Source organism: Anaerosalibacter massiliensis, from assembly GCF_024623155.1.
Lineage (GTDB): Bacteria > Bacillota > Clostridia > Tissierellales > Sporanaerobacteraceae > Anaerosalibacter > Anaerosalibacter massiliensis.
In genome coordinates, this window is record NZ_JANJZL010000011.1 from 57672 (window position 1) to 99084 (window position 41413).

General features: G+C 26.6%; 33 protein-coding genes and 1 CRISPR repeat array (1 of these 34 running past the window's edge). Of the genes, 31 read left to right on the plus strand and 2 right to left on the minus strand.

The window, feature by feature from the left end:
* From NSA23_RS13280 to NSA23_RS13340, 13 genes are all read left to right on the plus strand, one after another.
* Positions 1-196, plus strand: partial view of a hypothetical protein gene (locus NSA23_RS13280; RefSeq protein ID WP_042682639.1) — the final stretch only. Its footprint begins 1745 nt before the window's first position; only the last 196 of its 1941 coding nucleotides appear in the window; the start codon falls outside the window, past its left edge; the stop codon is at positions 194-196.
* 132 nt (positions 197-328) lie between these two features.
* Entirely contained in the window at positions 329-772 is a 444-nt protein-coding gene (locus NSA23_RS13285; protein WP_042682636.1) for a MarR family winged helix-turn-helix transcriptional regulator, read from the plus strand.
* 60 nt (positions 773-832) lie between these two features.
* Positions 833-2494 (plus strand): ABC transporter ATP-binding protein, encoded by a 1662-nt coding sequence (locus tag NSA23_RS13290; RefSeq protein ID WP_222704815.1) that lies wholly within the window; start codon positions 833-835, stop codon positions 2492-2494.
* Between the two features lie 81 nt (positions 2495-2575).
* On the plus strand, positions 2576-2959 hold the full coding sequence (locus tag NSA23_RS13295; RefSeq protein WP_042682635.1) for a hypothetical protein: 384 nt from the start codon (positions 2576-2578) through the stop codon (positions 2957-2959).
* A 621-nt stretch (positions 2960-3580) separates the two neighbouring features.
* On the plus strand, positions 3581-4408 hold the full coding sequence (locus NSA23_RS13300) for a hypothetical protein (protein ID WP_042682633.1): 828 nt from the start codon (positions 3581-3583) through the stop codon (positions 4406-4408).
* A gap of 1094 nt (positions 4409-5502) precedes the next feature.
* A complete protein-coding gene (locus NSA23_RS16660; protein ID WP_338080912.1) occupies positions 5503-5766 on the plus strand; it encodes a hypothetical protein in 264 nt (87 codons plus the stop codon).
* The gene (locus NSA23_RS13310) at positions 5756-6403 is read left to right on the plus strand and encodes an ATP-binding cassette domain-containing protein (protein WP_042682627.1); all 648 of its coding nucleotides are present in this window, start codon (positions 5756-5758) and stop codon (positions 6401-6403) included. The genes NSA23_RS16660 and NSA23_RS13310 overlap by 11 nt, the downstream gene beginning before the upstream one ends.
* 177 nt (positions 6404-6580) lie before the next feature.
* Positions 6581-7291: a response regulator transcription factor gene (locus NSA23_RS13315; protein ID WP_042683067.1), complete on the plus strand. Its 711-nt coding sequence runs from the start codon at positions 6581-6583 to the stop codon at positions 7289-7291.
* 8 nt (positions 7292-7299) lie between these two features.
* Positions 7300-8700 (plus strand): sensor histidine kinase, encoded by a 1401-nt coding sequence (locus NSA23_RS13320; protein WP_042682625.1) that lies wholly within the window; start codon positions 7300-7302, stop codon positions 8698-8700.
* On the plus strand, positions 8697-10193 hold the full coding sequence (locus NSA23_RS13325; protein ID WP_042682623.1) for a hypothetical protein: 1497 nt from the start codon (positions 8697-8699) through the stop codon (positions 10191-10193). Before NSA23_RS13320 ends, NSA23_RS13325 begins: the two co-directional genes overlap by 4 nt.
* 154 nt (positions 10194-10347) lie before the next feature.
* The gene (locus NSA23_RS13330) at positions 10348-10779 is read left to right on the plus strand and encodes a flavodoxin (RefSeq protein WP_042682620.1); all 432 of its coding nucleotides are present in this window, start codon (positions 10348-10350) and stop codon (positions 10777-10779) included.
* 29 nt (positions 10780-10808) lie between these two features.
* On the plus strand, positions 10809-10979 hold the full coding sequence (locus NSA23_RS13335; RefSeq protein WP_187116680.1) for a hypothetical protein: 171 nt from the start codon (positions 10809-10811) through the stop codon (positions 10977-10979).
* An 18-nt stretch (positions 10980-10997) separates the two neighbouring features.
* Positions 10998-11423: a DUF3793 family protein gene (locus tag NSA23_RS13340; protein WP_081915251.1), complete on the plus strand. Its 426-nt coding sequence runs from the start codon at positions 10998-11000 to the stop codon at positions 11421-11423.
* Here the strand turns inward: NSA23_RS13340 and NSA23_RS13345 are convergent.
* Complete coding sequence (locus tag NSA23_RS13345) at positions 11398-12384, minus strand: alpha/beta hydrolase (protein ID WP_042682619.1); 987 nt, start codon at positions 12382-12384, stop codon at positions 11398-11400. The genes NSA23_RS13340 and NSA23_RS13345 overlap by 26 nt on opposite strands.
* Positions 12385-12395: 11 nt before the next feature.
* Complete coding sequence (locus tag NSA23_RS13350) at positions 12396-13421, minus strand: alpha/beta fold hydrolase (protein ID WP_042682617.1); 1026 nt, start codon at positions 13419-13421, stop codon at positions 12396-12398.
* 144 nt (positions 13422-13565) lie between these two features.
* Between NSA23_RS13350 and NSA23_RS13355 the strand changes: the two genes are divergently transcribed.
* The 18 genes from NSA23_RS13355 to cas2 all read left to right on the plus strand — a co-directional run bounded on the left by NSA23_RS13355 (position 13566) and on the right by cas2 (position 32574).
* A complete protein-coding gene (locus tag NSA23_RS13355; RefSeq protein ID WP_042682615.1) occupies positions 13566-14039 on the plus strand; it encodes an ASCH domain-containing protein in 474 nt (157 codons plus the stop codon).
* An 81-nt stretch (positions 14040-14120) separates the two neighbouring features.
* Positions 14121-15284 (plus strand): MFS transporter, encoded by a 1164-nt coding sequence (locus tag NSA23_RS13360; protein ID WP_042682611.1) that lies wholly within the window; start codon positions 14121-14123, stop codon positions 15282-15284.
* An 8-nt stretch (positions 15285-15292) separates the two neighbouring features.
* Positions 15293-15928 carry a response regulator transcription factor gene (locus tag NSA23_RS13365; RefSeq protein WP_042682610.1) on the plus strand — a complete coding sequence of 212 codons (636 nt, stop codon included), beginning with the start codon at positions 15293-15295 and terminating at the stop codon, positions 15926-15928.
* 140 nt (positions 15929-16068) lie between these two features.
* Positions 16069-16992: an ABC transporter ATP-binding protein gene (locus NSA23_RS13370; protein ID WP_042682609.1), complete on the plus strand. Its 924-nt coding sequence runs from the start codon at positions 16069-16071 to the stop codon at positions 16990-16992.
* On the plus strand, positions 16993-17784 hold the full coding sequence (locus NSA23_RS13375; protein ID WP_042682607.1) for a hypothetical protein: 792 nt from the start codon (positions 16993-16995) through the stop codon (positions 17782-17784). It begins immediately after the preceding gene.
* Positions 17785-17801: 17 nt separating this feature from the next.
* Positions 17802-18965: a sensor histidine kinase gene (locus NSA23_RS13380; protein ID WP_042682606.1), complete on the plus strand. Its 1164-nt coding sequence runs from the start codon at positions 17802-17804 to the stop codon at positions 18963-18965.
* A gap of 94 nt (positions 18966-19059) precedes the next feature.
* On the plus strand, positions 19060-19518 hold the full coding sequence (locus tag NSA23_RS13385; protein ID WP_042682604.1) for a YbaK/EbsC family protein: 459 nt from the start codon (positions 19060-19062) through the stop codon (positions 19516-19518).
* A gap of 38 nt (positions 19519-19556) precedes the next feature.
* A complete protein-coding gene (locus NSA23_RS13390; protein WP_042682603.1) occupies positions 19557-21323 on the plus strand; it encodes a sigma-54 interaction domain-containing protein in 1767 nt (588 codons plus the stop codon).
* A 218-nt stretch (positions 21324-21541) separates the two neighbouring features.
* Positions 21542-22831 carry an L-cysteine desulfidase family protein gene (locus NSA23_RS13395; protein ID WP_042682602.1) on the plus strand — a complete coding sequence of 430 codons (1290 nt, stop codon included), beginning with the start codon at positions 21542-21544 and terminating at the stop codon, positions 22829-22831.
* A gap of 127 nt (positions 22832-22958) precedes the next feature.
* Positions 22959-23912, plus strand: a complete 954-nt coding sequence (locus NSA23_RS13400) for a helix-turn-helix transcriptional regulator (RefSeq protein WP_042682599.1) — start codon at positions 22959-22961, stop codon at positions 23910-23912.
* Positions 23913-24390: 478 nt separating this feature from the next.
* Entirely contained in the window at positions 24391-25116 is a 726-nt protein-coding gene (gene cas6, locus NSA23_RS13405; RefSeq protein ID WP_042682597.1) for a CRISPR-associated endoribonuclease Cas6, read from the plus strand.
* Between the two features lie 11 nt (positions 25117-25127).
* Entirely contained in the window at positions 25128-26798 is a 1671-nt protein-coding gene (gene cas8a1, locus NSA23_RS13410; RefSeq protein WP_042682594.1) for a type I-B CRISPR-associated protein Cas8b1/Cst1, read from the plus strand.
* Positions 26798-27682, plus strand: a complete 885-nt coding sequence (gene cas7i, locus NSA23_RS13415; protein WP_042682592.1) for a type I-B CRISPR-associated protein Cas7/Cst2/DevR — start codon at positions 26798-26800, stop codon at positions 27680-27682. Before cas8a1 ends, cas7i begins: the two co-directional genes overlap by 1 nt.
* Positions 27669-28424, plus strand: a complete 756-nt coding sequence (gene cas5b / locus NSA23_RS13420; protein ID WP_042682589.1) for a type I-B CRISPR-associated protein Cas5b — start codon at positions 27669-27671, stop codon at positions 28422-28424. Before cas7i ends, cas5b begins: the two co-directional genes overlap by 14 nt.
* A 106-nt stretch (positions 28425-28530) precedes the next feature.
* Positions 28531-30762 (plus strand): CRISPR-associated helicase/endonuclease Cas3, encoded by a 2232-nt coding sequence (locus NSA23_RS13425; protein WP_042682586.1) that lies wholly within the window; start codon positions 28531-28533, stop codon positions 30760-30762.
* Positions 30763-30790: 28 nt separating this feature from the next.
* Positions 30791-31282 carry a CRISPR-associated protein Cas4 gene (gene cas4, locus NSA23_RS13430; protein WP_042682584.1) on the plus strand — a complete coding sequence of 164 codons (492 nt, stop codon included), beginning with the start codon at positions 30791-30793 and terminating at the stop codon, positions 31280-31282.
* Positions 31283-31294: 12 nt separating this feature from the next.
* Entirely contained in the window at positions 31295-32287 is a 993-nt protein-coding gene (gene cas1b / locus NSA23_RS13435; protein ID WP_042682582.1) for a type I-B CRISPR-associated endonuclease Cas1b, read from the plus strand.
* Positions 32288-32295: 8 nt separating this feature from the next.
* Positions 32296-32574, plus strand: coding sequence for a CRISPR-associated endonuclease Cas2 (cas2, locus tag NSA23_RS13440; RefSeq protein WP_042682580.1), 279 nt, complete (start codon positions 32296-32298; stop codon positions 32572-32574).
* 186 nt (positions 32575-32760) lie between these two features.
* Positions 32761-41380: a CRISPR direct-repeat array (repeat unit 29 nt; unit sequence CTTTAATAGAACTAAAGTAGAATGTAAAT).
* The last annotated feature ends 33 nt before the right edge of the window (positions 41381-41413 follow it).

A 41413-nucleotide genomic window follows, 5' to 3' on the forward strand; every position in this document is an offset into this window, starting at 1 on the left:
TTTTTGGGATAAATTTAAAGAAAGATCAATTTATATACTAGAAATTAGACCAGAGATTCAGAAAGAGTATTTAATAGTAATTATAACTGCTATAGTTGCTTTTTTTATAAATGACACAGGAGTTATAGCATTTATATATATGTTACAGTATTTCATAGTCTTATTTGTAAATATTTATATAGTTGAAGAGTTGTAAATAAAAAAGTTTCTATCTTTAATGGTAGAAACTTTTTTATTTACTTGAAATCATATGGAAAAAGATATATAATATTCGTGTATCTAAAGTATCGCTATACGATATTTTAACATATTTGATGAGGTGGATAGAATGGATTTACAAAAAAAATCAGAGAAGGTTGCAGACTATATTAGAAGTTGTAATAAAATTATTCATAGAAAAAGTCATGAATTGGCTAAGAGTTATAATCTTACAATAGATCAGTATCATATGTTATTCCATATTAAATATATGAAGGCAGAACCTTCCATTGGAGAACTTGCTCAAAAATATGATAAAGCACAAAATACTATTTCAGAAAAGATTTCAAGACTAGAAGAAAAAGGATTAGTCTATAGAAAAGAAGATTTGTTAGATAGAAGAGTTTGTAGGGTATGTATTACAGACGAAGGAAAAAATATTGTAAATATTATAAGAAAAGAAAGAAGTAATAAAGCTGTATTTTCAGCTTTAAATAATATGAAAGATGATGAAATAGAAAATTTAATGATTTCATTAGAGAAGTTATTAAATTGTTTAGAAAAGGGGGAATAATTGTTGTTTAAGAAATTTGCTTCTTATTATAAGCCACATAGAAAGTTATTTTTTATTGATATGTTTTTTGCATTTTTAATATCTGTATTTGATCTAGCTTTTCCACTAGTAACTCGAAAGTTTATTAATGATATCATTCCTAATGGAAGAATGGATTTACTATATAGATGGACTTTTTATTTAGTATTGCTTTTTATTTTAAGATATATAAGTCAATATATTGTTAACTATTGGGGACATGTAGTAGGAGTTAGGATTGAACACGATATGAGAAGAGATATATTTGCCCATTTACAAACATTGTCCTTTACTTACTTTGACAACAATAAAACAGGGCATATTATGTCTGTTATAGTTAATGATTTAAGGGATATTACAGAACTTGCTCACCATGGACCAGAAGATTTATTTATATCTTTAGTAATGCTAATTGGTTCTTTTATTATTCTTGTAGGAATTGATTGGAGACTTACTATTATAGTATTTTCATTTATTCCAATAATGATATGGTTTGGAATATCTAAAAGAGGTAGGATGAGTAAAGCTTTCAAGGATGTAAGAGTTAAGATAGCAGATGTAAATGCGCAATTAGAAAATAGTGTATCAGGTATTAGAGTTGTAAAATCCTTTACAAATGAAGAGCATGAGATGGAAAAGTTTAATGATGGAAATATAAGATTTAAAGAAGCAAGAGAAGATTCGTATAAAGTAATGGCAGAATTTATGTCAGGTATCAACTTTATGTCCAATATTTTAAATTTAATTGCTTTAAGTCTTGGTGGAATATTTGTCTATAAAGGGTATATAAATTATGGAGATTTAGCAGCCTATCTATTGTTTGTAAATTTCTTTTTACAGCCAATTAGAAGACTTACAGAGTTTGCTCAACAATATGAAGAAGGTATGGCTGGTTTTTCAAGATTTATGGATGCTATGAATATAGAACCAGATATTATAGATAGTGAACAAGCTACGGAACTTAAAGATGTAGCTGGAATGATTAAATTTAATAATGTTTCTTTTAGCTATAAAAATGGAAAAGAAACTGTTTTATCTAATGTAAATTTAGAAATAGAACCAGGAAAAACTGTAGCATTAGTTGGACCTAGTGGCGCTGGAAAAACTACTCTTTGTCATTTGATTCCTAGATTTTATGAAATAGATGATGGAGAAATATTAATAGATGAAAAAAATATAAAGGATATAAAATTAGGATCTTTAAGAAAGAACATAGGGTTAGTTCAGCAAGATGTATTCTTATTTACAGGGACTATTAAAGAAAATATACTATATGGAAATCCAGATGCAAATGATGAAGAAATAGTAGAAGCAGCTAAAAAAGCAAGTATTCATGACTTTATATTAAATCTTCCTGACGGATATGATACCTATATTGGAGAAAAGGGAGTTATGCTTTCAGGAGGACAAAAACAAAGAATATCTATTGCTAGATTATTCCTTAAAAATCCACCTATTTTAATACTTGATGAAGCAACTTCTGCACTAGATAATAAAACAGAAATAGAAATACAAAAATCATTAGAAGAGCTTTCAGAAGGAAGAACTACATTAGTTATAGCCCATAGATTATCTACTATAAAAAATGCAGATGAAATAATAGTTTTAACTAATGAGGGAATTGAAGAAAAGGGTAGTCATGATAAGCTCTTAAAGAAAGATGGAATATATGCAAAGCTTTATAAGTCACAATTTAAAATATAATAATGTGTAAATATAGTCACAAAAATGCCTCCTCCTTCATAGTATAGTAGTGATGCAATATATTTTGGAGGGGGTTTTTCTATGGATTCTACATATAATATTCCATATCCAGAACTATATTATCGTATATATCCAAAAGTTATAAATACAATAAGCAAAAATATAAAAGAAGTACCTATAGAAGAAAATATATCTCAAGAAGAAATAGATGCAATGATTAATGAAGTTTGTGAAGAAATGATAAAAGAATGTCCGGAAATAGCACAAGATCCAATGGAGAGAAGAAATAGATCTTCAAGGTATAGAAATAGCCAAAGAATTTACTATGGTAGAGGAAGATTTTTAAGAGATATAGTTAGTATCATACTTATATCAGAATTACTTAGAAGGAGATATCCCTGGAAATATAGATATGGAGCAGGGTATAACTATGGACCAGGGAATGGATATGGACTGTGGTATTAAAATAGAATATGAGGAAATGTGAATTATAAAAAGGAGTCTCATTTAATTATTTATGGATAGATATGACGGTTAAAAAGAGACTCTTTTTTATTGTAAAAATAGAATTATGACGAAATAGATAAATAGTTATCGAAAATTGTTACAAATATTTCCATGAAACGAATTGACATCTATATATAATTAGTATAGTGTTTACATTGGACAAGGATTGAAGGGGACTTCCATGATATAACTTTAAAAAAATTAAAGGGATAGGGATAATACAGTGATTAAGAGAAAATGTAAATTAGGTATAGGACTTTTAAGTGCTGCTTTATTAGTTGGAATAATGTCCAGTAGTGTATTTGCTGCAAGCTGGACAACAAATTAGGTAGATGGAAAACCTCAACTGAAATTGGTGAGATAAGAAAAACAACTAATAATCGTACTTACTATATGAAGGTAGAGATAGTTCACCTGTAAGAACTAAAGTAAAGGTAGCAGCTAAAGGAGCAAGGAGCATGGTCTCTTAACTAAAAAACAGTTATAATTAAGGGAATTATTTCTAAAAGTTTTATCCAGTAAAATTTGCTATGTATTTACATAGTATTAATATATAAAAATACAATTAGGAGAATATCTATGAAAAAACTTCGTTTTTACTTAAAATATGATATTAAACAATTGTTTAAAAGAAATACAACTAAATGTTTTTATATATTTTTATTTATAGTTGCTATTTTAGATATTTTTTGTACTTATTGGACTCAGTCAGGATTCTTTGAAGATATATCAGAGATGAGTGTTACTCATTATGTTTTCTTAGAAAATAGTACAAGCATTGTAAGAGATTTTTACTTTTCATTTATACCTATTTTAGCTGTGATACCTTTTGGATTGCAGTATTATTGTGAAAAAAAGAGTAAGTATAGAGAATATCTTCTTTACAGAGGAAGTAGAAAATCATATTATTTATCTAAATTTATAATGAGTTTTATGTCAGGTTTTTTTACAATATTCTTTTTTTTAATTGTGAACTATATTATAGTTCACCTTATATATCCAAACAATTCCTCTATAGGAAGTACGTTTTTAAAGCCAGATAAAGGAGCTTTTCTTGAAGATATTTTTTATATGAATGTTAATTTATATCAGTTTATATATATAATCATTAACTCTATTATAGGTGGTATTATATCTATATTATCTTTATCATTAAGTATGATATTTAACTATAAAAATGGGTTTTTGGTTATTGCTGTATCATTTATTATATATTCAATCCAGAGTGTAGTTTTATTTTTTGTTGATATAAATTATGATATTATGCATATTATACAGCCAGCAACAAGATGGGCACTTGCAGAGCCAATAACTAATGCTGATGTTATAATAAGTATTTCAGCGTGTTTTATATTATCAACTATTTTATTTATTGTAGGTTGCAGAAAAGAAAGGGATATTTTATGATTAAGAACATGAAAAAGCATAAAGAAATTATTTTTCTTTATTTTTTTTATATGTCCTATATATTTATAAAATCAATACTTTTTTACAAATTTGGAATTAGCCCCAAAGATTATTTACTTAATTTTAAAGGAGCAGGTTATTATATTATTGAGTTATTGCCTATTTATTTAATAGGACTTTTTATAATTCTTAAAAATTATAATATATATTATAACTGTAGGCTTAAATATAGAAGTAATGTTATTATCGAACAGTATAAAAAGATTATTTTGCATACAATAGTATTTGTATTGGTGAACTTCATAGTTTGTATACTTTTATTTAATAATATATATAAGTTTTTTAGTATTCACTCTGTTTTATACTATATATTATTATTATTATTATTTACGTTGGGGTTTATACTAGTTAGTGGGATAATATTATTACTAAATCAAATTACAGGATTTAAAAATATAAATTTAATTATATTAGTATACATGATTGTTGCTATTGAAAATTTCATTGTCTTTGAAATTATTTTATCTGAAAGAATACCTATAATGATTTCATGGGTATTTGTAGATAAAAGTTTGTTGTTACGAATATTAATACTAGTCCTTATGAATAGTGTTTTGTATACTCAGGTGTACAATAAAAGTCTAAATAAAGATTTTGTGTAGGTGAAGTATGGTATATAAAATAAAAAAAGATTATTATTATCAAATTTAATATTGTTATTTTTGTTTTATTTGATTTTAGTTGAAAATCCATCATATAGTAACTTGGTGGATAGTATATTAGGAAATATAGAATTTTATTCGTTTTTTGATAGGGCAAAGTTCTTTTTACCAATAACATTGTTACTAAGTATTACTTCAGACTATTTATCTTTTATATTAGAAAAGAACTTTTGTACTATTACTACTAGATTTAATAGTAGAAAAAAATTATCAATAAGTATATTTAAAGGGCTATATTTTTGTGTGTTTATGTTTTGGTCTATTATCATGTTTCTAAGTGTAATTTTAAGCATATATTTTAAAAATAATATTACAGATATTTTGAGTGTAAATCTTCTGATTACTTTTATAACAGGGTATTTTTTTTACAGCATGATTGTGGTGATTCAAATGCTTTTTTCTATGTTCTTAGGTACTAATAAATCTTTTATAATAGTTGTTGCTATAGCGATTATGTCTACTTTAGTTACTAACAATCTTATTAAATATTTGCTTATAGTACCAATAGGAATGGGACTTAATAAAACTAGTTTAGCAGTCGATGTAGTCCGTACTATATTAGTAATTATTATTACTATAATATCCTCAATGATAATATATAAAAAAATAGAAAGGTTCGATATAGGTGTATATTAAACTAAATAATATAAATAAAAGTTTTAAAGGTGTAAAAGTTTTGGACAACATAAACTTATCTATGACTAAAGGTAAGACTTATGGGGTCATAGGAACGAATGGAAGTGGAAAAACCATGTTACTGAGAATTATTGCAGGACTTGTTATTCCAGATACTGGCGAGGTAATAGTGAATAATAAAGAATTACATAAAGACATTTCTTTTCCAAGTAACATGGGAATAATTATTGAACGTCCTGGATTTTTAGGTCATCTTTCTGGATATGATAACCTTATGTATTTAGCAAAAATACAAAATAAAATTGATAGTGATAAAGTTAGAAGTACTATACGATTATTAGGACTAGATCCAGAAATGAAAAAACCTGTGAAAACCTATTCTTTAGGTATGAAACAAAGGCTAGGAATTGCACAAGCCATTATGGAAGACCCGGAGTTAATCATACTAGATGAACCATTTAATGGTCTTGATGAATCAGGAGTGAAAGATGTTAGGAATATTCTATTGGACCTAAAGAAAGACGGTAAAACCATAATTTTAACTTCTCATAATATAGAAGATATTAAATTATTATGTGATAAAACATATAAAATGCAGACAGGAAAAATTGTAAAGGAAGAAACTATCAAGAATTAGTTCTTTGTTGAAGTTTTCACTTGGAAGTATTGAATTATAAAAAACTCCCTTTAATTTATTCATAAAATAAATTAGAGGGAGTTTTTTTGTAATATTTATGTCATAAATTTTTATTATATTAATGTTATAATTAAAATATAAATTGATATACAATTTTGTACTGGAGTGGTTAGATTGATGAAGGATAAAAAACATACGATATTAATAGTAGAAGATGAAGAATCTATTAGAAAATTTATTGAAATAAATTTAGAAAGAAATAATTTTTCCGTAATAGAAGCTTCTACGGGAGAAGAAGGACTTAAGAAGGCTAGAGAGAAACAAATTGATATAGTAATTTTAGATATTATGCTTCCAGGAATAGATGGCTATGAGGTGTGCAAAATTTTAAGAAAGGAATATCCTACAATTGGTATAATTATGCTGACAGCAAAGAGCCAAGATGTAGATAAAATAATGGGACTTGAATATGGAACTGATGATTATATGGTAAAACCTTTTAATCCTATGGAATTAGTTCTAAGAGTTAAATCTTTAATAAGAAGAATTGATATGGCTAAGGTAGAAGAAAATAATGACATTATTGTTCAGGGACCTTATAAAGTAGATACCTATTCTAGAAAATTTTATAAAAATAATAGTGAGATAGAGGTTACACCTACTGAATATGCTATTATAAAAATATTTATAGAAAATCCAGGGAAAGCATTTAAAAGAGATGAGATACTTAATTGGGTTTGGGGATATGATTTTTTTGGAGATCCAAAGATTGTAGATGTAAATATTAGAAGATTGAGAGCAAAAATTGAAGATAATCCAAGTAAACCTGAATATATACAAACTGTTTGGGGAGTTGGATACAGGTGGCGGAAAAGAGAGGATGATTAGAAAAAATTATGAAAAGTATAAAGACTAGATTAGTAGGTAATTTTATGCTTGTAATTGTTATTACTGTAGTCATATTAGAATTGGTTTTATTAAATGCGGTTAAGCAATATTATTATAAAAGTTTAGAAGATGTTTTATCAAACCAAATACAGTTATCATCAGATTTTTATTCAAGATATTTCTCTTCTTCCTCTTTAGAAAGCTTAATAAATGATGATGTAGATATTTTTTGGAAGCAGACTAATGCTCAGGTTCAAATATTGGACTTAAATGGTAATGTATTAATGGACTCTATAGGAGTAGTTCATCCAGATGTTATTAAAACCTCTGATGTGTTAAAATCTGAGAATGGGAAAAAAGGGACATGGATTGGAGATGTAAGCTATGACTCATCTCCAGTAATGGCTGTATCCTACCCTCTTATGTATAATGGAAATGTTATAGGGACAATGAGATTTGTAACTTCTCTTAGTCCAACAAATAAAACCATAAAAAATATATCTTTGGTACTTCTTTGGATAGGATTTATAGTTATATTAATTTCTGGACTAGTAAGTATATTTCTTTCAAATACAATTGTAAAGCCTTTAAAAAAAGTGACAGAAGTTGCAGAAAAAATGGCTGATGGACAGCTAAAAGTACGAAGCCATAAAAAGTATGATGATGAGATTGGAAAACTTTCTGATACTTTAAACTATATGGCAGAGGAGCTTATTAAGAAAGAACAACTTAAGAATGATTTTATATCTTCTATATCTCATGAGCTTAGAACTCCTCTAACTTCTATAAAAGGATGGGCTATCACATTAAAAACTGAGGATTTACCTGAAAATCCGTTATTGGAAGATGGATTAGATATTATAGAAAAAGAAAGCGATAGATTGACTCATATGGTAGAAGAACTATTAGATTTTTCTAGATTCGTCTCTGGTAGAATTATTTTAAATAAAGAGGAAATGTCTATAGATAAAGCAATGAAACATATTTATAAGCAATTGACACCTAGAGCAAACTTAAAGAATATAAATTTTAATATGAATGTTAAAGAAGAACTACCTGTTATTTTAGGAGATGAAAATAGAATAAAACAAGTATTTATTAATTTAATAGATAATTCATTAAAATTTACTCCTGAAGGAGGAGAAATTTTATTTTATGCTAAAGTAGTTAGACAATATGTTGTAATCTGTGTAGAAGACAGTGGTTGTGGTATTCTAAAAGAGGATTTACCTTATGTAAAAGAAAAATTTTATAAGGGGAGAAATAGTAAATCTAATAGTGGTTTAGGTTTATCTATATGTGATGAAATAATTAAACTTCATGGAGGATTTATACAAATAGAAAGTGAAGTAAATGTAGGATCAAAAGTATCTGTGTTCCTACCTATCAAGGAGGAATTAATTAAATGAAAAAATTAATTTTGGTATTTATCTTAGTTATTTCAACTATATTTTTTTCATCTTGTGAGTTTAGAAATATTGAAACTGCTGACAGAATCAAACCTCCAAATAACAATACTCCTCCTATTTCAGGAAGGTGGAAAATAGAGGGATATAAAAAATCTAATGAAGATATATTAAATGAGAAAAAAGTAAGAGAATTATTAAATAAGGAAATCATATTTCATAAAAAGGTTGCCGTAATAGGAAATGATTTATGTTTGAATCCTTCTTATAAGATTAAAAATGTAGATTCATCAGATTATCTATTATATCAATATAAAGTAAAGCCTGAGTATCTAAATATAAAGAGCAAGAAAGTCCAAATAGTAACTTTAACTAGTGAAGAGAAATTTTTTTATGAGTTTATTAAAGAAGATGATGATAAAATAATTATCAAGATAGATGGCGGATTTTTTTATCTTACAAAAATATCTGATGAATTGAAAGAAGAAGACTTAGAAAAATATATAAAAGATTGCAAAAAGGATGGTAATAATCATTTAGCAGACAAGGGTGATGAAGGATTAAAGTCTGGAGTATTATTAGGTCTTAGATATCGAGATAATAGTCAATCGAAAGATGAAATGGAAGGATGGAAGTATAGGACTATTTGGATAGCTAGTGAGAATAAATCTTTAGATAGAATTTATGGAATGGAAGATTTATTTTTACCAAGAAAGACAGGTTTTTGGAAAGTTGGTGTTGATAAAACTGATGAGAATTCAAAGGAAAGTTTATATGCATATTCTATAAATAAAGAACCTGTTGAAACAGAGTCCCTTCAAGAAATAAAAAAAATTGCGAAAAACTCGGTTAATACTATAGTTTATATAGGTAATGACTATATATCTTTAGAATATGTTGAAGATTTTCCTGCAGGGAAAACAGGATTAGAGACATTACCTATAGATAATATGCGAAGTGACAATTCTATAAAGATATCAGATATTACAGGAGAAAATGGGAAACAAATTTTTTATGAAAGTGCAACAAAAGAATTTTCATCAGATAGAAATGTGGAAAGTGAATATTTAGATATAAAACCAAATGAAGAAAGTTTTGGTTTAGCAAGAAAAAATGGTCATTGGATTATGAAAGGCAGATTGAATTTTTTAGAAGGAAATAAAGATGTATATAAAGATTTTAATATTAAAATTATTCCTCCTAAAGAACTGGTACTTTATGATGAATTAGCAGTTTCTTGGAATGCAATTAAACTTAAGGTACCAGATGCAGTAGATGCTTTTACTTCTCCAAATGAAGATATTGCTTTAATATTTACTCCAAATAAAATATTAACATATGCTATAGAAAAGGGGAAACTTGCCAAAAAACCATTAAGAGAATTAGAGCTTAATGATTCTGAAACGGTAGTTATGGCAGAGTGGGCCACAGGGAAATATGTTGATAGATGGGAGAAAGAATTTTTGAAAAATAATGCATTTATAATACAAGAATAAAGTAAAAATAAACTTCTAGCCTTTAGCTAGAAGTTTATTTTTAAAAAGAATCATAATAAATTTAAAAGAAATAGTATTTACAAAATTGTTAGAAGCTATTACACTATAACTGAAAGTGAAAATCATTATCAATTACAATATAGGAGGGATTTCCATGGCAAAAATAAATATAATATATTGGAGTGGCACTGGTAACACTGAAAAAATGGCTGAATTAATTTTAGAAGGAATAAAATCTAAAGGTATAGACGCAGAAATGAAATCTGTAAGTGAAGCTACTATTGAAGATGTTTTGAGCTCAGAAGCACTTGCACTAGGTTGTCCATCTATGGGTTCTGAAGAATTAGAAGAAGGAGAAATGCAACCTTTTATTGAAAGCATAGAAGATAAAATTTCAGGTAAAAAACTAGCTCTATTTGGTTCTTATGGTTGGGGAGATGGTCTATGGATGAGAGAGTGGGAAGATAGAATGAAAGACAATGGAGCAGATTTAATTCAAGATGGATTAATTATCAACGGCTTTCCAGAATCAGATGAAGATGAAAGTAGCTGCATAGAACTTGGCAAGAAATTAGTTAATTCATAAATTTTTTAGAAATTAAATGGGGTGGTTTTTTGAGCTTAGATTTTGTTAAATCCTATTTAAATAAGATGCATACTTTAGATAATAAAAATTATATAATTATGTTAATGGCTTATAATTTAGCTCCAACTATAGCAAGTTTAAAGCCATCTTCTCTTATGGTTTTTAGGAAAGATGATAAGAGAAACACATATGTTATTTGACAAAAATATAAGGCGAAAATAAAGAAGTATTTTGCATTGGATTATTATGAGTTAAAGGAAACTAAAAATGGTGTGCATATTTTATTTTATAATAAGTTTAAAATGAAAGAAATTTTAAAAGATGAAAAGAACAGCACTTTTTTGAAGAGGTTTGGATATGCTCCTAATAATACAATACAGGAAAATTTAGAGATACTAAGAGGTAGATATAAAATAGTATGTCCACATGAAATTGGTATATTTTTAGGATACCCTATTTCTGATGTAATAGATTTTATAAAATGTCCAAATAAGAAATGTCTTACAAAAGGTTATTGGAAAGTTTATAATGATTTAGAGAATGCTGAACTATTATTTGAATCTTATGATAGGGTTAAAATAAAAATCATGGATTCCATCATAAACAATCCAAATAAAGTTATAGTTGGACTAAATTCTTTATAAACTCTGAAGTTTTTTCTAATATATCTATAGTTTTGTCATCCTTAAATAATGTATCAAAAGAATGTCCTCCCTTTTCATGTACAACAAATTCATAATCTACATTATATCTTTTTAGTTCTTTTGCAAGTTTTACAGATGAACTAAAAGGTACAGTAGTATCTAGTTTTCCATGAACTATAAGACATGGAACCATATTATTTGAAATCCATTTAAGAGGGGAATAATAGTAATATATTTCTTCTTTTTCTTCTGATTTTGCTTTTAAGGTTTTTTTAGTAGCAAATCTAGCAAATAAAGATTTATTTTCTGGAGTGAATATGTCATTTAAGTCTGATGGGGAATAATAGGCTACCACACCTTTTATTCCCTTAATTCTTTCTTCATTTTTCATATATGAATTATAAGTTGAGTATAATAAAGAAAGATGGCCTCCTGCAGATAAACCCATCAGGACTATATTATCTGTATCTATATTTAATTTTTCGTTATTTTCTCTTATAAATTTCAAAGCATCGCTATAATCACATAATATATCTTCCATATCATTTTTTATCCCATATCTATAGTCAATACTTGATACGCAAAAATTTTTAGACGCTAAGAATTTACACCAAGAAACATTGTTAGGTTGATTTCTAAACCCAGATATCCAACCACCTCCATGACAGAAAAACACCAGTGGAAGTTTTTTTTCTTTATTTTTTGTTGGATACCATATATCTATTTTTAAATTTTTGTGACTTAACTTTTTATATGTATAAGTCTTAAAAGAAATAGGTTTTTCTGGTTGTAATGGCAGATGAGAAATAAGAGTTTTTCCAATAAGTATAGCTATAGAAAGTAGGAAATAGTAAAAACCTAGGGTGAAATCTATAAGTGTAAGTAGGGTGAAAATAATAAATATATATATCTTATTTACAAAGAAAAAAGATTTTTTAAAATTTTGTTTTAGATTATTCATAATTTCCTCCATTATTTTCCTATTATACTATCTTTCTCTAGGGGATTTTCAATTATTTCTCCTTGTAACAAGGCTTTTCTTGATTTTTTATCATTAATATTTAATTTATGAAGTATATATTTAGCTAATATATATTCGAAAGGTAACCAGTTTACATGGCTTATTGGTAGAACTCTTCTTTTTGCCCCTTCCATTTCTCTATAAAGTATTTTTCGTGAATCAAAGGGAAGGGTATTATCAAATAAGGCATCTATAAAAGTTACTTCTGACATATCAAGTAAATGGGCATAAGCTATAGGATCTATTTTAAATAAAGGATGAATATATTTATTATCTATAATTTCTGAAAAAGACATTTTTCTTACTTCAGGAAATTGATCATTATAAATATTATATAGATATTCTTTATTATTCAAATAAAAGCTGGGTTCATGACCGCTATTAAATAATTTTCTTGCAAAGTTTGTTGTAGGAGATTCGTGAAGTATTTTAGGTAGATGACCTCCAGTTGTCATAAATAGCTTATGATTAATTCGCTTATCTATAGAGCCTACTATTGTTGTGATCATACCTCCTAAACAGTATCCCATTACTACATTATTATTTTTCCATAGCTTTTTTTGTTCCAATAGATCAATAGTAGTTAATGTATCTATAACACTATGTTCCCAAAATTGATACATTGTTTCTATATCAGGGTATAGGAAACTTTTTCCGCTTACAGAATTATTTTCAACTCTAGTATAGTTACCAGGTAAAATAAGAATAGTAGTATTTACTCCAGCAGAAGCTAGATGAGGCCCAATCCAAAGTAAAAACTTTATATTTCTACTTCCAAGACCATGGAGAACTAAAGTTGAAGCCCTAGAATTACCTCTAGGTGTAAAATTATAAAGTTCAACATTTTCAGTACCTGATGCAGGATTTTTATAAAGGGTATTGTATCTAACATAGCTACATCTATAATTTTTACCCTTGAATATATATCCAGAAACATATTCTATTTCTTTTTTTATATATTTAAAATCAATATTCATAGCTCTATCCTTTCAATATACATATTTATAATATTATACCACAAAACATTACAAGAAATTTATTAAAGGATTCATCTAATTATTGTAGAATATATAGATTATAAAATTTATCTAAATATTTTGTCTTAAGGAGGACCGAATAATATGCTTAATATAGATAAATCAGTAGATAGTATGTGGGAAAGTTATTTATTCTTTATAGGAGAAAATAGAAATAATATCAATAAAAAATATAGTACCTGGTATTTTAGCAATAATGAAGAAGATGCAAATAATTTACTAGACTTAGTTATTAGAGGAGAGAAAACAGGAACTAGCTCTCTATATTATTGGTATACATTAGACAATGAACAACTACCTAGGCCAGGAGAATATAGTATCATCACAAATTGGGAAGGAATAGCTCAATGTATTATTAAGACAAGAAAGGTAACAATTTTGCCTTTTAAATATGTAACCGAGGAGTTTGCTATTATGGAAGGTGAAGGTGATAAATCTTTAGAATATTGGAGAAATGTCCATATTAAATTTTTTACGGAAGAATTAAAAGAAGTGGGAAAACAGTTTAATGAAGATATGAATATAGTATATGAAGAGTTTGAAGTAGTTTTTAAATAATATAAATTTATTTCTATATTTAATATATATTTAAATCCTAAAGAACATATATCTATATTATCAATTCTTTAGGAGGAAATAATGGATAGATTATATGGGTTGAAGAGTTGTTTATATTATATTTCATTTTCTTTATCTTTTATAGGGTTCATACTTCCTATATACGCTTTAGAGTTAGGAGCTAGTGTTGTGGAAGTTGGAGTCCTTTATTCAGTTTTCTCTCTTATCAGTATAATAATTAGACCAAAGATAGGCAATTTATTAGATAGAAGAGGAAGAAAAATAGGAATTTTTATAGGAGTAGCGTTATATTGTCTAGTTAATTTTTTGTTTTTAATAGGTAGAGACTTTAAATATTTATTTTATACTAGAGTATTTCAGAGTATTGGTGCTTCTTTTTTATGGATAAGTGTAGATGCAATGGTTTCAGATATAAGTCATAGCGGAAATAGAAGCGAAAATTTTGGTGCAATTAGTCAGATAATAGGTAGAGGAGATTTTGTAGGTTGTACTATAGGATTTATAATATTTTTCAGTAGTTTTTTTGATGAGCCCTTTAAAGTCATATTTACAATATATTTTATACTTAGTTTAATAGCTCTTTATACATGTATTTTTAAAGTTGAAGAAACTTTACACTATAAAAAAGACAATAAAATTGAAAATTCTAAAAAAAAGGGGAAAGTTACCAAGTTTATACTCATATCAGGATTTACATTTTATGTGTTTAGTCTTGTATTTCCACTATATATTATATATTTAAAAGAATATATAACAGATAATTTATATTTAATAGGATTAATATTTTTACCAGGAGAAGCTTTCCAATTATTTCTACCAAAAAAATTTGGAAGATTAGCTGATAAATATAATAGGAATAACATAGTAATTACAGGTATTTTTCTTTTAGGAATACTTCAATTTTTTATGCCCTTTATAAAAGATTATTCTGGATTTATTATTTTATATACTTTAATATCTTTAATATTTATGCTAATAGATCCAGCAGCAAGTGGGTTAGTTATAGATTATGTAGGAGATAAGAAAAGAGGAGAAAGTTATGGCCTTTATAGTTTAGCAGGAGGAATTGGAGGTGTATTAGGGCCATTGGCAGGTACTTATTATTATGAACATATAGGAGGAGAAACAATTTTTATAATCGGTGGTATTTTATTAATTTTCATATCTGGAGTTATAAAATATTTGTTGGGAAATAAAATTGAAAGTAAAATTTTTATGAAATAGGTGAAAAAGTGATAAGAGTAATGATAGTTGATGATCAGACCCTTATAAGGGAAGGTTTAAACATGATGTTAGGACTTTATGATGATGTTAAGGTAGTGGAGGAAGTTTCTAATGGATTGGAAGCTATTGAAAAATTAGATACTATAGATGTAGATGTAATTCTTATGGATATTAGAATGCCTATAATGGATGGAGTAGAAGCGACAAAAATTATTAAGGATAAATATCCACATATAAAAATAATGATTTTGACAACATTTAATGAAGATGAATATATATTCCAAGGTCTTAAAAATGGGGCAGATGGATATATCCTTAAAAGTGTAAGTTCAGAAGAACTAGTAAGTGGAATAAAAACAATCCATAAGGGAAATGTACTTCTACAGCCAGAAGTGGTAAATAAGGTAGTAGGCATTATCGAAAAAAATAATTGTGAAAACTTAAATAGTAAAAAGAAGTTGGAAGATCTTTCTCCAAGGGAAAGAGAAATTGCTATGCTTGTAGAAAAAGGTAAGACGAATAAAGAAATAAGTGAAGAATTATACATAACAGAGGGCACAGTAAAAAATCATATTACTCGAATACTTGATAAATTAGAGCTTAGAGATAGGACTCAGCTAGCAATATACATAAAGGAAATATAAAAAAATTGTACTGTAAAGGTACAGCTTTTTATATATGACTAAAGTCATGTATGAAACATTACCAAAATAATGACTTTCTATAGAAGATATTTTATAAATATTATTATATATTAGAACTAAGAGGAAAGAGGAGGTTAGAGATGAAAGCTATAGAAGTTAAAAACTTAACAAAATACTATGGGAAAGTTAAAGCAGTAGATAATATTTCTTTTGAAATTGAAAAGGGAAAAATATGTGGAATACTTGGTCCTAATGGTTCTGGTAAGACTACTACTATTAAAAGCATTTGTAATTTAATAATTCCTGATAAAGGTAATATTAAAATATTTGGCAAGGAGAATAAGAAATCTGCAGAACATATATCGGCAGTATTTGAAGGCACTCGAAATCTTTATTGGAGATTAACACCAAAAGAAAATTTACGCTATTTTGCTGGTATAAGGGGACTAGGAGGAAGAAAGATAGAAAATAATATAGATATATTATTAGACAAGTTTAACTTAACAGATAAGAAAGATGTAATGGTTAATAATTTATCTAGAGGAATGCAGCAGAAAGTGGCTATAGCTATGACTTTAATATGTGATACAAAAATTATATTATTAGATGAGCCTACTCTTGGTTTAGATGTGCAAAGTTTTATAGATATAAAAGATATGTTAGCAGATATTGTCTCTAGTATGAATAAGACAATATTATTAAGTACTCATAATATGAATTTAGTTCAGGATATCTGTGATGATGTGGTTATATTAAATAAAGGAAAAGTAATTGCACAGGATAGCGTAGCAAAACTTATGGATATGTTTGAAACTATGACTTATGAAATTATTTTAGCAGAAAGTTTATCTAAATCAGATAAAGAGTATTTATTAAGTATTGATTATGATCTTTATTTTATTAATAATAAAACAAAACTAGAGGTAGATATTTTTGATATTAAAGAAATATATGACATTATAGATAAATTGAAAGAGAAAAACATTTTAATTAAAGAGATAAAACAAAAAGATAATAATTTTGAAAGAATCTATCTGAATATAACTAATGAGGAGGTAAACTAAATGAAAAAGTTCTACTATCTTTTTGAAGTATCTGTAGAAAAAAATTTTAAGGAATTAAAACGGTATAAATTTAATACAATTTCTGATCTTCTACTATTTTATATTTTATTCATGGCTATGTTTCTAGGTATTCAAGGTTTTGGAACTTCTTTAGGAATATCTTCCGCAGACATGGGAGATAGTTTAGAAGGATTTATAGTTGGATATTTCTTATGGACAGTCATGATAATGTCTTTTGTGGATATAGCCTATAATGTAATAGATGATGCTAATAAAGGAACTTTAGAACAATTAAATATGTCAAATATAAATCTTTCTCAAATCTTGGTTGTAAGAAGTATGGCAAATTTATTAGTAAATGTATTATTATCTATAGTTCTTCTTTTTATTATTATGTACACAACTAATAAGTGGATAGAGCTGAAAATACTTTCTATTGTAATTCTTATATTTATAGGCATATTTAGCATATTAGGTATAGGTCTAATATGTGGAGGATTGGCACTAATATTTAAAAAGATTCAATCTTTATTAAATTTAGCACAGTTTTTTTTAATAGGCTTGGTTACTGTATTTCCTGAAAGCAAATTTATATCAGGTTTAATTCCATTTAATTATGTTGCAGGAAAAATTTTTTTTATTGTACTAGAAGGAAATTCTTTTATTGATCTTTCTATATTTGATTATGGAATAATGATTGGAAATTCTATATTTTATTTTTCAATTGGGTTACTGGTTTTCAATCAATGTGTTAAAATAGCGAAGAAGAAAGGGTTATTGGGTCAATATTAAAAAAAGTAGGGATTAAAATGAACAAACATTTAAAATTTTATTATTATATTAGCAAAGCAATATATGTTTTTATTTTTATAGATATTTTGAATAGAACTAGTAATAATATTATTAGTTCTATACTGTTTGTTGGTATGTTTATAGCAATTATAATAAATGATCATTTAAGAATATATGGGTTCTATACATATAAATATGGATGTTATATATCTATACTTATTTCGGCTATAATGAGTAGTATAATTGCTTATTTTGTTGAAGGGAATATAGATATTTATATGTTTATGGTATTATATGAAATAATTTTATATATTGGTGGTAGAATAGGAAAAACATTTTTTATAGTAGATATATTACTTATATTAGGTGTAATAATATTAAGGCAAGCATCTTTTTTTAAAGAACTTTGCAATACTAGTTTTTGGAGGGAAAATTTATTAAATTTAATTATGATTTCATTATTTATAGCACTATATTCCTTTGCACTATATGCTTATAAGGCATTATATGTAGAAAAAACAAAGGTAGAAAAATTAAATAAATATCTAGAACAGCAATCAAAACAAATAGAGAGATTAACTATTACAAAAGAAAGAAATAGAGTAGCCCAAGAAACTCATGATTATTTAGGGCATAATTTATCTGCATTAAATATGAACTTGGATGTAGCAGGAAAAATAATAAGACAAGATCCTGAAAAAACCAGAAAGATAATTAATAAATGTCAAAATTTAACAAAGGAAAGCATGAATGGTTTAAGAAAAGCTGTTTATTCTTTAAAGGAAGATAATAGACTATTAGGGTTGAAGGATTCCATAGAAAAACTTATGCAAAATATAAATAGTACAGGAAATGTAAATTTTTTTTTCAACTTTGCTCAAGAAGTAGAAGAACTTTCCTTAGATTATAAAAATATTATATATTCTATAATTAGAGAAGGATTAACGAATAGTATTAAGCATGGACAAGCTAATAAAATTTACATTAATATTGAAATAAATGAAGGGAATATAGATATTGTATTTAAAGATAACGGATCAGGTTGCAGTAAGATAATAAGGGGCAATGGTCTTAAGGGGATTGAAGAACGGATATTTAAAACAGGTGGAATAGTAGATTATAAAACAGAAGAAGGAAAAGGGTTTGAAATAGAAGGTAAAATACCTATTGTAGCACGGTAAATAAAATTTTAGTGGTATTTTCTAAACTTTTATAATATTAAGATGATATAATACTATTATAGATATACTAAGGTATGAAAGGATTGGGATAAAAATGTCAATGAAAGATGTAAGAAAGTTTTTCAAAGAAAAAGAAATGGATGTTGAAATATTAACTTTTGAGGACACAAGTACTGTACCTAAGGCTGCAAAGTCTCTTGGAGTAAGTCATGGAGAAATTGCAAAAACATTATTATTTAAGGTAAAGGATGATTATGTATTAATTGTTATGGCAGGGGATACACGTTTAAATAATAGAAAATTCAAAAATCATTTTAAATCAAAAGCTAAGATGGCAGGAGTTGATGAAGTAATGGAAATAACAGGACATCCTATAGGGGGAGTATGTCCATTTGGTTTAAAGAAATCTATACCTATTTATCTTGACAATTCTCTGAAGAAATATGCTAAGGTATTTCCAGCAGCTGGTTCAAATAATTCATCAGTGGAGATAAAAGTGGAAGAATTACAGGAATTGACTGATGGAGAATGGGTGGATTTAAGTGAAGAATAATTAATGTTCATTTATAAATAAGAAGGAGGAGTCAACTTTTGTCTCTTTATAAAATTCAAAATTCTGTTCAGGAAGTAGCAGAGGCTATATCTGCTGTATTAAATGTAGATGTAACAATAATAGATGAAAATTTATATAGAGTAGCTGCAACTGGAAAGTACAAACTTTTTATAGGGGAAAAAATACCGACTAATTGTTCCTATGAACTTATATTTAAAAATCAAAAGCCTGAATTTATACAAGCTCCAAAAGACAATAAAGTTTGTCAAGTCTGTTCAAGAAAGGATAAATGTATGGAATTGGCAACTCTTGGCTATCCAATAATAAAGGGTGAAAAATGTATAGGTGTAATAGGATTAAATGCTTTTAATGAAGAACAAAAAAATAATATGATGGAAAAATATAATTTATTATTAGTATTTTTAAGTAAATTAAGTGACTTATTGATAGGAAATTTAAATTATTATGAGACTATAGCAGAACTTACTATTAAAAGTGAAGAAACTGAAAAAATAATTGATGGCTTGGAAAATGGGATAATAGGTGTGGATAATAAGGGGAAAATTAAGTTTATAAATTCAAAGATAGAAAGTTTTTTTGGAATTTCCAAAGAAAATATTATAGATAAATATGTGAAGGATGTTTTACCGGAGTTAGATGTAGATTTAAATAACTATAATCCTCAGGAAAAGAAATTGAAAATATTTAATAAAAAATTAAGTTTTATAATTAGAAGCATACCTGTAGTTGTAGAGAATAAAAAGGTAAGCAATATATTAGAAATAAACAAGACTACAGATATGGTACGAAATGCTTATAAAATAGTAGGAGTACAAAATAATATAAAATTTGAGGACATTATAGGGAATAGTGAAGAAATTATTAAAGTGAAAAAAATAGCCAATCAAGTAGCACAAAGCGATTCAACAGTCTTTTTAAGGGGAGAAAGCGGTACTGGAAAAGAATTATTTGCTAGAGCAATTCATTATGCTAGTCTGAGAAAGCATGCACCTATTATTCCTATAAATTGTGCATCTATACCAGATAATCTATTAGAATCTGAATTATTTGGGTATGAAGGAGGAGCATTTACAGGGGCAAGGAAAGAAGGACAAATGGGAAAGTTTGAATTGGCTAATGGAGGAACTCTTTTTTTAGATGAAATAGGGGATTTACCCATACATCTTCAACCGAAACTTTTAAGAGTATTACAAGAACAATCTTTTATGAGGATAGGTGGAAAAGATATGATTTCTATTAATTTTAGATTGATAGCTGCCACTAATAGAAATCTAGAGAAGATGGTAGAGGAAGGTAAATTCAGAGAAGATTTATACTATAGATTGAATATAATACCAATTCATATCCCTCCATTGAGAGATAGAAAAAAGGATATATTGATTTTAAGTAAATTTATGCTTAGAAAATACTGTATTAGATTGGAAAAGGATATTAAGGGATTTTCTTCTGAAGTAAATAGAGCTTTTGTAGAATATAATTGGCCAGGTAATATAAGGGAACTTGAAAATGTAGTAGAATATTTAGTAAATATAGTAAATGAAGATATTATAAATTTTAAAGATCTTCCTATTGTTATGAAGGAACTTTTAAATAGAGAAGCAAAAGATGTAAGCCCTAAAACTTTAACTCTTAAAAGTAGAGTAGAAAGTTATGAAAAGGATATAATTGGTTCCATGTTGAGAAAATATGGTACTAGCACCAAAGCAAAAAAACAAATTTCTAATATATTGGATATAGATTTAGCTACTCTCTATAGGAAATTATCTAAATATAATTTGCAATAATGCAAAATTATTTGCAAAAATGCGAAAAATAGTGGTGCATAACAATATACTTATTTTTAATTAAAATCATTTGCAGATTTGCGAATGATTTTTTGTTTATATATATAATATAAGGCTGAAAGCTAGCATTTAAGGTATATCAAAGATAAATAATATTATGGCATAGTTGTTGCAACAAATATAGTTTAAATAACTATATTTGAAAGGTAGCTGATATTATGATAAATAAGAGAAAATTCCAAGATAATATATTGAAAATGGTAAAAAGAGAAACTGTACCAGCTATAGGATGTACAGAACCTGTAGCAGTAGCTTATGCATCAGCTGTCGCTAAAAAGTATTTAGATGGAGAGATAAATAAAATTGTAGTTAATGTAAGTTTAAATATATTTAAAAATGGTAAATTTGTTAAAATACCGAAAACAGAGGAAAGCGGGTTAGAATTAGCTGCTGCTTTAGGAGCAATTTGTGGAGAAGTAGACGAGGGACTTTGTGTACTTAAGAATGTAAACTCGGATTATATAAATCTTGCTAAGGATATGATAAAAGATGGTAAAATCATATTATCAAAAGAAGATAATACTCCCTATGTTTATGTTAAAGTATATATGGAAAGTGAAGATAATAATGTAGAAGTAATATTAAAAGATAGTCATGATCACATTGAAAAAATTATAGTAAATAAGGAATTAGTTTACCAGGATTTATTAAATGGAGAAGAAAATTCACCAGATTTTTTAAAACAGTTTACTTTAAAAGAATTTAGAGAAGTATGTGAGAATGTAGATATAGAAAGGCTAGATTTTATTGAAGATGGAATAAAGATGAATGTAAATGCAGCTGAGAGGGGAATTGAAAATGGAAAGGGACTAGGCTTAGGATTTGGATTATCAAGACTGCAAAAGAATGGAAAAGTAGGGGACAATCCATTTATGAAGGCTAGAATAATGACTGCAGCAGGAGCAGATTTTAGAATGGGCGGTGGTGATTGCCCCATTATGACTAGTGGAGGTAGTGGAAATCAAGGTCTTGGAGTTATTCTTCCTATTGTAGCTGTTTATGAATATGAAGAAAGTAATATTAGCAGAGAAAGACTTTTAAGAGGAATATTTTACGGACATATAATAAATAAATTTGTAAAGGCTTATGTTGGTAAACTATCTGCTTTTTGTGGATGTGCTATATCAGCTGGAGTAGGAGCTAGTGCAGCCATTACTTGGATGCTAGGTGGAAATGATAAACAAATATCTGGTTCAGTACAAAATATGTTAGCCAACCTTACAGGAATGATTTGCGATGGAGCCAAGGAAACTTGTGCACTAAAGCTTTCTACATCAGTAGGAGAAGCAATATTATCTTCTTATCTTGCATTAGATAATATAATGACTAAGCCTAATAATGGTATTTTAGGTAATACCGCAGAAGAAACTATAAAAAACTTAGGAATTTTAAGTAGAGATGGAATGTTAAATACAGATAAAGTAATAGTAGATATTATGAATTCTTAGCCTTTCAGCCATTTGGCATGAAAGGTTTTTTATTTGTGTGGAACTAGGTTGATATATTGAAAAATAATAAAGGATTTCCTATATAAAATGTAGAATTAGATAACATCAAGCAAGAAAGGGGATTTAAATGTCAAAAGTTTCTAATGCATTGCAAATGTATATGCTTTTACAAGTGAGAAGTATTATGAAAGTTGAAGAAATAGCTGATATATTAGAAGTAAGTCCACGTATGGTAAATGAATATAAAAATGATTTAGAAAAGGCAAGAATATACATAGGATCAAAAAGAGGTAGAAATGGGGGATATTATTTACAGAATACCTTAAATTTAAAAGGTATTGGTATTACAGAAGAGGAATTGGAAGCTTTAAAAATGGCAAATGAAGTAATACAAAGTGGTAATTATACATATGCAACAGAGTTTGAAACATTATCTAGTAAGATTCTTAATGCTAAAAAAGATTTTGAAGATATTTCTTACTATAATAAAAATATATTAAAGCCTATAGAAATGAAAGAAAAAGAAAAGCACATATGGACTAATATTAACAAAGCCATTGGAAGAAAAAATAAAGTAGAAATTAATTATAGCTCTATAGATTATAATGGGAATGGACCTAAATTTACAACTAGAATAGTTCATCCTTATGGGGTATTTGATTATGAAGGCTCTTTATATCTTTATGGATATTGTGAGTTGAGAAAGGAAATTAGGTTTTTTAAGTTTTTAAGAATTAATAAATATGAGATATTAAAAGATAAATTTAAAATCAACAATGAATATAATTTAAAAGAAATTATAAATAAATCCTTTGGAATTTTTAATGATGAACCTATTATTTTAAAATTAAAAATACATTACCCCATGAGTCAGATAGTAAGAGAAAGACAATATTCCACGAATCAAAAAATAGAAGAAATAGATAATGAAACTATATACTTTGAAGCAAAACTAAAGGGATATAAAGAAATAAAATCCTGGGTTATGAGTATGGGAAGTTTAGCAGAAGTAATTGAACCCATTAGACTTAGAGATGAGATATTAGAGGAGGTTAATAAAATAAGGAAAATATATGAGTAAAAAATACGAAAGAAGTTTAGTATTAATTTTTTATTCTAATATAGTTCTATTAAAATTTAGTTTAATAGAACATAAATATAATTTTACATTCCATTATAATTGGTTCTATTAAAAAGATTTTCTATAAATACATTATGAACATAAAAAATGAAAAATAAACAATATTTACAAAAAATATCGTTTTTTTAATTAGTATAGACCATAATTATAATGGGAGAATAAAATTAAACTTATAGGATATAATAAATTTTAATAAAGAAATTATAATTATGCGAATTAGCAAAGGAGGTGATTATTTTTATTTTAATAAAAAACTTTTTTATTAAAATAGAAATAAATATTAATGTAAACATAAAATTGAATACGATGTAAATTTTTATCTTTAAATATATATAGGTTTGAAAAGTAAAAAATTATAACAATGTTACTATATATTTCATGATTGTATGGTAACATTGTTATAGAAAGGGGTGAAAATATGAGATTTAATGTAGAACTATTATTAGAAAATGAGATTATTCCTAAAGATAAAAATAGGATAATTCTATCATTGATGAAGCATAATTTTAATTCATATGATAAAGATTATTTTATAGAGCTGTATAAACAAATACCAAACAAAAAGAAAACTTTCACTTTTGCATTATATATGGGAAATTGTAAATTTTTAAGAGAAGAGATAGTTATTCCAGAAAAAAAAATAATTTTAAATTTTTCTACTTATGATATGAAGGATGGAATAATGTTCTATAATTCCTTCTTGAAGAATAAAGGACTAGAGTACCCAATAAAAAACAATACCATAAAAGTAAATAAAATAAATTTAAATAAAGAAAAGACTATAACAGAAAATGAAGTAATTTATAAAACCCTTAGTCCCATATCTGTTAGGGAACATTGTGGAGATAATAAAAAAACTTGGTATCATTCACTAAAAGATTTAAAGGGACAAGAAGTATTTATCAATAATTTAAAATATCAATTAAAATCTGAATTTGGAGAAGACAGAATATTAGATATAGAAGAAATAGAATTTGAAGTCCTAGGTAATAAAGAAGTAAAAGTGAAAAATTATGGTATTGAAGTGTTATCTAATATTTGTAGGCTAAAAATCAAAGCAAAGCCTTATATATTAGACTATCTTTATAAAGCAGGAATAGGAAGTCAAAAAAGTACAGGCTTTGGAATGGTAGATTTAGTATAGGAGGTGAGAATTTGGGAGAAAAGATAAGATTAGAGATGGGAGATTGGTTATATAATTCAGGATTAGTAGGGTTATATAATATTCTTGAAAAAAATGGAGATACAGTTAATTTTGATGAAAATTATCTTGAATTTGACTCCGAAATTCTAGAAAAATTTGAAGAAAAATATTTTAATTATTTTATTAGTAAATATGAAGAAAATTTATCTTGGTATAAAATTGTCTCTTATAAAAATTTAATAGATTCTTATGAAGAAAGTGATTTTAAGAATTTTAATGAAGATAGTTTAGACAATTTAAATATTTATATATCTGATGTATTAAAAAAATATTTAAAAAGTGATAGTTATAAAGCTGCTTATAAGTTAATAGAAAGTGATACTGATATCTTATTATTAGAAAAAAAGTTATCTAGAATTAGATTGAAAAAGAATGAAAAAATAAAAGATAAGATTTCTGAGGTAAAGGATGTTTTTAATGTAATAAAAATCATAATTGACTATTGTAATTCTGAACAAGGGAAAAAATATATAGCTGGTAAAAATGTGATTTATACTATTATTAGAAATGCTTGGGATGGAGTTTGCTTCTTAAATCCTCGAACTAAAGAAAAAAATATGTATATTGATTATAAGAATGATTTTATCAACCCTGTTGAAGAATATTTATCTTTAGATAAAACCAAATTTAGATATAATTGTTTTGTTTGTGATAGAAATATGAATAATTTAAAAAATACTTTGAGCTTTTTAAATCAAACAGGATTTGATGTTAATAAAAAGTCTTCACATGTATGGGAATTTAATAATGATGTAGCAATTTGTCCAATATGTAAATTAGTTTACTCATGTACTCCAGCAGGGATAACATATGTATATAATAAAGGTTTATATATTAATGATAACTCTAGTATGGAAAATGCAATTGATATTAACTATAAGGTAAAGAATGAGATTTTAAAAGAACATGAAATGAAAACTTCACTTACTTACAGAGCGTTAGTTAATTCCATTCAAGAGCAATTTAGTGATAAAGTAAAATATGAATTATCTGATATTCAAGTTATTAGATTTGAAGATGAAAAATATAAATTTAATTTATTATCTAGAAAAATACTTAGAGTTATTTATGACTCTAGGCACGATTTAAATAAGCTTATTAAATGTGGTTTTAAAGAGGGAAATACTTATTTTAATATTTATGATTTGGTTATAGATAGTTTGTTAAATAATCAAAATCTATTTATATTAATTCATAAATTATTAGTATATAGGTTATCTAGCCTTAAAAATTGTCATTTTTCAACTATGCAAATAGTTAGAATGTTAAATATAAACTTTAGATTTTTGGAGGGGATAGGTTATATGGAGAATTTGGATAAATATATTATTAAACAATCAAATGAATTCGGCGAGGATTTAAAAAAAGCATATAGAGGGAAAAAGGCTGAAGATAAGTTAAATGGTATTGCCTATAGACTTTTAAATTCATTAAAAGTAAATAACAAGGATATGTTTATGGATACTGTATTAAATTGTTATCTATATGCTCAAAAATCTGTTCCTTCAATATTTTTAGAAGGATTGAAAGATGATCTAGCATTTAAAAATATTGGATACGCTTTTGTGACTGGATTGATAGAAGGCAAAGAAGAGACTAATAAAGTTGGAGGGGATAAATAATGGAAAACAAGATGTTACCTAAGGGATTATCTATATCAATTATTTTTGAAGCGGAAAGTGCAAACTATGGTGAGTCAGTAGGAAATGTAGCTTCTCTTAAAAAAATGGTTAGAAACAAAGGTGACCAATATACTTATATTTCTAGACAAGCTATTAGATATAATATTATAGAACAACTTGGGGAAGAATTAGCTCCAGTTAAATCTGAAGGAAGTGGAGATAAAAAAGTAATTCAATTTCATCCAGATGCTACTATTGATAAATATCCTGAAATAGATTTTTTCGGATATTTAAAAACTGAAAAGAAAACAGGCGGCAAAAAACGTTCTGCGAAAGTGAGACTATCTAATGCTATATCTTTAGAAACATACAAAGGAGATTTAGATTTTTTAACTAATAAAGGACTGGCTGATAGGTTAAATGAAAACATGAACATAGCTCAATCAGAAATTCACAAATCTTATTATAGATATACTATAACTACTGATTTAGATCAAATAGGTATAGATAAAGAATATAATATTGAAATATCTAACGAAGAAAAAGCACAGAGGGTAAATAAATTATTAGAAACAATTGCTATGTTATATAGGGATATTAGGGGAAGAAGGGAAGATTTAAAGCCATTGTTTGCAATAGGTGGAGTATATGATATTAAAAATCCTGTTTTTCAAAATGTATTAGATGTTAAAGATAATAGAGTAATTGTTAATCAAATTGAAGGGATTCTTTTCGATAGTATCAAGAAAGATACTTATTGTGGATTGATAGAAGGAAAGTTTGATAATGACAATGAAATAAAAGAAAAATTGGGAGCAGTACCTATGCTAGAGTTTTTTAGCATTATAAAAGGGAAGGTAAAGGAATATTATGAAGGGAATTAGATTAAGATTATATCAAAATTTAGTTAATTATAAAAAAACAACTAGCTTTCAGTTAAAGGAAACTTATCCATTACCTCCACCATCTACTATAATAGGAATGGTCCATAATTTATGTCAGTATAAGGAATATAAGGAGATGGAAATAGGCATACAAGGAAAATATTATTCTAAGGTTAATGATTTATTTACTAGATATGAATTTAAAAATGGAATGAAATATGATAAAAGTAGACATCAATTAAAGGTAGAAGATTTTGGTGTTAGTAGGGGAGTTGCAACCACAGAATTGTTAGTAGATGTAGAGCTATTAATTCACATTATTCCTAAAGATCAATCTTTGGTTCAAGAAATAGAAAAGGCGTTTTTATATCCAGTTGAATATCCTTCATTAGGAAGAAGAGAAGATTTGCTAATTATTAAAGAGGTTAAAGTTGTAGATATTAGAGAGGAAATGTTAAATGATGACATTGAATTAAAACAAGATCAGACTGCATATATACCAGTACATATGATAAAAGATGAATCTATAAAATTGCTAGGGGCGGGAAATGGTATAAGAAATAGAGGGACAAGATATAAGCTAACCAAAGAGTATAAATTGGTAGATTATGGAACAAAGAGAAACCCTAAAATATTTAGAAAATGGAATAAAGTAGATGTTATCTATACATCGGGTATTATTGCCGTTGAAGATGAGCTGATTTTAATAGATGAAGATGATATTGTTGTTTTTGCTATTTGATTTTATTGTATAAAAAATAAATAGTTATTAGTTTATGATTAGTATATATAATACTCAGGGGAAGAAAGTTCCCCTGAATTAAGTTTTACTTTATGGAGGGATTATATTGAATAAATATTTAGCAAAGTCTAATCCTCAAGAAACAATATATGAACATACAGATAATTTATTGAAAAACTATGAAATATTCAAAAGAATATATTCTGACTTAAAAATAGATTGGAACATATTATATCTTGCTTGCTTATATCATGATTTTGGGAAGATGAATTTAAAGTTTCAACAAAAAATTGAGTATGGGAAAAGATATAAAGATGAAGTTCCTCATGGAATATTAAGTCTAGCTTTTCTTAATACAAGAGAACTAAAAATGAATGGATATACAAATGAACAAATAAAATTATTGGCTCATTCTATAGCTTATCATCATGATAGAGATTTTAATTACGATAATGAATTAATAAATAATGAGATAGAACTATTGAAAAATGAGATTAATAACTTTAGCTATAATAAAGTTCAAGACATAAAAGTAAAGAAAATAAGTGCAAAATATTTTTGTAATGATAGAATTTACGAAAAGGAAGATGAAAAGTTATTCTTTAAATATGTTATGATAAAAGGATTTTTAAATAGAATTGATTATGCTGCCAGTGGGTATATAGAAGTTGAAAAAGAAAATAATTTTCTAATGTATAGTATGAATAATATGATGGAAGATTGGAGGAAGGAAAATCCAGACTCAGATTGGAATGAACTTCAGAATTATATGATAGACCATCAAAATGAAAATGTTATTGTAGTAGCTCAAACTGGAATGGGAAAAACAGAAGCAGGACTATTATGGATTGGAGATAATAAAGGATTCTTTACTCTTCCATTAAAAACTGCTATAAATTCAATATATAAAAGAGTGTCTCATAAAATTCTGAAATGTGATTTTAAAGATAGAGTGGGATTATTACATTCGGATACATATAGTGAATATTTAAATATAGAAACGGAAGATTTGGATATAGATGAATATTACAATAAAACAAAGCAATTATCTCTACCTCTTACAATATGTACGTTAGATCAAATATTTGATTTTGTTTATAGATACAGAGGTTTTGAGTCTAAATTAGCTACATTATCTTATTCAAAAGTGGTAATAGATGAAATACAAATGTATTCACCAGATTTATTAGCTTATTTGATTATAGGTTTATCATACATAACTAAAGTAGGAGGAAAGTTTACTATTTTAACTGCAACCTTACCAAATATAGTATTAGATTTTTTAAATAGGGAAAATATAGAGTTTACTATGCCCGAAAAACCATTTATAGATAATACTTTTAATAGACATAATGTAAAAATAATAGAAAGTGAAATGAATATTGACCCTATTCTTAAGTTATATGAAAATAATAAAGTTTTGGTAATCTGCAATACCGTAAGAAAAGCCCAAGAAATATACGAGCAGCTGAAGAAAAAGCAAGTAAAGAATTTAAATTTATTTCATAGTGGATTTATTAAAAAGGATAGAAAAGAAAAGGAAGATGCGATATTAGAAATAGGTAAAAAGGATTCTATAGAATCTGGAATATGGGTTACTACACAAGTAGTAGAAGCATCTTTAGATATTGATTTTGATATACTTATTACAGAATTATCTGATATAAATGGTCTTTTTCAAAGAATGGGTAGATGTTATAGGAAAAGAGAATTCACTAAGGATGAATATAATTGCTATGTGTTTAATGGTGGAAATAAGAAATGCAGTGGTGTAGGTTATGTAGTTGATAGGGAAATATTTAATTTGTCAAAAGAGTATTTAAAAAATGTAGATGGAATATTAACAGAAAAAAATAAAGTAGATTTAATAAATTCTTTATATACTACTGATAATTTAAAAGATACAGATTATTATAAACTTATTGAAAGCAATATTGAATATGTAAAAAGAATAGAAGATTTTGAAAAGTCTAAAGCAGAAATTAAAAGCAAATTTAGAAATATTAATACAATAACAGTTATTCCAAAACAAGTATATGATGATAATTATGAAGAAATAAGAGAGTATGTAGATATAATATCACAAAGATATGATAAAAAGATATTATCATCTGAAAGACAACAAATAAAGCATAATAAGATTATTGCTAGAAACAGATTAAGAGATTTTACTGTAAGTATTCAGTACTATTTAACAGAAGGAAATATTATTGAATATATGAAATTAAATAGAAATGAGGTAATACCAATATTAAATTGTAATTATTCAAAAGAATTAGGTATCCAAGTTATCAAGAATAAAAAAGGACAAACTTCTCCTGAAAGCAGATCTTTCTAAGATTATCTTATTTAAAGTAGGTGATACCATGAAAAAGATAACAGGTGTGATGATATATTATTATTTTGTATGTAAAAGAAAACTATGGTATTTTTCAAATAATTTAAATATGGAGTTTAATAGTGAATTGGTAGGCATTGGAAAATTAGTAGATGAAACATCTTATGGTAGAGAAAAAAAGCATATACTAATAGATGAAAGTATAAATATCGATTTTTTGAAAGATTGGAAAGTTATACATGAAGTTAAAAAGTCCAGAAAAATGGATGAAGCATCAAAATGGCAGCTTAAATATTATATATGGGTTCTTAAAAATAAAGGAGTAGAAATTGAAAAGGGGATACTTGACTATCCCCTTTTAAGAAAGAGAGAGGAAATATTTTTAAATGAAGAAGATGAGGAAAAATTAAAAAATATTATAGAAGATATAAAAAGAATCATATCATCAAATTTACCTTTAGATACTTTAGATAAAAATGTTTGTAAGAAATGTGCTTATTATGAACTTTGCTATATTTAAAGGAGCGAGGAAATGGGAGAAACATTTTATATTTTTAAAGATGGAGATTTGAGAAGAAAGGATAATAATGTTATTATTACAACTTTAGAAGGAGAATCTAAAAATCTTAAATCAGAAGTAGCTGATGAAATATATCTTTTTGGTGAAGTTAGCATGAATACTAAATTGCTCAACTTTTTATCTCAAAAAGGCATAACAATGCATATATTTAATTATTATGGATTTTATAGTGGAAGCTTTTATCCACGAGAATCTAATATTAGTGGATACTTGCTAGTTCAACAGGTAAAATGTTATGATAATATAGAAAAAAGATTAAAATTAGCAAAAGAAATATTGAAAACTTCTTCTTCCAATATATATAGAAATTTAAGATATTATAATGGCAGAGGTATAAAATTAGATGAGCCTATGAAAGAAGTTCAAAGTCTTAGCAATAGATTAGATTATGGTAATAGCATAAATGAAATTATGGGAATAGAAGGCAATATTAGAAAAGTATATTATTCTACTTGGAATGATATAATTAAACAAGATATAAAATTTGAAAAAAGAGTTAAAAGACCACCAGACAATATGATTAATTCACTAATTTCATTTGTTAATAGCTTGATATATACAACTGTATTAAGTGAAATATATAAAACTCAATTAAATCCTACAATAAGTTATTTACATGAACCTGGGACTAAAAGATTTTCCTTGTGTTTAGATGTAGCAGAGATATTCAAACCTTTGATTGGAGAACGAATGATATTCTCTATGTTAAATAAAAATCAGATCACGGAAGATGATTTTGAAAAAGAATCCAATTTCTTATATATAAAAGAATCTGGAAAAAAGAAAATATTAATGGAGTATGATAGAAGACTTGCTCAAACTATTTACCACAAGGAATTAAAAAGAGATGTATCTTATAGATACCTTATTAGGTTGGAATGTTACAAGTTAATAAAAGATATAATTGGAGAAAAAGAATATGAAGGATTTAAAATTTGGTGGTGATTATATTTATGTATATAATATTGATGTATGATATATTAACAGATGAAAAAGGGTCCAAAGTTTCAAGGAATACTTTTAAAATATGCAAAAAATATTTAACTCATATACAAAAGTCTGTATTTGAAGGAAACTTAACAGAACTAGATTTGATGAAATTGAAGTCAGAGTTAGATAGCTATATTAGAAAGGATAAAGATTCACTTATTATATTTAAGAATAGAAATGAGAGATGGCTAGAGAAAGAGTTTTTAGGAATAGAAGATGATAAAACATCTAATTTTTTTTAATATTTATTATTGTCGACCTATAGTAATGCAAAAAACTATGGAGATAGACAAATACCATAAAATCAATCTTTAGATAGAAAGTGCAGATAGTTTTTATGGAATTTTACTTAATAAATTAATAGAAATTTTTAGATGGACAGAAATATAAAGTCAAGATCAGTAAAACTAACACCTTCATAAACACGCCTTTAATAGAACTAAAGTAGAATGTAAATTGTAAATGTCGAGAAGTAAAGCATTATAAAAAAATATCTTTAATAGAACTAAAGTAGAATGTAAATTAAATATTTGTATAGTTCTTTTGCTAGATTTACGTCGCTTTAATAGAACTAAAGTAGAATGTAAATGATGAGTGAAGAAGGGTTTTTAAAAATAACAAATTGGCTTTAATAGAACTAAAGTAGAATGTAAATATTTTATTTTTTCCACTGCATCTTGGACACCTTGGCTTTAATAGAACTAAAGTAGAATGTAAATCATAGGTGCTAAAAGAAGTCTTGAGACAAGAAAAAAGCTTTAATAGAACTAAAGTAGAATGTAAATTTTTAAGGAGGGATAAATATGACAAGCTTTCAAAAAGCTTTAATAGAACTAAAGTAGAATGTAAATAGCGACTTTATATACATTAAAACATCAATATCTAAAACTTTAATAGAACTAAAGTAGAATGTAAATTCTTCACTCATCTGGATCATTTCTAAGTTAATAAATCCTTTAATAGAACTAAAGTAGAATGTAAATCCTTTCCATAAACACTATTTCACCTATAGCTTTCTCCTTTAATAGAACTAAAGTAGAATGTAAATTTTTAAGGAGGGATAAATATGACAAGCTTTCAAAAACTTTAATAGAACTAAAGTAGAATGTAAATCCAATATGGGGAACCTTTCATAAATTAGATGATTCTCCTTTAATAGAACTAAAGTAGAATGTAAATTTTTTAGGTATATCCCTCCTTGGGGGGTGTGCCTCTCCTTTAATAGAACTAAAGTAGAATGTAAATTTATTTACTCTCATCCGCTTCTACAAAGTTGCTATATCTTTAATAGAACTAAAGTAGAATGTAAATTCTGATTTTACTAAGTCATCATCAATCATCTCTATACTTTAATAGAACTAAAGTAGAATGTAAATAAAATAAAAGAGTTTTTAAAATATTTCTACATAAAAGCTTTAATAGAACTAAAGTAGAATGTAAATATAGGAGAAGAAATTCTTAACTTGCTATGGGAATATCCTTTAATAGAACTAAAGTAGAATGTAAATTAAAAAGATGGAGGATAATATTACAAGGTTTAATACCTTTAATAGAACTAAAGTAGAATGTAAATTAAATTTTATTGCATCATCTAAAGCTTTAATTTCACTCTTTAATAGAACTAAAGTAGAATGTAAATCTATGTAGTACATTTCTATCACTTTTCTTTCTATTTCCTTTAATAGAACTAAAGTAGAATGTAAATAATAAAGAACAAGCTCAAACTCTGCATTGTAGTAGTCTTTAATAGAACTAAAGTAGAATGTAAATTATGTCAAAGGATTGCCTAGTCTTAGGTTTAGATTAGACTTTAATAGAACTAAAGTAGAATGTAAATTTCCTCTCTAGCTTTTTCTTTCTTTTTCTTTTCTTTCTTTAATAGAACTAAAGTAGAATGTAAATGAAACAGAAAGGCAAGGAATGGCTGAGCTAATAATAGCTTTAATAGAACTAAAGTAGAATGTAAATGTAGAATAGAAGAATGTCCAAGGTGTCCAAGATGCAGCTTTAATAGAACTAAAGTAGAATGTAAATTTTTATAGCTCCATCTACGTATCCTAAATACTCTTTCCTTTAATAGAACTAAAGTAGAATGTAAATTTTTCTTGCATAATTTTTCTACAAAGGTCTCATATGACTTTAATAGAACTAAAGTAGAATGTAAATTAATTCTGAATACATAACATTGGTCAAAGCCTTTTCCTTTAATAGAACTAAAGTAGAATGTAAATTCAATCAAATCTTCTACAGTAACAGTTCCAGCATCTTTAATAGAACTAAAGTAGAATGTAAATTCAATACAATATAATACGTTCATCAGCTAATAATATCTTTAATAGAACTAAAGTAGAATGTAAATACTGACTAGCACCAGTAGTGCTAAGGAAATGGGAAACTTTAATAGAACTAAAGTAGAATGTAAATTCTATAAAGTTTGTAGGCATGGAATCATCTACTAGACTTTAATAGAACTAAAGTAGAATGTAAATGATAGCAAAATAGAAAGACCTAAAACTTTTATTAGTTCTTTAATAGAACTAAAGTAGAATGTAAATTCCCTCAACTTTTTTATGCAGTCTCAAGTCTGCCAACTTTAATAGAACTAAAGTAGAATGTAAATGCAATTGATTGACTTTGTACTCCGTATGAGTCAAGGCTTTAATAGAACTAAAGTAGAATGTAAATATTGCAATAGAAGCTATACAGTTTACAGGGACATGGCTTTAATAGAACTAAAGTAGAATGTAAATAATTTTACAAAGTCTGTTATATCAGCAAAGGCTATTCTTTAATAGAACTAAAGTAGAATGTAAATCCCCTCAAAAGTGTTTGGATTTGCCATTACATCCATACTTTAATAGAACTAAAGTAGAATGTAAATCAATAAAGTCTTTGTTAGTTTTTAATGGAGTTAAAACTTTAATAGAACTAAAGTAGAATGTAAATCATCTCTCATGTATGCTACTTTCTTGTCTAGCCCGTCTTTAATAGAACTAAAGTAGAATGTAAATTATAAATACCGTGATCACCTCAGCCCCTGTAACATTCTTTAATAGAACTAAAGTAGAATGTAAATTCAATATTGATGGTGCTTTTGAAGTTATTTATAAAAACTTTAATAGAACTAAAGTAGAATGTAAATTCTATTGTGACTCTCTTTGATATTTCATCAGTATGCTGCTTTAATAGAACTAAAGTAGAATGTAAATACGCTTACTTTTAAGTTTGTTATATCTGCATTAATACTTTAATAGAACTAAAGTAGAATGTAAATACTGAGATTTCAGATTCATCTTCATTTGGTAGTCTTTCTTTAATAGAACTAAAGTAGAATGTAAATTCTGTCTTCACACTCCTTATTGCATCTTATGCAACACCTTTAATAGAACTAAAGTAGAATGTAAATTGAAATACACCAAAGATTTTAATGAAATAAAAGATAGCTTTAATAGAACTAAAGTAGAATGTAAATACATTAACGTTGAATTTATTTACAGAGGCATTTATACCCTTTAATAGAACTAAAGTAGAATGTAAATTTGTCAGATAGAGAAATTAAGCAAAAAGTAGAAAAAGCTTTAATAGAACTAAAGTAGAATGTAAATGTTTTATTATTAGGGCACCTCATTAAAAACTCAAGTCTTTAATAGAACTAAAGTAGAATGTAAATTCATCCCAGTCCTCCTCTTTCATCCACTTTCTTATATCTTTAATAGAACTAAAGTAGAATGTAAATTTAATACAGCTTTCAGATTAAATAGAGCCTGTGGTTGCTTTAATAGAACTAAAGTAGAATGTAAATATATAATGTACTTATAAAGGAGGAGAGATGATGGCTGCTTTAATAGAACTAAAGTAGAATGTAAATAACACTCTATCAGAGATAGCAGCATAGCCTGAGTATTCTTTAATAGAACTAAAGTAGAATGTAAATTAAAACTAGAGACTTTTAGTGGCTCACTCCCTTTTACTTTAATAGAACTAAAGTAGAATGTAAATCAGAAAGAACTGAACAAAGAAAGAAAGCGAAAGCAGCTTTAATAGAACTAAAGTAGAATGTAAATATATAATGTACTTATAAAGGAGGAGAGATGATGGCTGCTTTAATAGAACTAAAGTAGAATGTAAATCAACTTACTGATGAGTTCATCAAGACTCTGGCACCTGCTTTAATAGAACTAAAGTAGAATGTAAATAATGCTAATTTTAAACATATTGACCTATGTATGTTACTTTAATAGAACTAAAGTAGAATGTAAATTCATTCCCTACGAGATAAAGTACTTAGGGTTAAACGGCTTTAATAGAACTAAAGTAGAATGTAAATAACACCTATCGTAGAGATAGGGGGTGAGCAATACTCCTTTAATAGAACTAAAGTAGAATGTAAATTCATTCCCTACGAGATAAAGTACTTAGGGTTAAACGCTTTAATAGAACTAAAGTAGAATGTAAATTATAACCCCCTTTGCGAATATACCTATCTTCAAAACTTTAATAGAACTAAAGTAGAATGTAAATCTTCTTGAAGACCTTTAGTCCCTGGTCTCCACTTCCACTTTAATAGAACTAAAGTAGAATGTAAATTCATTCCCTACGAGATAAAGTACTTAGGGTTAAACGGCTTTAATAGAACTAAAGTAGAATGTAAATTAATATATATGAGGCTTATTTATATACAAGCAATGTCTTTAATAGAACTAAAGTAGAATGTAAATTAGGCTAATCCACAGGCAAATTCAATTCTCTGTAGTACTTTAATAGAACTAAAGTAGAATGTAAATTCTTCATATTTATTCTCAAGTTTAATTAATGCATTAAACTTTAATAGAACTAAAGTAGAATGTAAATACATAGAATCCCCCTTAACTCTAAGTGCAAAATCAGCTTTAATAGAACTAAAGTAGAATGTAAATTTTGTAGGTATGGTCATTTTAACCATCCCTTCTGGCCTTTAATAGAACTAAAGTAGAATGTAAATTGAGATGCTCTATCCATTAGAGGGGCTATAGCATCCTTTAATAGAACTAAAGTAGAATGTAAATGAATAAGAGAGTAAGTATTTGAAAATCCTAGCTCTTCTTTAATAGAACTAAAGTAGAATGTAAATCAAACTTACTCAAGCAGAGTTCTATAAGTGTATGGCCTTTAATAGAACTAAAGTAGAATGTAAATGGTATTGTAGTCTACCTTATAGAGTGCCTATTCCTCTTTAATAGAACTAAAGTAGAATGTAAATGATATAGTAAATAGGTATAAAAAACATATAAGGAGTGCTTTAATAGAACTAAAGTAGAATGTAAATTATTTCAGTTAATTTTATTTCATTGTCAATTTGTTTTCTTTAATAGAACTAAAGTAGAATGTAAATGTTATTTACATATAGATGTAATATAATATAATATAATATAACTTTAATAGAACTAAAGTAGAATGTAAATAAGCAAGATTAAATGCTTATAAAACCGCAAATAAAACCTTTAATAGAACTAAAGTAGAATGTAAATCATTAATGCAATTAAGAGATAAACACCCTGCAGTTGCTTTAATAGAACTAAAGTAGAATGTAAATTTCCTATGGTAGTAGATGTTGCTATTGGGAAAAGCTTTAATAGAACTAAAGTAGAATGTAAATGAGCCTCTTCAATATCCTCATCATCATAGTCAAATATCTTTAATAGAACTAAAGTAGAATGTAAATGGAACAATAAATCACAAATACAAAAATAAACCTCGCTTTAATAGAACTAAAGTAGAATGTAAATTACTATGATGTAGATGTTACTTTAGCAGGAGAGCCTGCTTTAATAGAACTAAAGTAGAATGTAAATCCCCTCTATTATAGACTGTAGTAATATGCAGCACTGCTTTAATAGAACTAAAGTAGAATGTAAATCAAATTAGAGATGAATCCCTATTTAATGGGTTAAATACTTTAATAGAACTAAAGTAGAATGTAAATACTGGTGCATGATAAATAAATATAGAGGTAGTTATGCTTTAATAGAACTAAAGTAGAATGTAAATGTGTTAAGTTTAAACAATGCAAGAAATTATCCAATAGAGCTTTAATAGAACTAAAGTAGAATGTAAATGTACTAGACCCAGGTCCAGTAATTATGGTTCAAAATGCTTTAATAGAACTAAAGTAGAATGTAAATATATGAAGTCTAAAACTTTAAAGAAGAGGATGGACACTTTAATAGAACTAAAGTAGAATGTAAATAGGAAAATGGACTCATTTACTAGGAACATATTTAGGCTTTAATAGAACTAAAGTAGAATGTAAATTTAATACAGCTTTCAAATTAAATAGAGCCTGTGGTTGCTTTAATAGAACTAAAGTAGAATGTAAATATACCTCAGTTCTTTCAATTACCTCTTCTCTTGCCTCTCTTTAATAGAACTAAAGTAGAATGTAAATTCATTTATAAGACTATATATAACAAGCTATAGCACCTTTAATAGAACTAAAGTAGAATGTAAATAAGGAAAATGGACTCATTTACTAGGAACATATTTAGCTTTAATAGAACTAAAGTAGAATGTAAATGGAAGTAATTGATGAGTTATCACAATATAAAAAAGGCTTTAATAGAACTAAAGTAGAATGTAAATCCATTTAAGTGATAAGGAAGCCCAGGAGAGTAGAAAGCTTTAATAGAACTAAAGTAGAATGTAAATTTCTTTTATTCCTTTGTTACTCTTTACTAAATAAAACCTTTAATAGAACTAAAGTAGAATGTAAATCTTGATTCGTTATCTCCTATATTGCACAATGTTGAGACTTTAATAGAACTAAAGTAGAATGTAAATACATATTTAAGAGGCTTTAAAATAATTTCTCTTGTACTTTAATAGAACTAAAGTAGAATGTAAATTTTTATTGATGGCTGGATTAAACGAATGCAGCAGGCTTTAATAGAACTAAAGTAGAATGTAAATGTGGCTATATGTGAGTATTTTATTAAAACCTATACAACTTTAATAGAACTAAAGTAGAATGTAAATGAGGCTCTAAGAGTATTAGAAAATAAAAACAATCAATCCTTTAATAGAACTAAAGTAGAATGTAAATTCTATAAAACAGGAGGGTTTAATATGAAGATAATAGACTTTAATAGAACTAAAGTAGAATGTAAATTATACCAAATATAAGAAATTTAAACATAGATGGTAAAACTTTAATAGAACTAAAGTAGAATGTAAATTATTGGCTTGTATGCTAATTGACAGGGATTGTGCAACTTTAATAGAACTAAAGTAGAATGTAAATATTATACAGGCATACAAAAACTTGATAACGCTACAGCTTTAATAGAACTAAAGTAGAATGTAAATTTGTTTATTGACTGTCATAATTTTTCTTTCTTCATCTACTTTAATAGAACTAAAGTAGAATGTAAATGATGGAAGGCTAAAACTATCTGGCAACAAACTACAACTTTAATAGAACTAAAGTAGAATGTAAATGCAATGTTTTCAGCTGTGATATTCCCGGCCAGTAAGCCTTTAATAGAACTAAAGTAGAATGTAAATACTTTTCCCCTGCTTGAACTTCCCATATTCTTTTAGTTCTTTAATAGAACTAAAGTAGAATGTAAATTAGATGTAGATATAACTGCATTAGATAATAATAATCTTTAATAGAACTAAAGTAGAATGTAAATATTTTAGAAGGGGTAAAAATTGTAGTAGATGATAAGGCTTTAATAGAACTAAAGTAGAATGTAAATATGGCATTGTGGGTAAAGAAACTTGGAAGGCTTTATTTCTTTAATAGAACTAAAGTAGAATGTAAATACACATTATATGTTTGGTGCATATAGGGTAACATACCTTTAATAGAACTAAAGTAGAATGTAAATATAAAGAAAGGCAAGAAATAAAATGAATGTAACTAACCTTTAATAGAACTAAAGTAGAATGTAAATCTCATCTAAAGCAAGTGAATATTTGTTGTTGATCTTGCTTTAATAGAACTAAAGTAGAATGTAAATCATAATAGAAGCTAATACGTTAGAAATTCTGAAAGACCTTTAATAGAACTAAAGTAGAATGTAAATAATTTACCGCTATAATTTTTATCTCCTAAAGGCTGTCTTTAATAGAACTAAAGTAGAATGTAAATGCTTTTAAAAGATATATACAGTTGCAACAGCAAGGGCTTTAATAGAACTAAAGTAGAATGTAAATTAGATAGTATAACAACTAGTGATGGTATGGTAGATGACTTTAATAGAACTAAAGTAGAATGTAAATACCTCTCCAATAATTAGAACCTGTCCAGTTTTTTCCCTTTAATAGAACTAAAGTAGAATGTAAATGCTTTTGAATTGACTTCTATAGCATTGATGAATCAAGCTTTAATAGAACTAAAGTAGAATGTAAATGTTTTTGCCTACTTTCTTACAATCTCTATATTCCTCCTTTAATAGAACTAAAGTAGAATGTAAATAGTAGTGGAGGAGGCAGTGGAGCCGAAGGATAACGACTTTAATAGAACTAAAGTAGAATGTAAATGGTTTTGAAATGGCTATGCCTGATATGTCAAAAATAGCTTTAATAGAACTAAAGTAGAATGTAAATTTGGCAATAAGTTAACATATAAAGCTGAAAATCACGACTTTAATAGAACTAAAGTAGAATGTAAATCGGAACAATTAATGATGGTGTATTAGAATTAGTTGGTCTTTAATAGAACTAAAGTAGAATGTAAATATGTTTTTCTAATACATTTTCGTTGTATGCTTCTTCCTTTAATAGAACTAAAGTAGAATGTAAATTTTGTTTTTCCTCCTCTTTATTTAGAAGGTAGCTAAGCTTTAATAGAACTAAAGTAGAATGTAAATGGGTATTTAGACTTAAATAGATTGATGGGCAATAAGCTTTAATAGAACTAAAGTAGAATGTAAATTGAAGCAACAGAGTATGAACCTTATAGGGAAGATATACTTTAATAGAACTAAAGTAGAATGTAAATGGGTATTTAGACTTAAATAGATTGATGGGCAATAAGCTTTAATAGAACTAAAGTAGAATGTAAATTGAAGCAACAGAGTATGAACCTTATAGGGAAGA

Excerpts from the sequence above, each read along its gene's own strand:
- cas1b (WP_042682582.1), top strand. The coding sequence starts at position 31,295 with ATGGGAGAAACATTTTATATTTTTAAAGATGGAGATTTGAGAAGAAAG.
- NSA23_RS13290 (WP_222704815.1), top strand. The coding sequence starts at position 833 with ATGTTTTTTGCATTTTTAATATCTGTATTTGATCTAGCTTTTCCACTA.
- NSA23_RS13295 (WP_042682635.1), top strand. The coding sequence starts at position 2,576 with ATGGATTCTACATATAATATTCCATATCCAGAACTATATTATCGTATA.
- NSA23_RS13345 (WP_042682619.1), bottom strand. The coding sequence starts at position 12,384 with ATGAATAATCTAAAACAAAATTTTAAAAAATCTTTTTTCTTTGTAAAT.
- NSA23_RS13285 (WP_042682636.1), top strand. The coding sequence starts at position 329 with ATGGATTTACAAAAAAAATCAGAGAAGGTTGCAGACTATATTAGAAGT.
- NSA23_RS13320 (WP_042682625.1), top strand. The coding sequence starts at position 7,300 with ATGAAAAGTATAAAGACTAGATTAGTAGGTAATTTTATGCTTGTAATT.
- cas5b (WP_042682589.1), top strand. The coding sequence starts at position 27,669 with ATGAAGGGAATTAGATTAAGATTATATCAAAATTTAGTTAATTATAAA.
- NSA23_RS13350 (WP_042682617.1), bottom strand. The coding sequence starts at position 13,421 with ATGAATATTGATTTTAAATATATAAAAAAAGAAATAGAATATGTTTCT.
- cas7i (WP_042682592.1), top strand. The coding sequence starts at position 26,798 with ATGGAAAACAAGATGTTACCTAAGGGATTATCTATATCAATTATTTTT.
- cas4 (WP_042682584.1), top strand. The coding sequence starts at position 30,791 with ATGAAAAAGATAACAGGTGTGATGATATATTATTATTTTGTATGTAAA.
- NSA23_RS13400 (WP_042682599.1), top strand. The coding sequence starts at position 22,959 with ATGTCAAAAGTTTCTAATGCATTGCAAATGTATATGCTTTTACAAGTG.
- NSA23_RS13315 (WP_042683067.1), top strand. The coding sequence starts at position 6,581 with ATGAAGGATAAAAAACATACGATATTAATAGTAGAAGATGAAGAATCT.
- NSA23_RS13395 (WP_042682602.1), top strand. The coding sequence starts at position 21,542 with ATGATAAATAAGAGAAAATTCCAAGATAATATATTGAAAATGGTAAAA.
- NSA23_RS13385 (WP_042682604.1), top strand. The coding sequence starts at position 19,060 with ATGTCAATGAAAGATGTAAGAAAGTTTTTCAAAGAAAAAGAAATGGAT.
- NSA23_RS13370 (WP_042682609.1), top strand. The coding sequence starts at position 16,069 with ATGAAAGCTATAGAAGTTAAAAACTTAACAAAATACTATGGGAAAGTT.
- NSA23_RS13300 (WP_042682633.1), top strand. The coding sequence starts at position 3,581 with ATGAAAAAACTTCGTTTTTACTTAAAATATGATATTAAACAATTGTTT.
- NSA23_RS13375 (WP_042682607.1), top strand. The coding sequence starts at position 16,993 with ATGAAAAAGTTCTACTATCTTTTTGAAGTATCTGTAGAAAAAAATTTT.
- NSA23_RS13325 (WP_042682623.1), top strand. The coding sequence starts at position 8,697 with ATGAAAAAATTAATTTTGGTATTTATCTTAGTTATTTCAACTATATTT.
- NSA23_RS16660 (WP_338080912.1), top strand. The coding sequence starts at position 5,503 with ATGATTGTGGTGATTCAAATGCTTTTTTCTATGTTCTTAGGTACTAAT.
- NSA23_RS13330 (WP_042682620.1), top strand. The coding sequence starts at position 10,348 with ATGGCAAAAATAAATATAATATATTGGAGTGGCACTGGTAACACTGAA.
- cas2 (WP_042682580.1), top strand. The coding sequence starts at position 32,296 with ATGTATATAATATTGATGTATGATATATTAACAGATGAAAAAGGGTCC.
- cas6 (WP_042682597.1), top strand. The coding sequence starts at position 24,391 with ATGAGATTTAATGTAGAACTATTATTAGAAAATGAGATTATTCCTAAA.
- NSA23_RS13360 (WP_042682611.1), top strand. The coding sequence starts at position 14,121 with ATGGATAGATTATATGGGTTGAAGAGTTGTTTATATTATATTTCATTT.
- NSA23_RS13355 (WP_042682615.1), top strand. The coding sequence starts at position 13,566 with ATGCTTAATATAGATAAATCAGTAGATAGTATGTGGGAAAGTTATTTA.
- NSA23_RS13380 (WP_042682606.1), top strand. The coding sequence starts at position 17,802 with ATGAACAAACATTTAAAATTTTATTATTATATTAGCAAAGCAATATAT.